The organism is Streptomyces sp. col6 (assembly GCF_008042035.1).
Taxonomy (GTDB): Bacteria; Actinomycetota; Actinomycetes; order Streptomycetales; family Streptomycetaceae; genus Streptomyces.
Genome location: NZ_RDBL01000013.1, coordinates 402,186 through 457,954, shown reverse-complemented (window position 1 = coordinate 457,954; position 55,769 = coordinate 402,186). Strand labels below are relative to the sequence as shown.

55 protein-coding genes and 1 tRNA gene (2 of these 56 cut by a window edge) are annotated in these 55,769 nt (G+C 70.9%); 25 read left to right on the top strand and 31 right to left on the bottom strand.

Annotation, left to right across the window (positions count from 1 at the left end):
- Window positions 1–247 carry the 3' end of an AEC family transporter gene (locus EAO73_RS18680; RefSeq protein WP_147973522.1) on the top strand. It extends 710 nt beyond the left edge of the window, so only the last 247 of its 957 coding nucleotides appear in the window; its start codon lies off the left edge, out of view; it ends in the stop codon at window positions 245–247.
- 117 nt (window positions 248–364) lie between these two features.
- On the opposite strand, the gene EAO73_RS18675 is transcribed toward EAO73_RS18680, so the two are convergent.
- On the bottom strand, window positions 365–2,335 hold the full coding sequence (locus EAO73_RS18675; protein WP_147973521.1) for a bifunctional glycosyltransferase 87/phosphatase PAP2 family protein: 1,971 nt from the start codon (window positions 2,333–2,335) through the stop codon (window positions 365–367).
- Between the two features lie 368 nt (window positions 2,336–2,703).
- Here EAO73_RS18675 and EAO73_RS18670 point away from each other — a divergent pair, with 368 nt between their 5' ends.
- Together EAO73_RS18670 and EAO73_RS18665 are read left to right on the top strand one after the other, a co-directional pair.
- Window positions 2,704–3,792, top strand: a complete 1,089-nt coding sequence (locus tag EAO73_RS18670; RefSeq protein ID WP_147973520.1) for a DUF2330 domain-containing protein — start codon at window positions 2,704–2,706, stop codon at window positions 3,790–3,792.
- Between the two features lie 121 nt (window positions 3,793–3,913).
- Entirely contained in the window at window positions 3,914–4,411 is a 498-nt protein-coding gene (locus EAO73_RS18665; protein ID WP_147972672.1) for a GNAT family N-acetyltransferase, read from the top strand.
- Here the strand turns inward: EAO73_RS18665 and EAO73_RS18660 are convergent.
- Window positions 4,408–6,468: an MDR family MFS transporter gene (locus EAO73_RS18660; protein WP_147972671.1), complete on the bottom strand. Its 2,061-nt coding sequence runs from the start codon at window positions 6,466–6,468 to the stop codon at window positions 4,408–4,410. The genes EAO73_RS18665 and EAO73_RS18660 overlap by 4 nt on opposite strands.
- 135 nt (window positions 6,469–6,603) lie before the next feature.
- Between EAO73_RS18660 and EAO73_RS18655 the strand changes: the two genes are divergently transcribed.
- From EAO73_RS18655 to EAO73_RS18635, 5 genes are all read left to right on the top strand, one after another.
- Window positions 6,604–7,662 (top strand): peptidoglycan-binding domain-containing protein, encoded by a 1,059-nt coding sequence (locus EAO73_RS18655; protein ID WP_147972670.1) that lies wholly within the window; start codon window positions 6,604–6,606, stop codon window positions 7,660–7,662.
- A 204-nt stretch (window positions 7,663–7,866) separates the two neighbouring features.
- On the top strand, window positions 7,867–8,529 hold the full coding sequence (locus EAO73_RS18650; RefSeq protein ID WP_147972669.1) for an HAD-IA family hydrolase: 663 nt from the start codon (window positions 7,867–7,869) through the stop codon (window positions 8,527–8,529).
- Between the two features lie 358 nt (window positions 8,530–8,887).
- Complete coding sequence (locus EAO73_RS18645) at window positions 8,888–9,532, top strand: HNH endonuclease family protein (protein ID WP_147972668.1); 645 nt, start codon at window positions 8,888–8,890, stop codon at window positions 9,530–9,532.
- 469 nt (window positions 9,533–10,001) lie between these two features.
- A complete protein-coding gene (locus tag EAO73_RS18640; protein ID WP_147972667.1) occupies window positions 10,002–10,460 on the top strand; it encodes a DoxX family protein in 459 nt (152 codons plus the stop codon).
- A 236-nt stretch (window positions 10,461–10,696) separates the two neighbouring features.
- The gene (locus EAO73_RS18635) at window positions 10,697–11,359 is read left to right on the top strand and encodes a DedA family protein (protein WP_147972666.1); all 663 of its coding nucleotides are present in this window, start codon (window positions 10,697–10,699) and stop codon (window positions 11,357–11,359) included.
- Between the two features lie 6 nt (window positions 11,360–11,365).
- On the opposite strand, the gene EAO73_RS18630 is transcribed toward EAO73_RS18635, so the two are convergent.
- The 3 genes from EAO73_RS18630 to EAO73_RS18620 all read right to left on the bottom strand — a co-directional run bounded on the left by EAO73_RS18630 (window position 11,366) and on the right by EAO73_RS18620 (window position 13,606).
- Complete coding sequence (locus EAO73_RS18630; RefSeq protein ID WP_147972665.1) at window positions 11,366–11,590, bottom strand: DUF2277 domain-containing protein; 225 nt, start codon at window positions 11,588–11,590, stop codon at window positions 11,366–11,368.
- A 43-nt stretch (window positions 11,591–11,633) separates the two neighbouring features.
- Entirely contained in the window at window positions 11,634–12,077 is a 444-nt protein-coding gene (locus tag EAO73_RS18625) for a hypothetical protein (protein ID WP_147972664.1), read from the bottom strand.
- Window positions 12,078–12,142: 65 nt separating this feature from the next.
- Window positions 12,143–13,606 carry an MFS transporter gene (locus EAO73_RS18620; RefSeq protein ID WP_147972663.1) on the bottom strand — a complete coding sequence of 488 codons (1,464 nt, stop codon included), beginning with the start codon at window positions 13,604–13,606 and terminating at the stop codon, window positions 12,143–12,145.
- A 91-nt stretch (window positions 13,607–13,697) separates the two neighbouring features.
- On the opposite strand from EAO73_RS18620, the gene EAO73_RS18615 reads away from it, so the two are divergent.
- The 3 genes from EAO73_RS18615 to EAO73_RS18605 are packed head-to-tail and all read left to right on the top strand — an operon-like array spanning window position 13,698 to window position 15,917.
- Window positions 13,698–14,669 carry a LysR family transcriptional regulator gene (locus tag EAO73_RS18615; protein WP_147972662.1) on the top strand — a complete coding sequence of 324 codons (972 nt, stop codon included), beginning with the start codon at window positions 13,698–13,700 and terminating at the stop codon, window positions 14,667–14,669.
- Between the two features lie 25 nt (window positions 14,670–14,694).
- Complete coding sequence (locus EAO73_RS18610) at window positions 14,695–15,033, top strand: PadR family transcriptional regulator (RefSeq protein WP_147972661.1); 339 nt, start codon at window positions 14,695–14,697, stop codon at window positions 15,031–15,033.
- The gene (locus tag EAO73_RS18605) at window positions 15,030–15,917 is read left to right on the top strand and encodes a hypothetical protein (RefSeq protein WP_147972660.1); all 888 of its coding nucleotides are present in this window, start codon (window positions 15,030–15,032) and stop codon (window positions 15,915–15,917) included. The genes EAO73_RS18610 and EAO73_RS18605 overlap by 4 nt, the downstream gene beginning before the upstream one ends.
- Before the next feature lie 11 nt (window positions 15,918–15,928).
- On the opposite strand, the gene EAO73_RS18600 is transcribed toward EAO73_RS18605, so the two are convergent.
- From EAO73_RS18600 to EAO73_RS18590, 3 genes are all read right to left on the bottom strand, one after another.
- The gene (locus tag EAO73_RS18600) at window positions 15,929–16,702 is read right to left on the bottom strand and encodes a class I SAM-dependent methyltransferase (RefSeq protein ID WP_147972659.1); all 774 of its coding nucleotides are present in this window, start codon (window positions 16,700–16,702) and stop codon (window positions 15,929–15,931) included.
- Between the two features lie 172 nt (window positions 16,703–16,874).
- Window positions 16,875–17,060, bottom strand: coding sequence for a hypothetical protein (locus EAO73_RS18595; RefSeq protein ID WP_147972658.1), 186 nt, complete (start codon window positions 17,058–17,060; stop codon window positions 16,875–16,877).
- On the bottom strand, window positions 17,057–17,416 hold the full coding sequence (locus EAO73_RS18590) for a putative quinol monooxygenase (protein ID WP_147972657.1): 360 nt from the start codon (window positions 17,414–17,416) through the stop codon (window positions 17,057–17,059). Before EAO73_RS18590 ends, EAO73_RS18595 begins: the two co-directional genes overlap by 4 nt.
- Before the next feature lie 74 nt (window positions 17,417–17,490).
- Between EAO73_RS18590 and EAO73_RS18585 the strand changes: the two genes are divergently transcribed.
- Both EAO73_RS18585 and EAO73_RS18580 read left to right on the top strand, forming a co-directional pair.
- On the top strand, window positions 17,491–17,841 hold the full coding sequence (locus EAO73_RS18585; RefSeq protein WP_147972656.1) for a MerR family transcriptional regulator: 351 nt from the start codon (window positions 17,491–17,493) through the stop codon (window positions 17,839–17,841).
- A 22-nt stretch (window positions 17,842–17,863) separates the two neighbouring features.
- Window positions 17,864–18,916 carry a hypothetical protein gene (locus EAO73_RS18580; protein WP_224756360.1) on the top strand — a complete coding sequence of 351 codons (1,053 nt, stop codon included), beginning with the start codon at window positions 17,864–17,866 and terminating at the stop codon, window positions 18,914–18,916.
- 16 nt (window positions 18,917–18,932) lie between these two features.
- On the opposite strand, the gene EAO73_RS18575 is transcribed toward EAO73_RS18580, so the two are convergent.
- The 8 genes from EAO73_RS18575 to EAO73_RS18520 form a co-directional block, all read right to left on the bottom strand.
- Window positions 18,933–19,556, bottom strand: a complete 624-nt coding sequence (locus EAO73_RS18575; protein ID WP_224756359.1) for a GNAT family N-acetyltransferase — start codon at window positions 19,554–19,556, stop codon at window positions 18,933–18,935.
- Window positions 19,557–19,578: 22 nt separating this feature from the next.
- The gene (locus EAO73_RS18570; protein WP_147972654.1) at window positions 19,579–19,995 is read right to left on the bottom strand and encodes a DUF6578 domain-containing protein; all 417 of its coding nucleotides are present in this window, start codon (window positions 19,993–19,995) and stop codon (window positions 19,579–19,581) included.
- Between the two features lie 226 nt (window positions 19,996–20,221).
- Window positions 20,222–20,800, bottom strand: a complete 579-nt coding sequence (locus tag EAO73_RS18560; RefSeq protein WP_147972653.1) for a chloramphenicol phosphotransferase CPT family protein — start codon at window positions 20,798–20,800, stop codon at window positions 20,222–20,224.
- A 1,719-nt stretch (window positions 20,801–22,519) separates the two neighbouring features.
- The gene (locus EAO73_RS18550; RefSeq protein ID WP_147972652.1) at window positions 22,520–23,368 is read right to left on the bottom strand and encodes a helix-turn-helix domain-containing protein; all 849 of its coding nucleotides are present in this window, start codon (window positions 23,366–23,368) and stop codon (window positions 22,520–22,522) included.
- 11 nt (window positions 23,369–23,379) lie between these two features.
- Window positions 23,380–23,910 (bottom strand): DUF6879 family protein, encoded by a 531-nt coding sequence (locus tag EAO73_RS18545; protein WP_147972651.1) that lies wholly within the window; start codon window positions 23,908–23,910, stop codon window positions 23,380–23,382.
- A complete protein-coding gene (locus EAO73_RS18540; protein WP_147972650.1) occupies window positions 23,879–24,142 on the bottom strand; it encodes a hypothetical protein in 264 nt (87 codons plus the stop codon). The genes EAO73_RS18545 and EAO73_RS18540 overlap by 32 nt, the downstream gene beginning before the upstream one ends.
- A gap of 1,300 nt (window positions 24,143–25,442) precedes the next feature.
- Window positions 25,443–25,640, bottom strand: a complete 198-nt coding sequence (locus EAO73_RS18525) for a hypothetical protein (protein WP_147972648.1) — start codon at window positions 25,638–25,640, stop codon at window positions 25,443–25,445.
- 591 nt (window positions 25,641–26,231) lie between these two features.
- Window positions 26,232–26,909, bottom strand: coding sequence for a hypothetical protein (locus EAO73_RS18520; RefSeq protein ID WP_224756358.1), 678 nt, complete (start codon window positions 26,907–26,909; stop codon window positions 26,232–26,234).
- A 124-nt stretch (window positions 26,910–27,033) separates the two neighbouring features.
- On the opposite strand from EAO73_RS18520, the gene EAO73_RS18515 reads away from it, so the two are divergent.
- On the top strand, window positions 27,034–27,828 hold the full coding sequence (locus EAO73_RS18515) for a DUF3800 domain-containing protein (RefSeq protein WP_147972647.1): 795 nt from the start codon (window positions 27,034–27,036) through the stop codon (window positions 27,826–27,828).
- A gap of 735 nt (window positions 27,829–28,563) precedes the next feature.
- On the opposite strand, the gene EAO73_RS18510 is transcribed toward EAO73_RS18515, so the two are convergent.
- Window positions 28,564–28,638 (bottom strand) — tRNA-Val (locus EAO73_RS18510).
- A 185-nt stretch (window positions 28,639–28,823) separates the two neighbouring features.
- Here EAO73_RS18510 and EAO73_RS18505 point away from each other — a divergent pair.
- The 3 genes from EAO73_RS18505 to EAO73_RS18495 all read left to right on the top strand — a co-directional run bounded on the left by EAO73_RS18505 (window position 28,824) and on the right by EAO73_RS18495 (window position 31,586).
- Window positions 28,824–29,591: a DUF4097 family beta strand repeat-containing protein gene (locus EAO73_RS18505; RefSeq protein ID WP_147972646.1), complete on the top strand. Its 768-nt coding sequence runs from the start codon at window positions 28,824–28,826 to the stop codon at window positions 29,589–29,591.
- Between the two features lie 105 nt (window positions 29,592–29,696).
- Entirely contained in the window at window positions 29,697–31,100 is a 1,404-nt protein-coding gene (locus EAO73_RS18500; protein ID WP_147972645.1) for a hypothetical protein, read from the top strand.
- 264 nt (window positions 31,101–31,364) lie between these two features.
- Window positions 31,365–31,586 carry an FmdB family zinc ribbon protein gene (locus tag EAO73_RS18495; RefSeq protein ID WP_147972644.1) on the top strand — a complete coding sequence of 74 codons (222 nt, stop codon included), beginning with the start codon at window positions 31,365–31,367 and terminating at the stop codon, window positions 31,584–31,586.
- Window positions 31,587–31,726: 140 nt separating this feature from the next.
- On the opposite strand, the gene EAO73_RS18490 is transcribed toward EAO73_RS18495, so the two are convergent.
- The 4 genes from EAO73_RS18490 to EAO73_RS18475 form a co-directional block, all read right to left on the bottom strand.
- A complete protein-coding gene (locus EAO73_RS18490) occupies window positions 31,727–32,386 on the bottom strand; it encodes an O-methyltransferase (RefSeq protein ID WP_147972643.1) in 660 nt (219 codons plus the stop codon).
- Between the two features lie 62 nt (window positions 32,387–32,448).
- Window positions 32,449–33,276, bottom strand: a complete 828-nt coding sequence (locus EAO73_RS18485) for an HAD family hydrolase (protein ID WP_147972642.1) — start codon at window positions 33,274–33,276, stop codon at window positions 32,449–32,451.
- Complete coding sequence (locus EAO73_RS18480; RefSeq protein ID WP_147972641.1) at window positions 33,273–35,705, bottom strand: phosphoribosyltransferase; 2,433 nt, start codon at window positions 35,703–35,705, stop codon at window positions 33,273–33,275. The genes EAO73_RS18485 and EAO73_RS18480 overlap by 4 nt, the downstream gene beginning before the upstream one ends.
- Before the next feature lie 104 nt (window positions 35,706–35,809).
- Window positions 35,810–36,973, bottom strand: coding sequence for an HpcH/HpaI aldolase/citrate lyase family protein (locus tag EAO73_RS18475; protein ID WP_147972640.1), 1,164 nt, complete (start codon window positions 36,971–36,973; stop codon window positions 35,810–35,812).
- Window positions 36,974–37,194: 221 nt separating this feature from the next.
- Here EAO73_RS18475 and EAO73_RS18470 point away from each other — a divergent pair, with 221 nt between their 5' ends.
- A complete protein-coding gene (locus EAO73_RS18470; RefSeq protein WP_147972639.1) occupies window positions 37,195–38,070 on the top strand; it encodes a TerD family protein in 876 nt (291 codons plus the stop codon).
- A gap of 4 nt (window positions 38,071–38,074) precedes the next feature.
- Here the strand turns inward: EAO73_RS18470 and EAO73_RS18465 are convergent, their stop codons facing one another.
- The 6 genes from EAO73_RS18465 to EAO73_RS18440 form a co-directional block, all read right to left on the bottom strand.
- Entirely contained in the window at window positions 38,075–38,809 is a 735-nt protein-coding gene (locus EAO73_RS18465; RefSeq protein WP_147972638.1) for a TerD family protein, read from the bottom strand.
- 165 nt (window positions 38,810–38,974) lie between these two features.
- On the bottom strand, window positions 38,975–40,102 hold the full coding sequence (locus tag EAO73_RS18460) for a DUF475 domain-containing protein (protein ID WP_147972637.1): 1,128 nt from the start codon (window positions 40,100–40,102) through the stop codon (window positions 38,975–38,977).
- Between the two features lie 70 nt (window positions 40,103–40,172).
- The gene (locus EAO73_RS18455) at window positions 40,173–40,748 is read right to left on the bottom strand and encodes a TerD family protein (RefSeq protein WP_018103347.1); all 576 of its coding nucleotides are present in this window, start codon (window positions 40,746–40,748) and stop codon (window positions 40,173–40,175) included.
- 159 nt (window positions 40,749–40,907) lie between these two features.
- Window positions 40,908–41,483, bottom strand: a complete 576-nt coding sequence (locus tag EAO73_RS18450) for a TerD family protein (protein ID WP_026171553.1) — start codon at window positions 41,481–41,483, stop codon at window positions 40,908–40,910.
- 149 nt (window positions 41,484–41,632) lie between these two features.
- Window positions 41,633–42,091 carry a peroxiredoxin gene (locus EAO73_RS18445; protein ID WP_018103345.1) on the bottom strand — a complete coding sequence of 153 codons (459 nt, stop codon included), beginning with the start codon at window positions 42,089–42,091 and terminating at the stop codon, window positions 41,633–41,635.
- Between the two features lie 210 nt (window positions 42,092–42,301).
- A complete protein-coding gene (locus EAO73_RS18440; protein WP_147972636.1) occupies window positions 42,302–42,739 on the bottom strand; it encodes a DUF3052 domain-containing protein in 438 nt (145 codons plus the stop codon).
- Between the two features lie 537 nt (window positions 42,740–43,276).
- Between EAO73_RS18440 and aceE the strand changes: the two genes are divergently transcribed.
- The gene (gene aceE, locus EAO73_RS18435; RefSeq protein ID WP_147972635.1) at window positions 43,277–46,018 is read left to right on the top strand and encodes a pyruvate dehydrogenase (acetyl-transferring), homodimeric type; all 2,742 of its coding nucleotides are present in this window, start codon (window positions 43,277–43,279) and stop codon (window positions 46,016–46,018) included.
- A gap of 68 nt (window positions 46,019–46,086) precedes the next feature.
- Here aceE and EAO73_RS18430 read toward each other — a convergent pair whose 3' ends face one another.
- Window positions 46,087–46,491: a peptidase inhibitor family I36 protein gene (locus EAO73_RS18430; protein WP_147972634.1), complete on the bottom strand. Its 405-nt coding sequence runs from the start codon at window positions 46,489–46,491 to the stop codon at window positions 46,087–46,089.
- Between the two features lie 217 nt (window positions 46,492–46,708).
- Entirely contained in the window at window positions 46,709–48,319 is a 1,611-nt protein-coding gene (locus EAO73_RS18425) for an MFS transporter (RefSeq protein ID WP_147972633.1), read from the bottom strand.
- Window positions 48,320–48,436: 117 nt separating this feature from the next.
- On the opposite strand from EAO73_RS18425, the gene EAO73_RS18420 reads away from it, so the two are divergent.
- The 6 genes from EAO73_RS18420 to EAO73_RS18395 all read left to right on the top strand — a co-directional run bounded on the left by EAO73_RS18420 (window position 48,437) and on the right by EAO73_RS18395 (window position 54,680).
- Entirely contained in the window at window positions 48,437–49,102 is a 666-nt protein-coding gene (locus EAO73_RS18420; protein WP_147972632.1) for a TetR family transcriptional regulator, read from the top strand.
- Window positions 49,103–49,279: 177 nt separating this feature from the next.
- Complete coding sequence (locus tag EAO73_RS18415) at window positions 49,280–50,491, top strand: alpha/beta hydrolase (RefSeq protein ID WP_147972631.1); 1,212 nt, start codon at window positions 49,280–49,282, stop codon at window positions 50,489–50,491.
- Between the two features lie 87 nt (window positions 50,492–50,578).
- The gene (locus EAO73_RS18410; RefSeq protein WP_147972630.1) at window positions 50,579–51,517 is read left to right on the top strand and encodes a DUF4429 domain-containing protein; all 939 of its coding nucleotides are present in this window, start codon (window positions 50,579–50,581) and stop codon (window positions 51,515–51,517) included.
- 8 nt (window positions 51,518–51,525) lie between these two features.
- Window positions 51,526–52,743: a sensor histidine kinase gene (locus tag EAO73_RS18405; protein WP_147972629.1), complete on the top strand. Its 1,218-nt coding sequence runs from the start codon at window positions 51,526–51,528 to the stop codon at window positions 52,741–52,743.
- A gap of 13 nt (window positions 52,744–52,756) precedes the next feature.
- Window positions 52,757–53,440 carry a response regulator gene (locus EAO73_RS18400; protein WP_147972628.1) on the top strand — a complete coding sequence of 228 codons (684 nt, stop codon included), beginning with the start codon at window positions 52,757–52,759 and terminating at the stop codon, window positions 53,438–53,440.
- Between the two features lie 190 nt (window positions 53,441–53,630).
- Complete coding sequence (locus EAO73_RS18395) at window positions 53,631–54,680, top strand: alpha/beta hydrolase (protein WP_147972627.1); 1,050 nt, start codon at window positions 53,631–53,633, stop codon at window positions 54,678–54,680.
- A gap of 15 nt (window positions 54,681–54,695) precedes the next feature.
- Here EAO73_RS18395 and EAO73_RS18390 read toward each other — a convergent pair whose 3' ends face one another.
- Both EAO73_RS18390 and EAO73_RS18385 read right to left on the bottom strand, forming a co-directional pair.
- Window positions 54,696–55,142 (bottom strand): VOC family protein, encoded by a 447-nt coding sequence (locus tag EAO73_RS18390; RefSeq protein WP_147972626.1) that lies wholly within the window; start codon window positions 55,140–55,142, stop codon window positions 54,696–54,698.
- Window positions 55,143–55,187: 45 nt separating this feature from the next.
- A protein-coding gene (locus EAO73_RS18385; RefSeq protein ID WP_147972625.1) for an aldo/keto reductase crosses the window boundary here: on the bottom strand, window positions 55,188–55,769 show its 3' portion. Its footprint extends 435 nt past the window's final position; 582 of the gene's 1,017 nt are visible here — the last part of the coding sequence; its start codon lies off the right edge, out of view — the gene reads right to left on this strand; the stop codon is at window positions 55,188–55,190.

The window sequence follows — 55,769 nt, the reverse complement described above, 5'->3', positions numbered from 1 at the left end:
CGTCGTCGCCGTGAAGACGCTGGGGCAGCCGCTGGCCGCGCTGCTCGTCGCGGGGCCGCTCCTGCACCTCCCGGACCACCAGCTGCTCGCGGTGGTGCTCTGCGCGGCGCTGCCCACGGCACAGAACTCGTTCATCTATGCCCGCGAGTACGGCCTCGGCACCGTGCTCGCCCGGGACGCGATCGTGGCCTCCACCCTGGTGTCGATGGTCACGCTGTCGGTGGCCACGTGGGCGCTGGGGCCGTGAGCCGTTCGAGTGGCGGGGCGCGGGCGGCGGGCGGATGCTGGAGGGGCGACGATCCACATACCGAAGGGGTGCGGGGCGTTTTACGTCCCCCCGCGCCCCTTCGGCGTTCCCGCACGCCTACGGTTTGCCGGCCACCGGCTCACCGTTCGCCTCCGGGGCCGCGACCGCAGCGGGCACCCGGGCGGCCTCCCCTTCCGGCACCTCGGCGTCCCGCAGCCGGCGCGGTCCCGCGAGCACGTACGCGATCAGGAACCCGAGCGCGACGACCGTCGCCCCGCCCACCGCGTCGAGCACCCAGTGGTTGGCGGTCGCGACGATCGCCGAGACCGTGAACAGCGGATGCAGCACCCCGAGCGCCTTCATCCACACCTTCGGGGCGAGCAGCACGACGATCACCCCGCACCACAGGGACCAGCCGAAGTGCAGCGAGGGCATCGCCGCGTACTGGTTGGTCATCGCCGTCAGTGCCCCGTAGTCGGGCTCGGCGAAGTCCTGCACACCGTGGACCGTGTCGATGAATCCGAGGCCGGGCATCAGGCGCGGCGGGGCCAGCGGGTAGAGCCAGAAGCCGACCAGGGCCAGGAGCGTGGCGAGGCCGAGGGTGGAGCGCGCCCAGCGGTAGTCGGCGGGGCGGCGTACGTACAGCACCGCGAGGACGGCCAGCGGCACGATGAAGTGGAACGTCGAGTAGTAGTAGTCGAAGAAGTCCCGCAGCCGCCCGACGCCCGCGACGGCGTGGTTGACCCGGTGCTCGATGTCGATGTGCAGCCACTGTTCGATCGAGTGGATCTGCCGCCCGTGCCGCTCCGCGGTCTCCCGTCCGGCGGTGGCGGCCAGCCTGACGTGCGCGTACGCGGAGTAGACGACCCGGATCAGCAGGAGTTCGAGGAGCAGGTGGGGCCGGCCGAGCACCCGCCGCCAGAACGGCAGCAGCGGCACCCCGCTCCAGCGGGCCCGGACGGGCCGCGCGTACGCGGTGGGCACGGGCCTTTGCCAGTACGGGGAGGTGCGCGGCAGGAACGGGGCGGCGCAGGCGGCCCCGAGCGCGACGATCAGCAGCACGTTGTCGCGGACCGGGAACAACGCCCCGATGTTGGGCAGCAGCATCGTGCCCGGCAGCGTGATGACCAGGATCACGACGGCCGGCCACACCATCCGGTCCGACGCGCTGCGGCCCGCCCGGCCGACCACGGCGAACAGCACCCACAGCAGCTGGTGCTGCCAGGCGGTCGGGGACACGGCGACGGCGACGCAGCCGGTCACGGCCACGGCGAGCAGGAGCTGCCCGTCGCGCGCGTACCTCACGGCGCGGCGCAGGCCGATGGCGCAGACGGCGGCGGCCAGCACCAGGAACAGCACGATCTCCGGCGGCCCGGCGAGGCCCAGGCGCAGCAGCGCGCCGTGCAGGGACTGGTTGGCCGGACTGTCCGCCTGGTCGCCGAGGCCGGCCCCGGCGACGTGGTGCACCCAGTACGTCCACGAGTCGTGCGGCATCGCGGCCCACGCCAGCGCCGTGCAGGCGGCGAACGCGGCGGCGGCGGTGAGCGCGGAGCGGCGCCGGCCGGTGAGCCACAGCAGTGCGGCGAAGAGCAGCACGGTCGGCTGGAGGGCGGCGGCCACCCCGATGAGGACCCCGGCCTTGCGTTCCCCCCGGACGGCGAAGAGGCCGACGAGGACCAGGAGGACGGGCAGGATGCTGACCTGGCCGAGGTGGAGGGCGTTGCGCACCGGCAGCGAGAGCATCAGCAGGCTGATCGCGACGGGCGCGGCGAGCAGGGCCGTGCGCCGGCCGACGGGGCCCGGCAGGGCACGGGCCGCGACCACGCCGAGGGCGGCGACGAGAAGCAGCGAGCCGAAGGTCCAGGCGACGCCGAGGCTCTGTTCGACCGTACGGGTCAGCGGCTTCAGGACGAGCCCGGCGAAGGGGGTGCCGGTGAACCGGTCGGTGTCGTACAGCGAGCCGGTCACATGGAGCACACCGTTCTCACCGGTCCAGGTCTCCAGATCGGTGAGCCGTTCGCCCGGCGGCTGCCGCAGCACCACCGCCATCTGCCGGACGGCCAGCACGGCCACGACCAGCCAGAGCACCGCCCGAGCCGCCCCGGTCCTCGCTCCCGCCGTCGCGCTTCCGCTCCCACTGTGCTCCGCGTTCGCCACGCTGCGCCGACCCTCCCAAGGTCTGGTAGCCGGTCAATTGCCCGGCATGGGTGAAACCTTCGCATTGCGTCATGAGGTAGACCCAATCAACCCGTTTTCCGCCCGACTGTCACCCCGCCTCTCGCGGAAGACCGCCCGGCCGGGTGCCCCGGACCGGCCGGAACCGGCGGGGGCCCGCGCACGTCTGAGCCCGTGATCAGTAACGACGGGGAGGACGGAAGATGCGGCGCGCGCGGAGAGCAAGCGGAGCGGGGAGGGGAGCGCGCGGCTGGGCGGCGCGCGCCCTCTCCCTGGCCCTGATGCTGGTGTCGTTGCAGCTGGGGTCGCTGATCGCGCCTGCGTACGCCTGTGGCTGCGGGGCGATGGTCGTGCACCGCAACAGCCAGGTGGCGGTCGACCGGGAGACGTCGGCGGTCGGCTGGGACGGCAGCACCGAGCAGATCGTGATGCAGCTCAGCGTCCGGGGGAACGCTCCGGACGCCGCCTGGATCATGCCGGTCCCGCACCGCGCCACGGTCGAGCTCGGGGACGCGGCGCTGTTCTCCGAGCTCAGCGCCATCACCGCTCCGGTCCACGAGGAGCGGCACTACTTCTGGCCCCGCGACAAGGACTGGCCGTTCGGCGGTTCCGGCGGCTCGACCGCCGACGGTGCCGGCGCCCCCAGGGCCTCCGCACCGGTCGACGTGGTCGGCCGGGAACGGCTCGGCCCCTTCGACGTGGCCCGGCTGGCGGCGACCGACCCGGAGGCGCTGGAGAGCTGGCTGAAGGAGAACGGCTTCGAGCTGCCGGACCGCCTCGCCACGGCTCTGACGCCGTACGTCGAACAGCAGTGGGAGTACGTGGCGGTGCGCCTCGCCCCGGAGAAGCGGGGGACCACGCTGAGCGGCACGCTCGACCCGCTGCGGCTGCGGTTCGCCAGTGACCGGCTGGTCTATCCGATGCGCCTGTCCAAGCTGGCCGCGACCCCGCAGTCCCTCGGCCTGTACGTGCTGGCGGACCACCGCATGGAACCGCGCGGGGCGATCGGCGGGCGGCCCCCGAAGGTCGCGTACGCGGGCCGGGTGGACCCCGCGAAGGAGCCGTACGAGGCGCTGGCGGCGGTCACGGGCGACAAGCCGGTCTTCGTGACGGCGATCGACCAGTACTTCCCGTCACCGGAGCGGATCGACGGCGACCACGAGCTGCGGGCGACCGCCGAGGACACCCCGTACCGGACCGTGGTCTACCGGGACACGCTGCTGACCTGGGGCGGCATGCCGGTCTGGCTGCTGGTGCCGCTCGGCGGCGCGCTCGTGGTGATCGCGGCCCTGCTGCTGGCGGTCCGCGCCCGGCGGCGGCGCCCGGTACTGCCCCCGCCGCCGGTCTTCACACCGCCGCCGCTGCGATGAGGGACCGCCCTCCACCGGAGTCCGGATGTGGGTACGAAGGGTGAATCGCGGAACGGAGGGGGTCCACCCCCCTCCTCACACCCCTTGATTCACACGCGCGTGCGACAGCGAGAATGACCCCATGACCTGGACCGTGGCACCCGAACCCGTCGATTCCGCCGAGGCGGCCCTCCTCCGGCGCGACTACTACGGCGAGGTCGCCGGACGCTACTGGGGCCGTCAGGCGACGGCCGAGGAGATCGACGAGGGGCTCACCGACGACGGCGCCGAGCTGCTCGCGGCGCCGTCCGGTGCCTTCGTCGTCGGCCGGTTCGAGGGCCGGGCGGCCGCCTGCGCGGGCCTGGTCCTCGTGGACGCGGACACCGCCGAGCTGACCCGGGTCTTCGTCCGCCCGGAGTTCCGGGGCACGGGCGGCGGCGGGCTCCTGCTCGCGGCACTGGAGGAGCGGGCGCGGGCCCTCGGGCGGTCCCGGCTGCGGCTCGACACCCGTAACGACCTGGTCGAGGCGCGCGGCCTGTACGCGAAACACGGCTACCGGGAGGTCCCGGCGTTCAACCGGGGCCCCTACGCCGAGCACTGGTTCGCCAAGGAACTGGCCCCGGGAACGCCTGCCGGCTAGGGCCTGTCCGGGTGGCCCGCCGCGTGGTCGCGCTTGGGTTCGGGGCTGTGCGGGCGCTCCTTGCTCGACCCGCTCGTCTCCCGCGTCAGCTCGGAGACGAGCGCGACCAGGTCGGTCGGCCGGTCCGGTCCCCACCAGTCGCCGAGCAGCTCGGCCAGCGAGTCCTCGCGGGCCTGGGCGAGCTTCACCACCGCCTCCGCACCCGTCTCCGTGAGCACCATCTGCACCCCGACCCGCCGGACGAGCCCGCGCCCCTCCAGCTGCCGGGCCGCGTCGTTGATCACCCGCAGCGGTACGGGGGCCACCTCGGCGAGCCGGGCGGGCTCGACGGTGCCGTGGCGCCTGATGCGCAGCAGCATCCAGCTGGCGGCGGGCAGCAGATCGAAGCCCGCCTTCTCGGTGATCTTGACGTAGACCTCGCGGCGGCCCTCCCGGGTGGCCAGTACGGACAGGGCGCGCGCGCACTCGTCGTACGAGGACCGTTCCACCGGGTTGGAGGCCAGGGTCTCGCTCGGATCGGGCGCCGTCACCGATCCGCGCAGCTTGTCCTCCTTGAGGAGCCAGGAGAAGAGGAAGGCGACCAGGACGACGGGCGCCGCGTACAGGAACACGTCGGTGATCGACGTCGAGTACGCCTGGAGCACCGGCCCCCGCAGCGCGTCCGGCAGCTGCCCGAGGGCGCGCGGGTCGGCGGCCAGGCTCTTCGCGTCGACACCGGGCGGCAGCGGCCGGCCGGCGAGCGCCGCGCCGAGTTTGTCGGTCAGCCGGTTGGTGAAGATGGTGCCGAAGATCGCTACGCCGAACGAGGCACCGATGGACCGGAAGAACGTCGCCCCCGAGGTCGCCACGCCGAGGTCCTGGTACGAGACGGCGTTCTGCACGACCAGCACGAGCACCTGCATCACCAGGCCGAGCCCCGCGCCGAACACGAAGAAGTAGGCGCTCATCTCCCAGGTGCTGCTGGAGACCGTCAGCCGGTGCAGGAGCAGCAGGCCGATGGCCGTGATGCCGGTGCCGGCGATCGGGAACACCTTCCAGCGGCCCGTCCGGCTGACGATCTGCCCGGACGCGGTGGAGGTGATGAGCAGTCCGAACACCATGGGGAGCATGTGGACGCCGGACATCGTCGGCGTGATGCCGTGCACCACCTGGAGGAAGGTCGGCAGATAGGTCATCGCGCCGAACATCGCGAAGCCGATGACGAAGCTGATCACCGCGACGAGGCTGAAGGTCCTGATCCGGAAGAGCTTCAGCGGGAGCACGGGCTCGGTGGCACGCCGCTCCACGAACACGAACGCGATCAGGAGCAGCACGGCCAGCACCGCGAGCCCGATGATCTTCCACGAGCCCCAGGCCCAGGTGGTGCCGCCGAGCGAGGCGACGAGGACCAGGCAGGTGGCGACCGAGGCGATCAGGAAGGTGCCCAGGTAGTCGATGGTGTGCTTGGTCCGGCGCACCGGGATGTGCAGCACGGCGGCGATCACGACGAGGGCGACGACCCCGATGGGGAGGTTGATGTAGAAGACCCAGCGCCAGGAGAGGTGCTGGGTGAAGAAGCCGCCGAGCAGCGGTCCCAGGACGCTCGTCGCGCCGAACACGGCGCCGAAGAGGCCCTGGTACTTGCCGCGTTCGCGCGGCGGGACGATGTCGCCGACGATCGCCATCGACAGCACCATCAGCCCGCCGCCGCCGAGCCCCTGGAGGGCCCGGAAGCCGATCAGCTGGGGCATGTTCTGGGCGATGCCGCAGAGCGCGGAGCCGATCAGGAAGATGACGATCGCGGTCTGGAACAGCTTCTTGCGCCCGTACTGGTCGCCGAGCTTGCCCCAGAGCGGTGTCGCGGCGGTCGAGGCCAGCAGATACGCCGTGACCACCCACGACAGGTGTTCCAGCCCGCCGAGGTCACTGACGATGGTGGGCAGCGCGGTGGAGACGATGGTCTGGTCGAGTGCGGCGAGCAGCATGCCGAGAAGCAGTGCGCCGATCGCCACCAGGACCGACCGCGTGGAGCGGTCCCCGCCGGGGGCCTGGGCCGCGGGGCTCAGCTGCTGGGCCATGAGACATCTCCTCGGATCCGCTGAACACCCATCCTGTCTGCTCTGCCCCGTTATGGCCTGCCGGAGGACCGGATGATTGGGCTTCTCGGCGGCGGGCTGCATAATCGCAGGCAGTTCAAGGGGAGGGGACCCACCATGGCCGGACAGATATGCCCGGAGTGCGGTACGGACAGCAGACCCGGCGCCGGTCCGGGCTGCGCCTGCGCGAGCCGCGCGGCGTACGGCGCCACCGGCGCGCCGGGGCACGTCACCGACCCGGAGCGCGCCGCAGAACAGCAGCGCATCGCCGACGAGCACCATGCCGGCCGGTCCGCGGAGATGGCCGCGGCGGAGGACTTCGACCCGCTGCGCATCCGCCCGTACGTGACCCTCGGCGGCGACACGGCGGCGCCCACGACTCCCCCGCCGGGCGCCCCGCGGGTCCACGGCCCCGAGGGCGACGCGGCGACCACGATGCCGCTCTTCCTGGACCCGGCGGGCCCCCCTCCGGCCGGCGTCGGCGCCTCGGACGGCACGGCGCTCCTGCTCACCGGCCCCGACCCGGTGGCACCGCGCCGCCGCAAGCCGTTCGCCGCCGTGATCGCGGGGGTGGCCGTGGTCACGGTGGTGGGCACGGCGGCCTTCATCGGCGGGCTGTTCAACGGGGACGGCAACGGGGAGGCCGATCTCGACCAGGCCCTGCCGTCCACGGTGGCCACCCTCCCCGACGAGAGCGGCGAGCCCTCGCCGTCCACCACGTCCTCCGCGTCCCCGTCCCCCTCACGCTCCGCCTCCCCCTCCTCGTCCGCACCGGCCTCCGCCTCGGCGTCCGCCTCCACGTCGGCGTCCGCGTCCGCCTCCCGCTCCGCCACGGCCTCCTCGTCGGCGTCCGGTGCGGGCGCGCCCTCGTCCCCGGCGGCCACGGCACAGAGCAGCGGCCCGGCACAGGGCGTGGCCCCTCCCGCCGCGACCCCGGACGAGGCCGGGACCCTACGGCGCGGCGACCGGGGCACGGCGGTGGCGGACCTGCAGAACCGGCTCCGCGAGGTCTGGGTCTACAACGGCCCGGTCGACTCGGAGTACGGGTCCCGGACGGAGCAGGCCGTGAGCGACCTCCAGGTCTGGTGGAACATCGACGGCGACCCGGACGGCGTCTACGGCCCGAACACCCGCAGCCGCCTGGAGGCCATGACGACGGGCAGCGGCCGCCGCTGACGGGAACCGCGGGGCCGCACGGCCTCCGGGACGGGGATCCGAGCCGCCCCGGCAGGGGGATTCGCGTTTGCGACCCCGTTTTTGTATCGTGGAGGAACAAAGGGGCCTCCGCGCGCACACCCTGACCGGCGGGCGGGGGCCGCTTGACGTCTCCCGCGCCGCTCACCCCCGCGGCGTTCGCTTCCCCCGTTCTGGAGCCCGCCCATGCCGGCCACCGCCCTCACCGCCCAAGCGCTGCTGCTCGACATGGACGGCACCCTGGTGAACTCCGACGCCGTCGTGGAGCGCTGCTGGCGGCGCTGGGCGCTACGGCAGGGCCTGGATCCGGAAGCGGCGCTGAAGGTGGTCCACGGCCGCCAGGGCTACGCCACGATGGCGATGCTGCTCCCGGACCGCCCGATGGAGCAGAACTACGCGGACAACCGGGTGATGCTCGCCGAGGAGACCGCCGACACCGACGGGGTCGTCCCGGTCGGCGGCGCCCCCGCCTTCATGGACGCCATCGCAGCCCTTCCGCACGCCCTGGTCACCTCGGCCGACCTCGCGCTGGCGACGGCCCGGATGAACGCGGCCTCGCTGCGGATGCCGGACCTCCGCATCACCGCCGAGAGCGTCGGCGCCAGCAAGCCGGACCCGGAGGGCTTCCTCAAGGGCGCGGCCGCGCTGGGCTTCGCGCCGGCGGACTGCGTCGTCTTCGAGGACTCCGAGGCGGGCATCGCGGCGGGCCGGGCGGCCGGCATGCGCGTCGTGGGCGTCGGCCCGCGCGCGGGGGCCCACTCCCCCGACGCCCATGTGGCCGACCTGACGCAGCTGCGCGTGGAGGCCGCGGCGGACGGCTCGTTCACCCTGCGCTTCGACGCGCGCTAGCCCCGCGCCGGGGCACCCGCCTCCCGCACCGGCCCCCGCCCCCGGCCCGCTGATCCCTCGTCAAACACCAGCACCACGAACCTCCGTACGGCCCTCGCCCACCCCGGGCGGGGGCCATACGCATGCGCTCCCGCGCAGGTCGTGAGCGCTCGCGCCCCGCCGGACCGGCGAAGCGCGCCCGCGCGCACGGGCCCGTACGCCCCTCTCACCACGAACCCCTTTGTCAGATCCCTTGATGTGACGTGCGCATGTCGCCACCCTGTTACCTGGCGCCCACCCCACGGAAACCGGACGCCGCCACGATGGCCGGGCCGTTCATGACAGTCCGTCCGCATCCCCCCACATCAAGGGAGTTCGCATGTCAGGTGTCTACGCGCGTCGCATAGCCGTCCTCACCGCATCCGCCGCACTCGCCGTCACCACCGGCCTGCTCACCGCCCCCGGCGCCCAGGCGGCCATGCCCACTCCGGTCTCCGCGTCCACGGCCCGCACCTATCTGAGCGAGCTGACCGTGCAGGCGGAGGGTTCGTCCAGCGGGTACAGCAGGGACAAGTTCCCGCACTGGATCACCCAGTCGGGAGCCTGCAACACCCGCGAGGTCGTCCTGAAGCGGGACGGCACCAACGTCTCGCAGGACTCCAGCTGCGCCGCGACCAGCGGCAGTTGGTACTCGGAGTACGACGGCGCCACCTGGACCGCCGCGTCCGATCTGGACATCGACCACATGGTCCCGCTCGCCGAGGCCTGGCGCTCGGGAGCGTCCAGTTGGACCACCGCACAACGGCAGGCGTACGCCAACGACCTGACCCGGCCGCAGCTGATCGCGGTCACGGACAACGTCAACCAGTCCAAGGGCGACAAGGACCCGGCGTCCTGGATGCCGTCGCGTGCCGCGTACAAGTGCACCTACGTGCGCGCCTGGATCCACGTGAAGCACTACTACAAGCTGACCGTCGACTCGGCCGAGAAGTCGGCCCTGCAGTCCGCGCTCAGCGGCTGCTGAACCGAGGATCGCCCGGCAGCATCCGCCACCCGGTGGCCCCGCCGGCCGACGCCCGCACGACGGGCCCGGCCGACGGGGCCACCGACGTGTTTTCGGCCGACTACGGCGCTTCATGACCACGACCCGCCCCCCCGGCCGCCCGCCGGCGGGCCGGCAGTCCGCCAAAGGGACGCGAGGGGACCGGGAACTCCAGCGGTATTCGAGCGAAACCCGGGGCAGCCGTGGTCGGAGCAGCAACCGCCGGAACCCCATCGCCATGGCCGGAAAGCTGCGCCGTCATTGGTTCAGGCCAAGCAAAGAAAGGAGGTTGCCCAGTTCGAGGCGGTATTGGCGCGTCCAGCCGCTCACGACAGCCAGTCGCTTTTCGGCCAGTCGACAGAACGTTGAACTTGCAAGTATTGGTGAGGTCTACCTAATCTTTGGCGCCCAGTCGGTTCACGTCCCCACCAGACCGAAGGAGCCTCCCCCCATGACCCCACACCTGCACCGCGCCCAGCCCTACGCCCTCGCGCTCTTCCGCATCGTCGTCGGCCTGCTCTTCGCGTGCCACGGCGCCGCCTCGATCTTCGGGGTGCTCGGCGGCGCCCGGGACGGCGGCTCCATACCCGCCGGCACCTGGCCGGGCTGGTACGCGGCGGTGATCCAGCTCATCGGCGGCGCCCTGGTCGCCCTGGGCCTGGGCACCCGGCTCGCCGCTCTGATCTCGTCCGGGTCCATGGCCTACGCCTACTTCACGGTCCACCAGTCCCACGCCCTCTTCCCCCTCCAGAACGGCGGTGAACCGTCCGCCATCTACTGCTGGGTGTTCCTGCTGATCGTCTTCACCGGCCCTGGCGCCCTCGCCCTGGACGGCCTCTTCACCGACCGCGCACCGGACCGGCAGGACCGGGACCACACGGCGGAGCAGAACACCCCGGTCGCCGCCTGACCAGCCCTCCCCGCTCCCCCGGGCCCGCCGACCGACCGGGCCCCGCATCTTCTGCGTGTACCGCCGGGATCCGCTCCCCGGCGGTACACGCTCAAGCCCCGCTCGACCGGGGTGCCCAACATCACGCATATATATGGATCACCGGGTGAACGACAGGCGTACGCTGTACAGCTGAACCTGCCGCTCCTGCCGCTCCCCTGCGACGTCGCGGCGTTGTCACGGATCGGGGAGTAGAAGTGCTGGAGAGTGTGGGTGCGCTGGTCGGCAGCCCATGGATCTATGTCGTGGTCGCCCTCTCCGTGCTGCTGGACGTCTTCCTCCCCGTGCTGCCCAGCGGTGTACTGGTGATCACCGCCGCCACGGCCGCCGCAGCGGGCACCACCGGCGTGGCCGCCGACGCGGCGGGCGCCGCCCGCCAGGTCACCGAGGTCCCCTCGCTCCTGGCACTCCTCCTGTGCGCCGCCACCGCCTCGGTACTCGGCGACCTCGCCGCGTACCGGCTGGCCCGGATCGGCGGCGAGCGGCTGGACCGCGCCATAGCGCGCTCCCGGCGCCTCACCTCCGCGCAGGAACGCCTGGGCGCTGCCCTGAGCCGGGGCGGCGGCATCCTCGTCGTCATCGCGCGCTTCGCCCCGGCCGGGCGCTCGGTCGTCTCGCTGGGCGCGGGCGCCTCGCACCGCAAGGTGAAGGAATTCCTGCCGTGGTCGGCCGTCGCCGGCCTGGCATGGGCCGGCTACAGCGTGGGCCTCGGCTACTTCGGCGCGCAGTGGCTGGGCGCGAGCTGGCTGGGCACGGCCGTCTCGGTCCTCGCCCTGTTCGTCGCGGGCTCCTTCGCAGCCCTGCTCATGCGGCGCCCGGCCGAGGCGGCACGCGCCGCCTCGGTGTCCACGGCCTCCTGAATCCGGCTACGGCGTCCTGACACCACCCCGTATCTCCAGGCCGTCCAGCAGCCGGGCGGTCGCCTCGGCGATCTCGTCGACGGCACGGTCGAAGACTTCCCTGTTGTGCGCGGCCGGCGCACGGAAGCCCGACACCTTGCGGACGAACTGCAGGGCGGCGGCGCGGATGTCCTCCTCGGTGGCCTCTTCGGGGAGGGCGGGCGGTCGGAGCGTCTTGATACTGCGGCACATGTCTCCAGTGTGACCCGCACCACTGACAACGGCGCCCGGGCGGTCAGACGACCGGCTTCAGGCGTCCCGTGCACAGGGCCCAGATCACGAAGGTGTCGATGGCGAGCGAGACCACGGCCCAGATCGGCTGGTAGGGCAGCCACATGAAGTTGGCGATCATGTTGAGGGCCGCGAGCCCCACACCGACCCCACGCGCCCAGCCGAAGCCCCGGAGAATGCCCCAGCCGACGATCGCGATGACGATGCCGAGGACCAGGTGGATCCACCCCCACGTCGTGACGTCGAACTTGAAGACGTAGTTGTTGATCCGCGTGTAGACGTCGTCCGACGCGATCCCGGCGATGCCCTTGATCGCCCCGAGCACGCCGTCGACCATCAGCAGCACACCGGCGAACATGATCCCGCCGGTCGCCCAGGGGTTGTCCTCCTCCGGGCCGGGGCCCGTGGGCGGGGAAGGGGTGCCCGGCGGGGGCGCGGTCTGTGCCATGAAGGACTCCTGGGCCGGTGGAACGTGCAGGTCAGACCGACCTTGCGACACCCTTCCCGGAGCGGCTAGGCGGAGGCGCCCGTACGGGTGACGCCCTCCGGCCGGCCCTCCGCCGGCTCCGTGTCCCGGCGCGGCCGGCCCGAGGTGCCGAGCACCACGAACACCGTCGCGACGAGGAGCACCGCCGCCACGACCCGCAGCCCGTCGGACATCGCCGGGGCGAACGCGGCGGCGTGCCCGGCCGTGACGTGGTCCGTGCCGGACCCGGAGGCCAGCACCGTGCCGACGACGGCAACCCCGAGCGCCGCCCCGATCTCGCGCGCCGCCGTGTTGAGCCCGGAACCGAGCCCGCTGCGGTGCGCGGGCAGTCCGGCGACGACGGCCACGGTCAGCGCGGGCGCGCACAGCCCCGTACCGGCGGAGATGACGAGGAGGTACACGGCGTACAGGGCGTACGGGGTGCTCCCGTCGGCGGTCGAGACGAGGAGCAGCCCGAGGCCGATGACCGCGAGCCCGCCGCCCGCCACGGGCCGGATGCCGTACCGGTCCTGCCAGCGCGCCCCGATCTTCGGCATGACGGCCATCCCCACGGTCAGCGGGACGATCGCCACCCCGGCGAGGCCGACCGGGAAGCCCTTCACGTACTGGAGGTACTGGGAGTTGACGTAGAACAGCGCGAAGAGACCGAAGAAGGCTGTGGCGATGCCGAGCGTCCCTGCGCGCAGCACCGGCGAGGCGAAGATCCGGGGGTCGAGCAGCGGCCTTGTGGCGCGCAGCCCGTGCACGGTGAAGGCGGTGAGCAGTACGGCTCCGAGGCCGAAGGCGGTCAGCACCCGCGCCGAGCCCCAGCCGTGCGGCGGGCCCTCGATGATCCCGTACACCAGGGAGGTGAGGGCGGCGACGAGGAGCAGCGAGCCGACCGGGTCGGGTGCGGTGTCCGTGCGCTCGGGGCTGCGGGGCGCGAGGCGGGCGACGGCGAGGGCGAGCAGCGCGGCGAGCGGCACCACGGCCCAGAACAGGGAGCGCCAGGTCCCGAACTGTCCGGCGAGGCCGCCGCCGACGTTGCCCGCGAGGCCGCCGAGTCCGGCGGCGAGCGTCCAGGTGGCCAGTGCCTGGGACCGGCGGGCGGGCGGGGTGAGGGTGACCAGGAGTGACATGGTCGCGGGCATGATGAGCGCGGCCCCCGCCCCACACACCCCGCGTCCGGCGATGAGCACGGCGGGGGCGGTGGCGAGCGCGCTGGTGGCGGCGCCGGCGGCGAAGAGGCCGAGGCCGGTGAGCAGGGCGCCCTTGCGTCCGAAGCGGTCGCCGAGCGCGCCCGCCGGGATCAGCAGGCCCGCGAAGACGATGACGTACGCGTCGACCGCCCACAGCAGTTCGCTGGACGAGGGATGCAGGGTGGAGGCGGCGAGCTGCGGAATGAGCAGGTTGACGGCGGCGACCATGCCCTGCGCGACGAGCACACAGGCGCAGAGCACGTACAGCGCGGCACGGGTGAGGCCGGGGGCCTTCTGGGCATACGGGGACAACGCTCCTCCTGGGGAGCCGTGGTGACGGGGTGTGCCATCCACCGTAGAGTTGGCGCGACTTGCTTTCCAATGCATCTTCGACAAGGGATGTATGCGCGTGACGCAATCCGGCCTTGACCTCAATCTTCTGGTGGCGCTGGACGTCCTCATCGAGGAATCCAGCGTCTCGGGCGCCGCCGCCCGGCTGCATCTGTCCGAGCCCGCGATGAGCCGCACCCTGGGCCGCATCCGCAAGGCGCTGGGTGATCCGGTGCTGGTGCGCGCCGGGCGCACGATGGTGCCCACGCCGCACGCCCTGGCCATCCACGGCGAGGTGCGGGCCGTGGTGGAGCGGGCGCGCGGGGTGTTCCTGTCGGGCGGCAAGGTCGATCTGCGCGCCCTGTCACGGACCTTCACCGTGCTGGCCCAGGACATCCTGCCGGCGGTCTCCGGCCCGGCGCTGTTCGCCCGGATCGCCCGCGAGGCGCCCGGTGTGCGGCTCCGCTTCCTGATGGAGAGCCATGTGGACGGGCCGTTCCTGCGCGAGGGCGCCGCCGATCTGGAGGTGGGGGTGCTCGACACGCGTTCGCCGGAGGTGCACCGCGAACACCTCTACGACGACCGGATGATGGGCGTGGTGCGCCCCGGCCATCCGCTCCTGGACGGGGAGATCACCCCGGCCCGGTTCGCCGCCGCCGACCATGTGACGGTGTCCCGGCGCGGCCGGACGCAGGGCCCGGTGGACACCGCTCTCGCACAACTCGGTCTGCGCAGACGGGTGGTGGGCAGTGTGGGCACGCTCCCCTCGTCGCTCTTCCTCCTGCTCGGCAGCGACCTGGTCGGCCTGGCCTCGCGGCGCACCCGCCCCCTCACGGACCCGCTGGGCCTGCGGACGTTCGAGATCCCCTTCCCGCTGCCGCCGCTCTCCTTCGGGATGGCCTGGCACCCGCGCCACGACGCGGACCCGGCGCACGCCTGGCTGCGGGGCTGCTTCCGGGAGCTGGCCCGCGAGGAGACTCCGGACGACACGGGAGAACACCCCCCGGCCGCAGGTCAGGGCAGCCCGTCATATGCCGGTGAGTGACTCATTCCTGCCGTACGATACGGGCATGAGCGAACGCGCGATGCAGGAACCGACCCTCCTCCTCCTGACCGCCCTGGCGGACGAGCCACGGCACGGCTACGCCATCGCGCGCGAGGTCGAGACGATCTCCGGCGGCCGGGTCAGGATGCGCACCGGCACGCTGTACGGGGCGCTGGAGCGGCTGCTGAACGAGGGCCTGATCGAGGTGCACGCGGAGGAGGTCGTGGACAGCAGGCTGCGCCGCACCTACACGCTCACCGCCACCGGCAGGGAGGTCCTGGCCGCCGAGGCCCGCCGGATCGCGGCCACCGCGCGCGAGGCCACCCGGCGCCTGGGCGTCGGCGGGAAGCCGGCCACGGCATGAGCACCCCGCTGCTGCGGCTGTACCCGACCGGCTACCGCCGCGCGTTCGGGGACGACATCGCGGAGGCGTACCGGGCGGCGACCGAGGGGGCCGGCCGGGTCGCCCGGTTCCGGGAGGCGGGCGACATCGTGGCGCACGCGCTGCGGATGCGCCTGCGTCTGGGGTCCGCGCAGCGCGCCGGCCGTCTCTCCGCCGCCGCCGCACCCTTCGCCCTGGCCGCGACCGCCGCGTACGCCGCCTTCGGCCTCGTCTCGGTGCTCGGCGACTGGCGGCTCAGCGGGAACCCGGACTTCCTGGTGCCGCTCAGCTTCGTCATGATCGGCTGCGACCTGGTGACGCTGACCGGGGCGGTCCTGGCGCTGGGCGGGCGCTTCGCGGTGGGGGCGCGGTGCGCGTTCGCGGGCGCGCTGGCCGAGGCGCTCGCGCTCGTTCTGGTCCCGCTGTCGGCCGGGGCGCTGCTCCCGCCGGCCGCCGTCACCTACCTCCTCGCCCCGGTCGCGGTGGCCGCGCTGCCCCTGGCCTGCCCGCCGGACCTGCGCCCGCCCGGCCGCCCCCTCGGCACGGCGGCCCGTACGGCGCTGGTGCTGTGGACGCTGCTCGGGGTGGCCGCTTTGACCCTGACGGATGCGGACAGCCATCTCACGGCCGTCCTGTGGCGCCTGGGTGTCCCGATGGCCGCCGCCCTCGCGCTCGCGGGCCGCGCGGCGCTGTCCCGGCTGCGCACCCCCGGCCGGTTCGCGCCGGCCGGGGCGCCGTTCCTCGCGATGGGGTACAGCGCCGGGGTGGTGGACCAGGACACGGTGGTCCCGGCCCTGGCGGTGCTGGCGGCGGCCGGGGTGGCGCTGCGCCTGTGGCGGCTGCGGGGAAGGCCGAACGCCGGCTGAACGCCGGGGCGTCAGACGGTGACGCGTAGCTTCGACTGCCCGTGCCCCAGCTTCTCCCAGTCCTCCATGAACCGCGCCCGCAGCCCGTGCTTCGCGGCGAGGTCGGTCAGGGTCTCGGTCCGGTAGTAGAAGTCCTCGCGCAGGACCTGGTGTTCGGCACCGGTGGTGCGGTCGAAGGTGAAGTCGAAGTGCCCGCCGGGCGCCAGGATGCGCCCCACGTGGGCCAGGCACTCGTCGATGATCTCCAGCGGCGAGTGCGAGAACACGCTGTGGGCGTGCACGACGTCGAAGTGCGCGTCCGGCAGGAAGTCCAGCGTCAGGTCCTTGGTGATGGTCAGATGCGGCACCTTGGCCTGGAGCCCCTGCGTGGTCAGGGTCTGCTTGGCGGCGATCAGGATGTCGGGCGAGATGTCGATGCCGTAGTAGTGCCCGGCCTCCAGATAGTCGATGAACCGCCACCCGGCCCGCAGGTTGCCGCACCCGATGTCGAGCATCCGCGCCCCGGGGGCGAGCCCGTGCTCGACGAGGTAGTCGAACTGCATCTGCCCCAGGGCCAGCCACCGTTCGTGCGTCTGGCTGCCGACGGCGGCCTCGGGGTTGCGCCGGGTGTCCGAGGCCATCACGGCCCGGTAGTAGTTCACGTGGTCCGGGTGCTTGAACGCCAGCCACCGGTCGCGGGCCGCCCGCTTCAGATAGGGCGCGATGCGGTCCGGACGGCTCGCGGCGTAACGGACCTTGTGGGCAAGCGACTCACGGTTGGCGACGAGGTTCTTCTTGGAGGCCATGACTGCTCCACCTTCTCCACTGCAGGGCGGCATCCCGGAAAACCCGCAGCGTGAAGCGGGCCCGTGGGCGGGACGTGACGCTGCAACTATAGGTCGGTGACCGACATATACAAACCAGCGGCCTACGCACCCACCCCCTCCCCGGCCCCCGCGCACCCTCCCCGACAGGGGACTACTGCCGCCCGTGATCGGGATCCTCGTCCAGGCCGGGAAGCGCCTCGTGCCCCTCGGAGTAGTGGTTGACCCACCCGCAGAGCGCACAGGCGTACCGCCCGGCCAGGCCGTGCACCTCGGTGCCGCACCGCGCGCAGTCGGTGCGGGTGATCTCCGGAATCGCCGGTTCGGGCTTGCTGGTCACACGGGGACTGTACCGAGCGCGACGGCCCCGGCGGAGTGCCCGTACGGACTGATCATGGTGTCGAAGTACCCCTCGGGCGAGGCCTCCAGGAAGGTGTCCAGGTTGTCGAGGAAGGCGCGCAGCACGGGCAGGGCGTTGTGCCGGTCCAGGTCTTCCTGCGAGCGCCAGACCTCGTAGAGGAAGAAGCGGCCGTCCTCCTGTACATGGAGGTGGTACTGCAGATTGCCGGGCTCCTGCCGGGTGGGCTCGACGAGTGAGGACAGCGTGCGCCGCACCTCCTCGACGTATTCGGGACGGGGCCGCAGGAAGCCGTAAAGGGCAAGGGGAGCAACGGAGTTACCGCTCTGATTCGTCATGCCACCACGCTAGAATCTGACACCGGTGTGAGGTTCAAGAGCCCACGAGGCCCGGAGCATGTGAGGTGCACCACATGAAGATCGGCGACTTGGCCGCGGAGACGGACACCTCGGTCCGCCTGCTGCGTTATTACGAGGAGCAGGGCCTCCTCGCCTCCCATCGCCTCGCCGGCGGCCACCGCCGCTACGACGCCGACGCCCCGGCCGTGGTCCGCCGCATCCGCTCGCTGCTGGACGCGGGCCTGCCGACCCGCACCATCCGCGACCTGCTTCCGTGCGTACGGCAGGACGGCACGGTGGCCCTGTGCAAGTTGGAGACCCTGGAGCAGCACCTCCAGGGCCTGGACGACCGCATTTCCGCACTTCAGGAGACGCGGATCTCCCTGGCCGGCCTGGTGGGGGCGGCCCGCGCCGAGGGGCCGTGACCGGCCCGCCTAAGGTGTGCCGGTGATCTTCAACCGAAAGCAGCGGGACGCGCGCTTCACCGCCGCCGTGTCCGACCTGGAAGAGGCGGTCTCCGCCCGCGACGGCGACCGCACCGGGCGCGCGTTCAGCGCCGTGATGAAGAGTGCCGAGTCGGCGTCGGACGCCGAATGCCGCGACGCCGGGCCCCGGTTGGCGGCCCTGATCCCCGCCTTCCCGCCGACCGGCCCGCGCACGATGCTGGCGACGGCGGCCGGCTTCTGCGTCGAACGGGGAGCCACCCCGCTGGCCTGCGCGGAACCGATCCTGGACGGCGTCCACCTGGACCTGCTGGACGCCCTGGAGTTCGCCCGCCGCTGGACGGCGACGGACACCGACCTCCCTGACCCCGACCAGGAGTTGATCGACGACACGTATCTCTCCCGGCTGGGCGACGACACGTACGAGGCGACCCGCCTGGCCCTGGCCTGGTGCTCCCTGGAGGAGTGGCAGGCGCCCGCCCTCGCGGTGCTGTGCCGCAGCACCGAGGTACGCCGCCGGCACGCGTCGGACGTCCTCCCGCTCTGCCGCGAGGTGGAGGCCCTGGGCCGGCACGACCTCAAGTGCCTCTCGTACGCCCTGGCGGTACTGAACGACGAACCGCTGATCGTGCTGCACCGGCCCACCGACAAGGCCTTCGAGATACGCGTCGACGGCATCGGCGACAACTTCCAGCTCCACACCCTGCTCGCCCACGTCCTGGTGGGCGGCGGCAACGTCCCCGGCACACCGCCCTCCGCAGAGAGCGTCCGCCTCTCGACGGACCCCGCCCCCGCCCAGGGCACCTCGGACGCGACGGCGACCGGTTTCTTCGAACTCCTCGCCCCGGACGGCACCCGCATCTGGAACGAGGGCCTGCCCGACGACATCCCGGTGGTGGAGGGCCGCCGCGTGCTGGTCCTGGACGACCCGTCCTACCAGCGCAGCTGGAACGCCGACCGCTTCTTCCCGCACCTGCCGGGGAAGGCGGAGCTGCTGCGCGTACTGCCGCCGGACGAGGCGAAGACCTGGTACGCCCACACGTCACCGGCCGCCTGACCGGCCCGGACCCTCCTCACGCACCCGGCGCCACGAAGCACAGAGCGTCGAAGTGCCGCCCCGCGAAGAAGTGCCGGAGCTCACCGATCCGCTGCCATCCGAGCCGCTCGTACAGCCGGATGGCAGCGGCATCCTTGGTCAGAACCTCCAGCACCAACGGCAGGCCGTGCGCCCGCGCGTACCCCTCCGCCGCCCCCACGAGCCGCGCTCCCGCGGAAGCCCCCCGAGCCTCCCGTGCCACGAAGAACCGGGCCAGCACCGCGACCTCCGCATCCCCGGGCTCACCCCGTCGCTCCCTCCAGAGCCGCGCCACATCCTCCCCACGCCGAGCCCGGTTGACGGCAACATGCCCCACGACCCGCCCACCGACCTCGGCAACCCAGGCCGCGATCAACCCGTCCGGCGACAACCACGCCTCGGCATCCGCCACCCCCTCAACGGGATACCCGTCCGACGCATGCACCCCGGCAAGCACAACAGCTGCCGCCCCCAGATCCCCGTCCACCCGCGCCCGAACCACAACTCCCGACACGACGGCCCCCTCCACCAGCGACAGCACTTGCCGGACCACCTTGCCATCCGGCCCCGCGCCCCCGACACGGACCGCGCCCTCGACCACGACGGCGAATGACGGGACCACCAGCTCCCCCTCCCCCTCCCCCTCACCCGCGAGCGGCGGCACCTCCCAGCGGACCGGCGACCCGCCTGGCGGTCACCAGATACCCGGCAAAGGTGACCCCCGGCTGAGCTTTCGCCCACCCGTCCGCCTCCTCGACCGGAACCAACACGGTGGTGCCCGGAAGGGGATAGTTCACCTGCTCCTTGACGCCCGGAGGCACCCCGTAACGGCAGTGCACCTCCACGACGGACACGACCTCCACCGAGGTGGGCGCACGCTCCTCGCCCGCCCCGTGGTGCTCCTCGCAAAAGTCGATCTCCCCCGCACGATCCCTGCCGACGAGGTCGACATACTCCTCGGGATCAACCTCCACCAGCGTCCACGACACAACGTCCCCAGGCGCGAAGGGCTCCCCACAGCACTGCATCTGCCAGTCATCGACCCAAATCGTCAACGTCACACGGCCATTGTCCACCGAGCTCCCTCACGCCCGCTTCTATACCCGTATGCGCCAAACCGCTGAACAGGCACGAGGTGACGACAGCTTCCTGCTCCGACGCCAGGCCCTCCACCTGGACTGGTTGCCGCGACGACGCCGTCCGGCGTGAGGGACCACCGCCGACGCCTTCGCAGCGGCCCATTACGAAGGCGCTCTCAGGAGGCCGGCACGGCCGAGTAGGCATACCTCACGCCGTCAGCGGTTCCCGGCCGTCAGTCAGGTGGCGTCGGCGGAGGCGGGTGAAGGCGGTGGGGCTGGGGCGGTGCGGGAGGAACTCTTTGATCCGCTGCGCGCATTCATGTGGACTTGCCGCGCTGGTGTCGCACTCCAGGTCGTAGTCACCGTGGCCGTGGACCAGATCGTACTGCTGCGCCGCGAGGCCATGCGGGCGATCCCCCCGTGTCAGCTCGCGGCGGGCCAGCTCGTCCAACGGGCAGTGGACGCCGACGAACAGCACGTCCTCGGGCCGCAGCACCGTCAGGCAGTCGAGGAGCCGCCACGGCTCGCTCAGCACATGGTCGACCACGATGTCGTTGCCTGCCTCCGCCATGGCCGCGATCGAGCGGTGGAAACCCATCCTGGTCCGCCTCAGCGCGGCACCGAGCTCTTCCACCCCGAGCTCCCGCTTACTGCGCATCGCGTTGAAGCCGTCGACCGCCATGTGGAAGAAGACGCCGTCGTCCAGGACGTCCAGAAGCTCCCTGGCGATGCTCGACTTCCCAGAGCTGGAGGTGCCGTTGAGGAAAATGATCCGGCCAGATGCCATGCCGGTATGATCACACGCTGCCGGCACCACGCTCAGGAGAGCTCCAGCGGAATTCCTCTGCCCCTGGCGGGCTATGTTCGAAGCATGACCATGGACAAAACCATGGAGTTTCAGGCGCGCCACTACGACTACCGAGACTTGATGCGCCGAGAGCTGTCCATGAACGACTGAGGTCGGTGGAGTCTCAATGCGTGAGTCAAGCTGACGGGCACCGGCCATCAACGAGGACACCGCCCGTGCCGGATGCCGGCTTCGAGATCTGGCCTCATCCCTATCAGGTCGGTGCAGGGCGCCACCCACCATGGCCGATCCGGTCCCGTGCTGCGTCTACCTGCCGTGCGCATCCGCCGGGATTCGCGGACGATCGGTCCCGTTGGTGTCAGCCGCTGATGTCATCGACAGATGGTGGTTCATGACGCCGGTGTCCGTACGTACCCGATGGCGACGAGTCCCACTCCGATGACTGCGGCACTCGGAGACCAAAATGCGCCCCATACAAGCAGGAGTGCGCCTGCCCCCCACACCCTTGGCCGCTTGACGTGCCGCTGTAGCCAGCGGCCGGGGATTCGTCCGAGGATCAGCGCATGGATGCCGAGTACGGTGCTCGTCAGTGCAAGCGTGATCGCTACGAACAGCGCGCCCAGCGCCATTGCCCCAAAAGCCACTCCCACGGTCCGCCCCCTTGAAGCCACACTTCGGCAGCTGAGCCAGTGTGGCAGAGCCAGCGCGTTCGCCGCTCTCCTCAACCCACCACTCGCCCCGGCTCCCATCCCGTCCGCCTTCGGCCCACACACCGTGGAGCGGTCGTGGTTCAGGGCGTCGAGGTGGAGCGCGCCACTGTACGAACGACCTTGACGCCCTGGGCCGCGACTGCTCGGCTCTGCCTGGGTCGAAGGTGGTCGGGATGGGAGCCCCGCTCCGGTCGGCACTCGCGAACGGCGCCCCGCCCATCCCGGAGTCTGAGCGCCCCCGCCGGAGGCATCGTCTTGAAGCCGCGCGCTTGGTTCTCGTCTCATGCCCCTCGGGCCTACACGGCGGGCGCGCGTCGGCGCAGCCAGAGCCGGGAATCGCACCCGGCGGAACAGAGCGCAGCCGGGTGCCTTGATGAGGTAGAGAAACCTGTAACAACTCGTCCTGGATTCAGGCGCTGGCAGTCATCGTGCGGCCGTCGTGTGAACGAACGTGGGGGTCCATCGGTGCGCAGTGCATCCGTGACGCGGTCGGAGAAGCCTGCGCGCATGCGGGCGCGGCGGGCTCGTCGCGCTCTGGTACCTGACGAGTCACGTCGGGGGTGACCTGTTGGGCCAGCACTGTGCCGGAGTACTCCATCTCCCCACCCACACGCCGGTCCCGGAAAGGCAAGGCCCCGTGCGCGTCGCGGAAGTGGTTGCGCTGGTGACAGCGTTGGGTGGCGGCGGGTTCTCGTGGCTCGGGCCACGGCCAGGGCCGCCCGGGTAACGGCTGCGGCCAACTAGGCGATTGCCTGGCGACTGCGGAATCACAGGCGAAAGCCCAGGACTTCGCGGTGTTGCAAACGACGGCCGCCCGGGGCGACGAGGAGAACAGGTCACTGCGGGGCCGCGTGGTCAGGTTCGAGTCCCTGCTGCGGGCGTTCTCGTGGACGGTGGGCTGGGCAGATGCACCCGGGCGGGATCGAACCGGAGCCGGTGCATCCCTTGGTCGATGAGTACAACCGAACTGGAGTGTGACCGCGGCGGGTCAGCCCAGTGCGTCGATGGCCTTCACGATCAGGGCGCGCGCCTCCGCGCCATACACCGCGGTGCGGCGCATCTGCTCGAACGCCCGCAGGTACAAACCGATCTCGGTGGGCTGGGTGATGCGCACCTGCGCGGACACCAACTCGACGGACACCAGCGCGTCGTCGTAGACGTGGAACGTCTCGCGCGGCCACTGCCCGCGGACTGCCGTGGAGGGGATGATGCCGAGCGACACGGCAGGCAGGGCCCCGGCCGTGAGCAAGTAGCCGAGCTGGGCGGCCATCGCGTCGGGGCTGCCGATGCGGTACCGCAGCACGGCCTCTTCGACGAGGAGCACGAACCGCCGGCCACGCTCGTGAATGATCCGGGACCGTTCGACACGGGCCCGTGCGGCGTCCGCGCTGTCGTCCACGGCGAGTTCCCTGAATTGGGCGCTCATGCTGAGCACGGCGGCAGCGTAGCCCTCGGTCTGGAGCAGGCCGGGGACGAGGGACGAGGAGTAGACCCGGAAGTGCTGCGTCTGCTGGAAGAACGCCACCGCGCTGTCCTGAAGCTGCTTCAGCCCGGCGCGGGTGCGGTGCCGCCACTCGCTGTACATGGACTCTGCGTTCAGCGACTGGGCGATGAGGTCGTCGGCGTCTCGCTCGGCACCGACGGCACGGCACCACAGGCGGATGTCGGTGGCGGTCGGGCCGGTGCGCCCGTTCTCGATCCGCGAGGTCTTCGAGTGGTGCCACCCGCAGCTGCCGGCCAGCTGTAGGACGGTGAGCCCGGCCCCCTTCCGCAGCTCGCGCAGCCGTCGGGCGACAACTTCGCGTGCGGACTGTGCGGAAGAGGAGGGGAGCGTCATGTCCGTCCTGGTCAATGGATGTCGTACTGGTCGTGCGGGGTGGCGCGGTCCCACACCGCTTCGAAAGCATCGGCGCACAGCTTCACTGCGGCAGGGTCCTCGGTGACCTCGGGCCCCTGCGACGAGCCGTCGCCGGCGAAGTGGTTCCACTGGACCAGGCGCCCGTCGAACAGCCAGAAGTCGTTGCCGGGCAGCGCCAGGTCGGAGGCTAGCCGCCGCGGCAACCACCGCACCTGCTCGCCCGCGGCCACGTTCGTGAAGGTGTTGTCGTACAGGTAACGGGTGTACTCGCTTACCGGCTCGGACACGACACGTGCCCGCCGGATCGCCACGCCGCGGCCGACGGCCTCGACCACCACATCGAGCCACGGCCGCCACCACGACACCCGGTCATCGGGGTCGTAGCGGGACCCGGCTCGCCAGTCCACGAACGGGCCTTGCTCGTAGTCAACGGCGTAGACGTCCCGCATCTCCAGGTGAACTGCCGACCGGGTGCAGCCGTCGAGCAGGTCACGGAAGCTGGACGGCACGTTCGACGGCATCGCACGCCTCCCTGATCATGTGCACCATCCGGGCCGGGATACGGATCACGGCCTCGCCCTCCGGGATACCGACGGCATGGCCGGGCACGGTGAACGCCGCAGCCTCCGCCTCAAGTTCGGGGCCGGGCTTCCATCCCTGGAACACGAACTCTCGCTTGTCCTGGTCGACCCACACGGTCGGGCTCTCATGGTCCCCGGTCTCCGGGTCGATCCCGATGAACAGTAACGACATGCCGATCTCCATCCACGCTGTGTGCAGTTCTGTGCACCACAGTCCTGGCCGTGGCGGACCAGTCCAAGAGCGCGAAGCGGCCATCCACCCACAAGGGGTCCACCTGCGCACACATCTGCACACAGCTGGAATGCGCGCACATACCCCCCTACGGTCATGCCCATCCACCGGCCGCCAACGCGGGGACACACCATGACTACTGCGTTACCTCTACCGGGCCCCGCCACGCTGTCGGATTCGCAGCAGCGCGGAGCGAACTGCGTCTGGTGCGCCGCTCCGCTCAACAACTCGGCAGCACACGACCTCGGCCCGCGCCCTCTGCCGGCGTTCGGGTCGGCCGTTCGCTGGTTTCCCCGCTGCTGCCTCACCTGCCGAAAGGACCGGGCATGACGGCACAGACGAAACCGAAGGAAGCGGCTGACGACACGGCGTACCGGACGTGGGTCGGGCACACCGTGGCCTGCGCGACCTGCCGCGCCGGCACGTCGTGCGTGACGGCCACAGGACTCGGCCGGGCTTGGCGCCAGGCGCGAGCATGAGGTGCGCGAACTGCGGCCGCCCCCTCACCGGGGAAACGGCGGCGCGATACCCGATCGAGGGGGCGAGCGGCCCTGGCCGCATCGTCATCCTGTGCAAGACATCGTGTCGCCGCTCGGCCACGAACCCGCCGTCGTACCCACCCCGCTGATTCCCCTGCCCTTCCCCGAGGCCAGCGGCGGCCTCGGGGAAGGGCAGGGCTACTCCCGCACATGTCGGCGAGGTCCACGCGGTCGCGTCAACCACGAGCAGCAGGTGGCCGAGGAGCGGCGAGTTGTGCTCCTGCTCCCACCGGCTCACCGTCTTCCGGTCGAGCCCACACCGGCCGGCCACTGCCTCTTGCGTGAGGCAGGCGGCGACACATGCGGCGAGGATGCGGTCTCCGATGACCCGGCGGCGGGCGGGGAGACGCACCTGTTCCTCCCACGGGCGGCACCCTACGTGCTGGGGGCACGGAGTCCAGTTCCCCGATCGAGCGACCGGGCCGAAGAATCCCGTGGGAAGTGGACTCTTAGTCGACTCCGGGCACGAGACGAACCCTGCCCGATGCTGAACCGGGGGTCAAAAACAGGCTCTGAACCGGTCGTTATCCTCGGTGGGCGCGGACAGTTCCGAACCCGCCGACGTCTGCTTTGTAAGTTCGATCTGACGTTCTCAGAAGGCGGCTACCGCGAGGCTTGTGCGGACACCTACGGCCGTTCGAAGTCGTTGACGTCCGGTGCCGTTGATGTCAGCCATAGATGTCAGGTGCCGCCCTGTTCGGCTACGGGCGACGGTAAATGGCCGGGTCGGTTCCGGGTGCCGGAGCCCGCGAGAGGTCGAGGTAGCACGGGTGGGCGGGGTCGCCTACTTCCATGACCACGAACTGGTCGACGTCGTGCTTGGCGAAGCGATGGAGGTACTGCAAGAAGAGTTCCAGTTCCTCATCGGAGAGAGGCTCGTCGTGTCGGTCGTTTCGCACGCTCCCACGCTACAGCCGGCCTTGGTGACAGGACCTCTTCGTCCCGAAGCAACCTAGGACGGTCGGTGACCGTGGACTGCTCCGCTTGTCACCTGCGTTGATGGTCCACCAACGTCCGCAGTTGTCCGCGGTTGTGCGTCGTGGTTGTCACGCAGTTAGACACTCAGCGCTCACCCTGCGGCCCCGGCTGTACGTTGCGGCTGACGAGCAAAGGAGCTGTGCTCAGCTCGACACTGCCCCACCCGCGAAGCCAACTGCAAGGTCTCCCAGTACGTCACAAAGAGCGCTAGCCCACTGCTTCATCCTGCTCGACTTCGGTTCATCAGCCATGCGGTTCTCCTCACGTTCGTTCGCCTCCATGCCCTGGTCGTTGTCGTTCAACTTCAATGCCAGGACCTTGCAGATGACGGCCACGGAGAGGGACAGCGCGAGACTCGGCAATGCCGAGCTCAGCACAACTCCGAGGTCACTTTAGCGCGTACCGCCTGTCAGCCTCCTTGGCAACGCCACGGGTTGCCGGTCTGTTGGGCACGGAGGCCACAAGTCCCCATCGCCGACACGATCACTGGGTGACTTAGCATCAGGGGCAGCTCAGTCATCCGGTGGCCGGTGCAGTGCTGTCGGGGACACCGCGCGGCCGGTCCCGGTGTCGACGACCGCTGACTGCTCCGGTATCACCGCCTCTGAGAGGGCTGACCAAGCAGCCAGAGTTAGTTGGGTCAGACCAGGCACGGATTGTGCATGGATCGCACCGCGAGAGCGACTCTGCGCTAGGTTTCGCGGCTGCCAGTCGCCGGATGTACGCCGCCGGCGGCTATTCAGTGGCGGGGCAGTTGCCACCTGTAGGGCGTGCTCCAGTGCAAGACCGCAGACAGTTGAGCCCATCTCGTCAACCAGCGATCGTTCGCGCACAGGCACTTCGGGGAGCAGCAGTGGCCAGCGGATCACCACCACCCTCTCCCAGAGTTCGGGTGGCACCGTGTTAGCCAGGTGGTGGCTCTCGCCGACTGGCAGGTCCCGGAGCCGGCGCTCAGCCTCCTGCGTCTGTCCTACGTAGCAAATGCCTGCACCGGCGCTGAACACCCCGTAGAGGGCGGGGCCCGTGACGGCTGGGCTTCCTCCGTGCGCTTCGGTCAAGAGAACGCCGACGCGATGAGCGAACTGAAAGCGGCGCTCCTGCCACCGCGCAAGCAGTGAAGGATCAGCCAACAAGGTCGTCAGCGATTCGCGCCAACCGCGGTAGGCATCCTCGTACATCTGATCATCCACGTACCGCAGCGTAGACCTTGGTAAGGATTCGGGTCCGGCCCTTGACTGCCGTAGGGATACGCGAATCGGTAGTCAGCCGGCGCTGTCAGATCTACCCTGATGCCAAGTCGCAAGGGGGGTGCCCATGGATCTCAACGGGGTGGGTTCGGCTGGGGAACTGCTTGCTCAGGCCGAGCGTCCGTCGTTCGAGTGGGCCTACGTAGACGAGACCGGGGACTCTGGAATGTCCGCTGGGAGCTCATCTACGTACATTTTGGCTTGTGTGCTCGTTCCGGCTGACGGCTGGACGCAGCGGCTAGATGTTCTCACCAAGATGCGCCGATCGATCGGAAAGCAATACGGGGTGCGGTTGCGAGACGAGATCAAGGCTAACTACCTGCTCAGGAGCCGAGGAGATCTCAAGCGCTACGGCTTGGGGGATGGCCAACGACGCAACATTTACCAGACGCATATGAAGACGCTGATTCTTGTTTCGTCTGGTGTTTTCGCCGTAGTGATCGATAAACGCAAGATGACCAAACCGCGCGACCCGTCTGAGATTGCATGGAAGTACTTGATGCAGCGGCTGCGCGAGCGATCGACACAGTCGAGCGTTCCGATCGCCCTCGTGCATGACGAGGGCGAGGACAAGAAGATCAAGTCCCTACACAGGGCGTTTCGACGGGTCAGCTGGGATGCACGCGGGGCTAGGGTACAGGCCCCCTATCTCGTAGAAGACCCCATCTCGCGCAAGTCTGACGACTCCTATTTCATCCAGCTTGCGGACCTGTGCGCTTATGCCGCGTATAGACGGATCGTGCCGCCAGACGGGAGGTCGGGAGCGGTCTGCAACGAGAAGATGTGGGGGGAACTGGGGTCCCGAGTGTTGGCTGAAGTCTCCACAAATCGCCCCGACGGGATAGTTCACTGGCCTCGTTGAGCCAAAAAAGAGGCCCCCCGTAAAGGAGGGCCCTGATCGCAGACCTACACCTATCAAGGAGGACAGGTTCAGCCCGCACCACGATAGAACTTGATTTGGGAGATCAAGTCAAGTCGGCTGCCGAGTGATTTCCGGCCTGCCTCAACCCACCACTCATCCCGGCTCCCATCCCGTCCGCCTTCGACCCACACATCGTGGAGCGGGCGTGGTTCAGGGCGTCAAGGTGGAGCGCGCCACTGTACGAACGACCTTGACGCCCTGGGCCGCGACTGCTCGGCTTTGCCTGGGTCGAAGGTGGTCGGGATGGGAGCCCCACGACGCTCACCACGAGACGGCCGGCACTCGCGAACGGCGCCCCTGCCATCCCGGAGTCTGAGCGCCCCCGCCGGAGGCATCGTCTTGAAGCCGCGGGCTTGGTTCTCGTCTCATGCCCCCGGGCCTATCCAGTTGTGGGCGCGCGTCGGCGGCGGCAGCGCCGAGCGGGCCGAAGGCAGGAGCGCGGGCGCAGCCAGAGCCGGGAAGCGCGCCCGGCGGAGCGGAGCGCAGCCGGGTGCCTTGATGAGGTAGAGAAAGCTGTAACAACTCAGTGTTCGGAAACGACTCGCAGCCCTAGGCCCACGGGTAGCGGGTCCGCATGCTGAAGCGGCAGCGTCCCGACCGTGGGTGATCGTGCCCGTTGATGTCAGATGTGGATGTCAAAGACCCCCAGCCATGATCAGCTGGGGGTCTTTGTTCTGGTGGGCGCGGACGGTTTCGAACCGCCGACATCTGCTTTGTAAGAGCAGCGCTCTACCCCTGAGCTACGCACCCGTGGATGAAGGAACAGGTTACATGGCCCGTGGGGTGGGTCGACAATCGGTTGTTGCGGGYCGGGCCGGGGGCGTACGGGGGATAGCCCCACCCCCGAGACGGTAGCCGTCCGGATCGTCCTCGTGGCGGGGAGTTGCCTACCGTGGGGGCACATCGCAGCACCGGCCCAGGGGGACCTGATCACCATGACCATCCGTAATCGCAGCGCTCTCGTGGCTGTCGGGGGCACCGTTCTGCTCGTCGCGGCGCTCACCGGGTGCGGGAGCACGGACGTGGAGGACGCGCCCGCCGAGCACAAGTCGTTCGCGTACAGCGGGAAGGCGCTGACCATCGACGCGGAGAACTCCGTCGTCGATGTCGTCCCCGCCGATGTGGACGAGATCGAGGTGACCCGGAGGGTCGACGGGTGGGTCGTGCTCGGGAGCGGGCCGGACCCCGTGTGGAAGCTGGAGGGGGACACGCTCACGCTCCGGGTGAAGTGCTCGGCGATGATCAGCAACTGCGAGGCGCGGCACGAGGTGAAGGTGCCCCGCGGGCTCGCGCTGACCGTGGACGCGGACAACGGGAAGATCACCGCGTCCAGGTTCAATACGCCGCTCAAGCTCTACTCCGACAACGGCGGAGTCGTCGTCCGGGACGTCAGCGGCCCCCTGGAGCTCAAGAGCGACAACGGGTCCGTCCGGGGCGAGCGCGTCTCCGCGCGGTCCGTGGTGGCGCGGTCGGACAACGGGTCCGTGGAGCTCGATCTCGACCGCGTCCCGGATCTCGTGGACACCGTCAGCGACAACGGGCGCATCTCCATCGACCTGCCCGCCGGGACCACCTCGTACGCCGTTTCCGCGTCGGCCGACAACGGGCACGTCGACGTGAAGGTGCCGCGCAGCGACGACAGCCGGCACGTGGTGAAGGCCCACAGCGACAACGGCGGGGTCGCCGTCCGGCGCGCGAGTTGAGAAAAGGAGCGCAGTCCGCGTCCGGCGTGAACTAACCGGCCCGTGTGTTCGTCCTTACTGGTGGGAGAATGTATCCGACAGGGCGAATCGGCACGGGAGAGGCATGTGACGGCGACACACGCGCAGCCGCAGGCGGGAGTCGTCGGAGCGGTCCGGGAGCGGAGTCGGCGTCGTACGGTCGGGCGGGGCCTGCGTGACGTGTGCCTGCTCGCCCTCGCGCCCCTGCCCCTTCTTGTCGCCGCCCTCCCTCTCGCCGTCACCGGCGGCGGGACGCGGCGCTGGTTCGGGGGGCGTGGCGAGAGCCAGCGGGCCGAGGCGCAGGCGGCGAAGGACGCGGCCGCCGAGGCGTTCTACGAGCTGGACACCGCCCAGCGCGACCTCAAGATCTCCATCGAGACGATCACCGCGGTCGACAGTTCGCCGGCCGCCCGCAAGGCCGTCGACGACTTCGCGGCGCTGGGCCGGCGCATCGACGAGGCGAGCCACGCGTACATCACGGCTGTGGACGCCCATGACCTCGACCGGGACGATCTCGAACCGTCCGTCGCCTCCAAGGCGCGGGCCGAGCTGACCTCGGCGAAGGAGCAGCTGGTACGCGTCAAGGGGGAGCTCGACCGGTTCGGCGCCGGGCTCGGGCCGCTGCTCGGGAGCGCCGAGACGCAGCTCGCCCGGCTCGCGCCGGCGGTGGAGCGTGCGCGACAGGCGCTCCTCGCCGCGAGCAACGCTCTCGATTCGGTGCGGGCGTCCGGGCTGCGGGCCGACGAGCTCGCGTCCCGGCTCGCCGCCCTCGCCCCCGAGCTGACCAAGCTGAACCAGGGTGCCGGGCGTCACGGCGTGACCGAGACCCTTCAGCGCGCCGACCGGGTGCTGCGTGACGCGGAGGCCGTGCGGGCCGAGGCGGAGAAGCTGCCGGAGCGCGCCTCGGAGATCGACCGCCGGCTGGTGACCCTGCGCACCCGTGCGCAGGCCCTGACGACCCGGGCCTCGTCGGTCGAGCCCGTGCTCAGCGAGTTGCGGCGGCGGTTCTCCGCGGCGTGCTGGCAGGACCTCCAGCCGGTTCCGGAGCAGGCGGCGGTCAATGTGCGCCAGGCCGAGGAGAAGCTGAAGGAGGCCGCGCGGGCCCGCGAGGAACAGCGCTGGGCCGACGCGACCTCCCGGCTGAGCACCGTGCGCGCGCTGCTCAACGCGACGGATGAGGCGGTGTCCGCCGCCGGTGACCGGCTCAGGCGGCTCGACGAGGTGGCCAAGGACCCGCAGCATGAGATCCAGCGCACCCGGTTCGCCATCCGCGACGCCCAGCGGCTGGCCATGGCCGGGCGCCACACCCCCGAGCAGCGTCACGCCCGCCCGCTGGACGACGCGGTGGCTCGCCTCGACCAGGCCGTCACGGCCCTGGAGAACCGCCACCCCGACTATTGGCACTTCCTCACCGTGACGGAGGGCCTGCGGCAGATCGCCGCCGATGTCGTCGCCGACATCCGTGAGGAACGGGGTGCGGGCAGCCACTGACGCCTTGCGGCGTCGGCGTTCGGCGGGGGCGGGTGCCGTGCGGATGCGCGCCGCCCGCGTCACGGACCGCGCGGGACGCGAGGGCTCCTCGCGCGGACCCCACACCACGGCCGCCCTGTCGGGACGCCCAGTCGGCGGGCGTTCCGTACGCCGGCGTACGCGGGCCCCGTACGCCCGACGCACGCGCAACCCGTTGCCGCACGTACAACCCGTCGCCGCAAGCGCCCAGCAGACTCCCCTGCCCCCGCCCGCTAACCTGGCGCCATGCCTCGTTACGAATACCGCTGCCGCACCTGCGGAGACACCTTCGAGCTCAGCCGGCCCATGGCCGAGTCCTCGGCACCCGCCTCCTGCCCCTCCGGGCACGAGGACACCGTGAAGCTGCTCTCCGCCGTCGCCGTCGGCGGCTCGGCCGGTTCCGCACCCGCGCCTTCCGCCGGTGGCGGGGGCGGGGGCGGCTGCTGCGGCGGAGGCTGCTGCGGCTGACCCCGGGGCACCCCGGACCACGGCCACACCCCGGGCCCGGCAGCACCCCGGACCACGGCCGCACCCCGGGCCCGGCGGCACCTCACCGCCGGCCGCCCCGGGGCGACCCGCGCCCCGGGCACCCCGCCGCCCCCGGGCGGCTACCGCTTGCGCGACAGCGTCAGTCCGTCCGACACCGTCAGCAGCACGCTGTCCATCCGCGCGTCGGCCGACACATGGTCGTTGAACTCCTGGATGGCCTTCGCCGCGCCCGTCGCGCCGGGGTCGGTCACGCGGCCGTTGAACAGCACGTTGTCCGTGGTGATGACCCCGCCCGGCCGCATCCTGGGCACCAGCTCCTCCCAGTACGCGATGTAGCCGCCCTTGTCCGCGTCCAGGTAGGCGAAGTCGATGTGGGGTTCCTCCGGCATCGCACGCAGGGTGTCCAGGGCGGGGGCGATGCGCAGCTCGATGCGGTCGGCGACGCCCGCCTTCTGCCAGGCCTCGCGGCCGTACGCCGTCCACTCCTCCGAGACGTCGCAGGCGATGAGCCGTCCGTCCTCGGGCAGGGCCTGGGCCATCGCCAGGGCGGAGAAGCCGGTGAAGGTGCCGACCTCGACGATGTGCCGGGCGCCGGTCAGCCGGACGAGGAAGGCGAGCAACGGGCCCTGTTCCTCGGCGGACTGCATGCCCGCGTGCTCGGGCAGCCGGGCGTAGGTGGTCTCGACGAGGTCGCGCTGCACGGCGTCCAGTGGCGGGTTGTGCGCCAGCATGTACGCGTACAGCTCATCGGTGATCCTGGTGGAGTTTCCCTTGGTCATCGCACAACTCTACGGTCGCCCGCATGAATTGCCCGTAAGGCGGGAACAGCGGACAGCACCCCTCAGGCCTCCGACGACGCCCGCAGGAACCGGCGCAGGATCTCCTCCCCCGCGGCCACGCCCCGCTCGGGGGTTGCCTCGACGTGCGCGGCGTTCCAGCCGGCGTCGGCGAGTTCGCCGTGGCCGGGGCGCCAGCCCCGGTCGGCTGCGAGCAGGAGGTCGGCGTCCAGGAGGGAGTCGCCGGCGGCGAGGGTGTGCGTGGCGCCGGTGCGGCGGGCCACCTCGCGCATGGCGGCGCTCTTGGTGAGCGGGCGCGGTACGACGTAGATCTTGCGGCCCTGGAGGGACACGGTCCAGCCGCGCGGCTCCGCCCAGGCGGCGAGCTCCTTGGTCCACTCCGGGGGCAGTTCGGCGCGGTCGACGACGAGATAGGCGAACAGGTCCTCGGCGACACGCTCCTTGAGGAGCCACGCGGGGTCGGCGGTCGCGGCGAGATGGGCGCGGACCTCGGCGAGCGGGGCGCACTCGTCGGTCAGCCGGCGGGCCACGGTCCGCTGCCAGTCCCGGTCGGACTCACCGTTCACCAGGATGTGGCCCCCGTTGGCGCAGATCGCGAACTCGGCCGGACCACCGGGGAGCCGGATGCGCTGGTACTGCTTCCGGGTGCGCGTAGTGGTGGGGACGAAGACCGTGGACGCGGCTCCGGTCAGGTCGGTGAGCAGACCGGCGGCGGTCTCGGTGACGTACGAGAGGGGCTTGTGCTTGTAGACCTCGACGCACAGCAGCCGGGGTGCCTGTGCGTCCTCCATGGTGAGCTGGAGCGCGGCCGCCGAGTAGATCAGGGTGCGGTCGAGGTCGCTGGCCACGAGGGTGACCCGGGAGGCGGTCACGCGGACTCCACCGCCTTGCCGTCGGCGCCGGTGGCCCCTCGGGTGTACTGGGGGTGGATCAGCCCGACGCAGGTGTACGGGAGTGAGTCGACCTCCTCGACCGGTACGCCGCGCTGCTCGGCCAGCAGCCTGATGTGGTCCAGGTCGGGGCCCGCGCCGCGCCGGGCGAGGATCTTCCACGGGACGCGGCGCAGCAGGACCCGGGTGGTCTCGCCGACGCCTGGCTTCACGAGGTTGACGTCGTGGATGCCGTACTCCTCGCTGATGCGTTCCACGGCGGCCCAGCCCTCCCAGGTGGGGGCCCGGTCGGCGGTGAGCAGCTCCCGCACCTCGGCGTCCACGGCATCCGCGACCTCGTCGAAGCGCTCGGCGACTGTGTCGAGGAAGAGGCCGGAGACATCGGATCCGGCGAGCTCGCGGTAGAACTTCGCGCCGTGGAAGTCGTGCGGCCCGACCAGGTCGGCGCGCAGGACCGTACGGGAAATGAGCCCGGAGACCGTGGAGTTGAGGCAGGCGGAGGGGATGAGGAAGTCCTCGCGGGTGCCGTACGTCCGCACGCAGCCGCCCGGGTCGGCCAGCACCGAGATCTCCGGGTTGAAGCCCTCCGCTCCCCCGGCCTTCTCGTACTCGACGATCGCGGCGGCCAGTTCGCGGGTGATCGCGCCCTTGCCGGTCCAGCCGTCGACGAACACGATGTCGGCCGGGTCGTGGTGGGCGGCCAGCCAGCGCAGCGCGTTGGCGTCGATGCCGCGTCCGCGCACGATGGAGACGGCGTAGTGGGGCAGTTCGACGCCGCGCCGTGCCTGGGCCCAGCGCCGCATGAGCACGCCGACCGGCGTGCCGGCCCGCGCGAGCGACACGAGCACCGGGCGGGGGCCGCGCTCGGCGAGGACCGTCTCGGTGACCGTGCCGACGGCGCGGGCGATACGGGCGGCCGACAGCGCGAGGGCGCTCCTGAACAGCTCCTGGTACGCGGCGGACGGCTGGTACTCGACGGGGAGCGATTCCGCGTAGTGCGCGCCCCCGCTCTGTATCGCCTCCTCGCGCTCCTCCGTGGGCGCTTCGAGGCGGGTGTCCGAGAGGTCCTGGAGCAGCCAGCCGACCTCGTCCGGCGCGTACGAGGAGAACGCGGGGCCGCGCAGGGGCTCGGGCAGTTGCATGAGGTCTTCTTCCTGGCGTTCGGGGTCCGGCGCCGCCGGTACGTATGAGGGGATCACCGCGAGCAGGACGTGTGCGGTGTGCGGGGCGAGCCGGTCGAGCAGGCCGCCGGGGGCGTGCAGGGCGGGGGTGTCGGCGGCCGAGTCGACGACGACGACGACGGCGTCGAAGCCGGCGCCGGCCACGTTGTACGCGTAGCGCTCGCCGGGGCCGTCGGCCGGGTCGTCGTGGGCCGGGAAGACGAGCCGGGTGCGTATCGCGTAGCCGGGGTCGTCCACGGCCAGGACCGGGGAGCGGGTCGTGGTGGAGTAGCGGACCTCGGCGTCGGTGCGCTCCTCCAGGGCGGTGGCCAGGCGCAGCGGCGCGTACATCAGCTCCTCGAAGCCGAGGACGAGGACGCGGCGGGGTCCGTCGCCGAGGGCCAGGGCGATGCGGTCCGCCAGGGCTGGGAGCGCGGGCTCCAGGAGGGCGCGGTGGGCGGGTGTGAAGCCGTGGCGCCCGCCGTCGGGGACACCGGCCGGCCAGGGGAGGTCGAGGCGGGTGGGGGCCGACGGCTGCGGGGCCCCCTCCTCGGGACGGGCCTCCTGCTCCTGCTGCGCCACCAGGGCCTGCCCCTTCTCCAGGACGCCGTCCGGGAGCGTGACCGTGCCGGTGTTGCGGGCGACCAGGTCGACGCGTGCGCCGATCTCGGCCGCGAACTCCGTGAACCGGTCCCGGTCGACCGGTGAGCGCATGTCGACCAGGGCGACGATGACGTACCGGTCGCGGGGGTAGCGCCCGTGCAGGTCGCGGATCGTGTTGAGGACGGTGTTGCCGGTGGAGAACTCGTCGTCCACGAGGACCAGCGCCGAGCCGTCCCCGGCCGCCGCCAGCAGGTGCGGGTCCTCCGGGAGCAGCAGGTGGGAGGTGGCGTGCGAGTGGGCCTCCTCGAAGCCGCCCGCCCGCGCGACGCCGGGCACGGGCCTGCGGGTCGAGTGGAGGTAGGGCGCGTCGCCGAGGCCGTCGGCGACCGAGTGGCCCAGGCCCGTGGCGGTCTCCGCGTAGCCGAGGACGACCGCCCGCCGTGCCCCGTCCTCGCCGAGCAGCGCGCGCACGCGGCGGCCGAGCTCGTATCCGGCGCCGTACACGACGGAGGGGCGTTGCGGCACATGCTTGCCGAGGACGTTGGACACGAGCAGGTGCGCCCGCTTGGGGTTGCGCCGCAGGGCCAGGCCCAGCAGCTCGCGCAGCTCCCCGTCGCCCACCAGCCCGACGCCCAGTCGCTCCGCCACCCAGCTACCCGACCACACCACGTCCGTGTCTCTTTCCACTCGCCTGTCGGACCCGGTGCCCCGTCGGCACCGGCCGTCCGTACCGATCGTCCCGCGTGTCCCGCTCACTCCGCGAGGCAGGCCGCCAGCAGGTCCACGAAGCCGACGTCCTCCCGGGCCACACCGAAGATCTCGGCGCGCAGCAGGATGCGCTCGGCCCAGGCCCGGTGGGGCTTCACCTCGTTCATCTTGTTCGTGTACGCGGAGCGCAGCACGCCGCCTCCGTTGCGCTCGGGCCGCAGGATGTCCTGGGCGTCGCTGAACTCCTCGTGGCTGACCACGGACAGCGCGTGCACGGGCGCCACGTGCGAGGGGTGGATGCAGGTCTTGCCGAGGAGGCCGTTGGCCCGGTCCAGCTCGATCTCGCGCAGCAGGCCGTCCATGTCGTGCTCGATGAGCGCGGTGCGCAGTTCGTCCGCGCGGTTCTCCTGGAAGGGGCTGCGGCGCAGCTGCGGCTTGAACATGCGCTCCTGGCGGGGGAAGTACTCCCACACCGGGCCGGTGACCGTGAAGCCCGTCCCGTCGGCCCGGCCGAGCACGTTGACGACGTCCGCGATGACGTGGGCGACGATCCCCACGTCGTACGCCGTCATGTCGGGGGCTCGCCGCAGTCCGTACGCCGAGCAGAAGTCGGTGACGCCGAGCCGCAGGGCCAGCACCCGGTCGCGGTGGGCAGCGACGGTCTCGGCGATGCCCCGGAGTGTCTCCGGGCGGGTCTCCAGGTGGAGCAGCTCGGGCGATTCGAGCACGGGCATGGCGAAGAAGCGCTGTCCGGCGGCGGCCTCGGCCTTGGTCAGCGCCTCCAGGAAGGGCACACCGCGTTCGCGGGTGAACTTGGGGAGTACGAATCCGGACAGCAGCCGGGCCGACGCACCGAGGCGGCGCGCGAGGTCGGTGATCTGTTCCGGTTCGCGGACGCGGATGAACAGCAGCGGCAGCTCGATGGAGCGCGCGTCGAGGTCGGCGAACTGCCGGACCAGGTTCTCCTCGGCCCCGGCGACCTCGGAGTCGTCGATGGAGTCCTCCAGGCAGAGCACCATGGAGACGACCCCGCGCCCGGCCAGCTTGACGATGTCGTCGGCGAGCCGGGGCCGGGTGGCGGGGCTGTAGAGCGTGGCGCCCAGGGCGACGGAGAGGAGGGAGGCCGGTGAGTCCGCGTCGAACGCGCAGGGTTCCTGGAAGAAGAGCCCGTCCTTCGCAGCAGCTGCAATATGCCCGAAATGACGCATGCAATTCCCCCCGTACTCTCTGACCGACCGGACAACGTGTGGCCGGTAATAGTACGTACGAACGTGCATCGGCAGTTCCCTGCCCAGGTGAATTAAGGGTGGCGTGCCCGTTTCGCGCTCGTTTCGAAGGGGGCGGACCGGGTGAATCGGACCCGCCGCCCGAATGCCGACCATGCCCCCCACGTTGTCCGCACGGGCGGCCAGCAGGCAGGATGACCAGCATGACGCACGCGATGGTGAAAGGCTCGAACGTCCCTCTCGACGCCATGGCCGTACGGGCCGTGCTGCGCTGGACGCCGGGTACCGGGGTGCCCGATGTGGACGCCTCGGCCCTGCTGCTCGGCGCCGGCGGGCGCGTGCGCTCGGACGAGGACTTCGTCTTCTACAACCAGCCCCGCCATCCGTCCGGCCTCGTGCGCCGGCTGCCCAAGCGCAGCCTGCCCGAGGGCCTGACGGACACCATCGAGGCCGACCTCAACGCGCTCGACCCGTCGGTCGACCAGGTGGTCATCGCCGCGTCCTCGGACGGCGCCGCGTTCGGATCCGTACGCGATCTGCGCATCCTGATCCACGACGCGGCGGCGGCCGGCGGCGAACCGCTCGCCGTGTTCGACGTGCGCGCGGAGACCGGCGAGGAGACCGCGATCATCTGCGGCGAGTTGTACCGGCGCGGCGACGGCTGGAAGTTCCGGGCGGTCGGCCAGGGCTACCCGACCGGTCTCATCGGCCTCGCGACCGCGTTCGGCATCTCGGTAGACGAGTCGGAGCCCGAGGCACCCGCGCCGGTACAACTCGCCGCAGATGATCGCGGTCTCCTCGCCGGTCTCCGCGCGCACGTCGAACACGGCGAGCGGTTCGCCGCCGGCCGCCGCGCCCCGGCCCCCGCGCCCGACTCGCAGGCGACCGTGCTGCACCAGCAGCCCTCGTACGGCTACCCGCAGCCCGCGGCCCCGGCGCCGCAGCCCGCCTACGGCTACCCCCAGCCGGCCTCCGCACAGCCCGCCTACGGCTATCCGCAGCCCGCTCCGGCGGCCGCACCCGCGCCCGACCCGAACTTCGTGCTGCCGCCGCAGGGGCCGCAGTTCATACGGCCCTGAGGCCCTAGGTGCGGGTCTTGTAGCCGCGCCCCCACTGCATGCCGAAGCCGTACATCCGGTCCAGCTCGGACTGGAAGCCGTAGACGAACTTCACCTCGCGCCGCACGATCAGCTCGTCCTTGATGTTCTCCACGGTGAACACCGCGCAGGAGCGGGCCTGCGGGGCGCGCTCGTCCAGCTCGATCTCGATGCGCGGACCGTTGCCCGGGTAGAGCGTCACCTTGGCGTGCGTACGGTCGAAGGCCGGCGTCTGGTCGTAGATGTAGACGAAGAACAGCAGCCGCTTGATGTGCTCGCGCTGGTCGAGGTTGACGTAGACGGTCTCGCCGGAGGGGGCCCCGAAGCGGTCGTCGCCGCTGAGCCTGATGTACGGCGGCCCGTTCAGGTCGCCGAGTAGGTTGCCCAGGGGCTGCACGACGCCCTTGGTGCCGTCCGCCAGCTCGTACATGCAGCCGAGGTCCAGGTCGACGTTGACCACGCCCTGGGTGTGCGCCTGGACGGCCTCCGGCTGGAAGAGCTTCAGCGGGCGCAGCAGCCGTCCGCTCTGGCGGGAGCGGCCCTCGATGTCCGAGGTGCGCATGCGCCAGGAGAGGTTGACCCGGAGGTTGCCGCTCAGCGCGCCCTGCTTGGTCAGCGAGACCGTGGCCCGCCGCCGGGTGAGCACGATGGAGTTGGTCGCCGCGCTGCCCGACTCGAACTGTGTCTCCCGCCCCGGCCACAGGCTGTTCCAGAACGCCATCCCCGACCCCGCCCTCTCGGTCCCTCGCCTGTCGCACCCGTCGCATGCGGCGCATACGACGCACGCACCACTGCGGGGCGGCTCCGGGCCGTCTCCGGGTGTGTGTCCCGGAGCCGTTGCCGTACGAGCCGCCCCGCAGAGAGCGTTCCCTCAATTCCTACCGGGTCACACCCCGGCGGTCACTTCGCTCTTGCCTTCCTCCGCCGCTTCCGCCTTGTTGCGGCGGACCGAGGACCAGAAGGACCAGGCGATCAGGATGACGCCGACGAGGCCGGTGATGATCTCGTTGATCTCGTACTGGATCGTGACGAGCAGGATGGCCGCGAGCGCGCCGATCGCGTAGTGCGCGCCGTGCTCCAGGTACACGTAGTCGTCCAGGGTGCCCTGGCGGACCAGGTAGACCGTGAGCGAACGGACGTACATGGCGCCGATGCCGAGGCCGAGCGCCATGAGCACGATCTCGTTGGTGATGGCGAAGGCGCCGATCACGCCGTCGAACGAGAAGGACGCGTCGAGCACTTCCAGGTAGAGGAACATGAAGAACGCGGCCTTGCCGGAGAGGGCGACCGCGGAGATCTTCTTGCCGCTCCGCTTGGCCTCTTCCTCCTCCTCGTGCTCGCGCTCCTCCTCCTCTTCGAGTTTGTCCTCGAAGTAGCCGGAGAGCCCGCCGACGATGAGATACGTGATCAGACCCGCGATACCGGCGAGCAGGACGGTCTCCGCCTTGTCCACATGCCCGCCGCCGTGCTGGTGGGCGTGGGTGGCGACGGTCATCGCGGAGATCAGCAGGACGATCAGGGCGATGCAGACCGACAGCATGTCGACCTTGCCGAGCTTGGCCAGCGGGCGCTCGATCCAGCGGAGCCACTGGATGTCACGGTCCTCGAAGATGAAGTCGAGGAAGATCATGAGCAGGAACATGCCACCGAAGGCGGCGATCGCCGGGTGGGCGTCCGTGACCAGTTCCTTGTAGCGGTCCGGGTCGTTGAACGAGAGATCGATGGCGTCGATCGGATTCAGGCTCGCGGTAATGGCCACGATCACGACGGGGAAGACCAGCCGCATACCGAAGACCGCGATGATCACGCCGATGGTCAGGAAGATCTTCTGCCAGAAGGCGGACATCTTCTTCAGGATCCCGGCGTTGACCACGGCGTTGTCGAACGACAGCGAGATCTCCAGGACGGAAAGGATCGCCACCACACCGAAGGCTTCCCACCCCCCGTAGAACCACGCGGCCACGAGGCCGATCACGGTGATCGCGAACGACCACCCGAAGGTTTTCAGAAGCACTGGCTACCCCATCATGTATGTAACGGGTCTCCCCCGAAGTGCACGGGGCTCCCCCGCGCCGTGCGCGGCTTTACGAAACGTTGACCCCGAAGTCTAGAGCGATGCCTCGCAGCCCCGATGCGTACCCCTGACCAACTGCACGGAACTTCCACTCGCCGTTGTAGCGGTAGAGCTCGCCGAAGATCATCGCGGTCTCCGTGGAGGCGTCCTCGGTGAGGTCGTAACGCGCGAGTTCCTGGCCGTCGGCCTGATTGACGACGCGGATGAAAGCGTTGCTGACCTGGCCGAATGTCTGGCCGCGATTGTCGGCCTCGTGAATCGACACCGGAAAGACGATCTTGTCGCAGTGGGCCGGCACCTGCGTGAGGTTCACGATGATCGACTCGTCGTCGCCCTCGCCCTCACCCGTGAGGTTGTCACCGGTGTGCTCCACGGAACCGTCGGGGCTCGTGAGGTTGTTGTAGAACACGAACCACTCGTCGCCGAGCACCCGGCCCGACTGGCACAGCAGCGCGCTGGCGTCGAGGTCGAAGTCGGCCCCCGTCGTGGATCGTGCGTCCCAGCCGAGCCCGACCAGCACCTGGGTGAGATTGGGTGCGGCCTTGGAGAGGGAGACATTGCCTCCCTTGGCGAGCGTGACGCCCATGGTGTGTCCTCCCCGAGTCTATGAACCGTCTTCTGTACCGGACGGCTCCGCCGGCCGGTACCGTGCCGGCCGGCGGAGCCGTCCGCCCTGCGCGTCCGGCGCCGCACGTGGTGCGGCGCCGGACGGAAATGCTGATGCCGGGGCCGGGCCCCGGACCGGTCAGACGTTGACGCCGAAGTCCTGCGCGATGCCGCGCAGACCCGAGGCGTAGCCCTGACCGATGGCACGGAACTTCCACTCCGCGCCGTTGCGGTAGAGCTCGCCGAAGACCATGGCGGTCTCGGTCGACGCGTCCTCGGACAGGTCGTAGCGCGCGAGCTCGCTGTTGTCGGCCTGGTTGACGACGCGGATGTACGCGTTGCGAACCTGGCCGAAGCTCTGCTGGCGGGTCTCGGCCTCGTAGATCGAGACCGGGAAGACGATCTTGTCGACGTCGGCCGGCACCGTGGCCAGGTTGACGTTGATGACCTCGTCGTCGCCCTCGCCCTCACCGGTGAGGTTGTCACCGGTGTGCTCGACGGAGCCGTCGGGGCTCTTGAGGTTGTTGAAAAAGACGAAGTTGCCGTCGTTGGCGACCTTGCCCTCGGCGTTCGTCAGCAGAGCACTGGCGTCGAGGTCGAAGTCCCCGCCGGTGGTGGTACGGGCGTCCCAGCCGAGACCCACGATGACCGCGGTCAGGTTGGGCGCGGCCTTGGTCAGCGAGACGTTGCCGCCCTTGCTGAGGCTGACTCCCACGAGTCCTCCCATTGGTTTCTTGGGGGCCGGCCGGTGCCGGCGCCTCCACGTCGTGTTGACATCGGATCAACGAGTGGATCCTAGTGACCGGTTCCCGGCCTCAACAGGCTTTCGGGTGCGGACCGGCCCGCGATCCGCCCGAAGCCGGATCAGAGGGCGCCGAGCGCCTTGATGTATTCGTTGAGGTCGCGCGCGTCGGGCAGGCCGTTGACGACCGTCCAGCGCACCACGCCCTCCTTGTCGATGATGAAGGTGCCGCGCACCGCGCAGCCCTTCTCCTCGTCGAAGACGCCGTAGGCCCGCGAGGTCTCTCCGTGCGGCCAGAAGTCGGACAGCAGCGGGTACTCCAGGCCCTCCTGCTCGGCGAAGACGCGCAGGGTGTGGATGGAGTCGTTGGACACGGCCAGCAGCTGCGTGTCGTCGTTCTCGAACGTGGGCAGCTCGTCGCGGAGCGCACACAGCTCGCCCGTGCAGACCCCGGTGAAGGCGAACGGGTAGAACAGCAGCACCACGTTCTTCTCGCCGCGGAAATCCGAGAGCTTCACGGTCCGGCCGTGGTTGTCCTTCAGCTCGAAATCCGGGGCCTGGGTGCCGACCTCGATCGCCATGAAACGCGTCCCTTCGCTACGTCACCGGGCTGGGCTGTCCGGGTGACCCCCACCCTACGCAGAGGGTCCCCGCAGCCGCGCGGCACCCGGGAAAGCTTCCCGCGTACGCGCGGATCAAGCCACTGGGTATCGGGGACGGATGTGCGACGGGACGTACGAAGGCCCCCGGCCGGCGCGATGCCTGTCGGGGGCCTTCAGGGGTTGGTGGGGTCAGCGCTTGGCCTTGGCCGCTTTGGGCGTGACGAGACGGCTTCCCGACCAGTCCTTGCCCGCGTTGACGCTCTTGGTCTGGGCGAGCCCGGCGGTCTGGGCGGCCTCGTTGATGTCGCTCGGCTCGACGTATCCGTCGCGGCCGGTCTTCGGCGTCATCAGCCAGACCACGCCGCCGTCCTCGAGCAGACCGATGGCATCCACCAGCGCGTCCGTAAGGTCGCCGTCCTCGTCACGGAACCAGAGCAGGACAACGTCGGCGACGTCGTCGTAGTCCTCGTCGACGAGTTCCTGGCCGATAGTGGCCTCAATGCCCTCACGGAGCTCCAGCTCGACGTCGTCGTCGTAGCCGATCTCCTGGACCACCTGTCCGGGCTCGAACCCCAGGCGTGCCGCCGGGTTGGTCCGCTCCTCCGCGTGGTCCGCGGTCGCGCTCACGGGTTGCCTCCTGATCATGTTTCGGAAAATGCTTCAGCCACGCGCGTGCGCGGGGCGTTGGCCGTAGTCCACACGGGAGCGGCGGATCGCGCAAGTACCCAGCGTACGAGACCGCCTAAACGGTGACGTTTCGTATCACGTCGCCGCGCTGTCGGCGGCCCCTGCGAGGGCCCGCGTCCTCCTCCACTCCCCGTACGTCCTGCGTCCATGGACAGCTTATGCCGTTTCGGCCCGGCATCAGGAGTCGAGCAGTGTTTGGGAACACTTGGACGCCTTGGGCGTATGGTTGCGGTCCGTCCCCGGTCATCCTGCCTGTCCCGTCCTGTCCGACGCCTTCTGCCTGCACCGATACCCATTCGGTGGCCGTCCATCCGCCCCGGCGGAACCGGGCCGGGGCGCGTTCGCGGTTACCTCTCGGTAGAGATGACGTACGCGTTCCAGCGGTACACGATGGGGATGGCGTACACATCCTTATGTCCGGGGGCATGACTCCCGTAACAGGCCCCGAAGCGCAGCACCGAACAGTGAAGGAACAGCGTGGCTTCCGGATCCGATCGCAACCCGATCATCATTGGCGGCCTTCCGAGTCAGGTCCCGGATTTTGATCCCGAAGAGACCCAGGAATGGCTCGACTCCCTCGACGCCGCCGTCGACGAGCGAGGCCGTGAGCGGGCCCGCTATCTCATGCTCCGGCTCATCGAGCGCGCGCGCGAGAAGCGCGTCGCCGTTCCGGAGATGCGCAGCACGGACTACGTGAACACGATCGCCACGAAGGACGAACCGTTCTTCCCCGGCGACGAGGAGATCGAACGCAAGATCCTCAACGCGACCCGCTGGAACGCGGCCGTGATGGTCTCGCGCGCCCAGCGTCCGGGGATCGGCGTGGGCGGGCACATCGCCACGTTCGCGTCCTCCGCCTCGCTGTACGACGTCGGTTTCAACCACTTCTTCCGCGGCAAAGACGACGGTCTGGGCGGTGACCAGATCTTCTTCCAGGGGCACGCGTCCCCCGGGATCTACGCCCGCGCGTTCCTGCTGGACCGGCTGAGCGAGGCGCAGCTGGACGCGTTCCGCCAGGAGAAGTCGAAGGCGCCGAACGGGCTGTCCAGCTACCCGCACCCGCGGCTGATGCCGGACTTCTGGGAGTTCCCGACCGTGTCGATGGGCCTCGGCCCGCTCGGCGCGATCTACCAGGCGCGGATGAACCGCTACATGGAGGCGCGCGGCCTCGCCGACACGTCGAACTCGCATGTGTGGGCCTACCTCGGCGACGGCGAGATGGACGAGCCGGAGTCGCTGGGGCAGCTGTCCATCGCCGCCCGCGAGGGCCTGGACAACCTGACCTTCGTCGTCAACTGCAACCTCCAGCGCCTCGACGGCCCGGTGCGCGGCAACGGCAAGGTCATCCAGGAGCTGGAGTCCCAGTTCCGGGGCGCCGGGTGGAACGTCATCAAGCTGGTCTGGGACCGGTCCTGGGATCCGCTGCTGGCGCAGGACCGCACGGGCATCCTGGTCAACAAGCTGAACACGACGCCGGACGGCCAGTTCCAGACGTACGCGACGGAGACCGGCGCGTACATCCGGGAGCACTTCTTCGGGGACGACCCGAGGCTGCGCGAGATGGTCAAGGACATGACCGACCAGCAGATCCTGCACCTGGGACGCGGCGGTCACGACCACCGCAAGGTGTACGCGGCGTACGCGGCGGCCAAGGCCCACAAGGGCCAGCCGACGGTGATCCTGGCGCAGACGGTCAAGGGCTGGACGCTGGGGCCGAACTTCGAGGGCCGCAACGCGACCCATCAGATGAAGAAGCTCACCGCCGAGGACCTGAAGCGGTTCCGGGACCGGCTGCACATCCCGATCGCGGACAAGGAGCTGGAGGACGGCAACCCGCCGTACTACCACCCGGGCCGCGGCTCGGAGGAGATCCAGTACATGCACGACCGCCGCAAGGGCCTGGGCGGCTACGTCCCGACCCGGGTGGTGCGTGCGAAGCCGCTGGAACTGCCCGGGGACAAGACGTACGCGACGGCGAAGAAGGGTTCGGGACAGCAGTCGATCGCCACCACCATGGCGTTCGTCCGCATCCTGAAGGACCTCATGCGGGACAAGGAGATCGGCAAGCGTTTCGTGCTGATCGCGCCCGACGAGTACCGCACCTTCGGCATGGACGCCTTCTTCCCGAGCGCGAAGATCTACAACCCGCTCGGGCAGCAGTACGAGTCGGTGGACCGCGATCTGCTGCTCGCGTACAAGGAGTCGCCGACCGGGCAGATGCTGCACGACGGCATCTCCGAGGCGGGCTGCACGGCCTCGCTGATCGCCGCGGGTTCGGCGTACGCGACGCACGGCGAGCCGCTGATCCCGGTGTACGTCTTCTACTCGATGTTCGGGTTCCAGCGCACCGGTGACCAGTTCTGGCAGATGGCCGACCAGCTCGCGCGCGGCTTCGTGCTGGGCGCGACGGCCGGCCGGACGACGCTGACCGGCGAGGGGCTCCAGCACGCCGACGGGCACTCGCAGCTGCTGGCCTCGACCAACCCGGGCTGTGTGGCCTACGACCCGGCGTTCGGGTACGAGATCGCGCACATCGTCCAGGACGGTCTGCGCCGCATGTACGGCGGGACGCCCGAGGAGAACGAGGACGTCTTCTACTACCTCACCGTCTACAACGAGCCGATCCAGCACCCGGCGGAGCCCGCCGACGTGGACGTCGAGGGCATCCTGAAGGGCGTCTACCGCTACAGCAGCGGGGAGAAGGGCGAGATCCCGGCCCAGATCCTGGCGTCCGGTGTGGCGGTGCCGTGGGCGGTCGAGGCGCAGCGCATCCTCGCGGACGAGTGGAACGTGAAGGCGGACGTCTGGTCGGCGACCTCCTGGAACGAGCTGCGGCGCGAGGCCGTGGACGTGGAGCGGTACAACCTGCTGCACCCGGAGGAGGAGCAGCGCGTCCCGTACGTAACGCGCAAGCTCTCCGGGTCGCAGGGGCCGTTCGTGGCGGTGTCGGACTGGATGCGGTCCGTGCCGGACCAGATCGCGCGCTGGGTGCCCGGCGCGTATCAGTCGCTGGGCGCGGACGGGTTCGGCTTCGCGGACACGCGGGGCGCGGCGCGGCGGTTCTTCCACATCGACGCGCAGTCGATCGTGCTCGCGGTGCTCACGGAGCTGGCGAAGGACGGGAAGATCGACCGTTCGGTGCTGAAGACGGCGGTCGACCGCTACGAGCTGCTGGACGTGGCCTCGGCCGATCCCGGGGCCGCGGGCGGCGACGCGTAACGCTGTGACCGGTGCGGGGCGGCGGTGCCCGGATGGGTGCCGCCGCCCCGCGGCGTGTCCGGGGCCGGTCAGCTCTCCCAGACCTTGAAGGCGCGCACCTGGTACGGCGAGCGTGGCAGCCAGGTGCCGCCGCCCGGATACGTCTCGAACTCGCCGGTCTCCTGGCACTCGGCGGACTGGTAGGTGGTGACGGGCCGGCCGGTGCGGTTGGCGAGGGCCTGGGCGGTGGTGCCGGTTTTCAGCGGGACGCAGCTCTCGATGTCGATGGTGGACAGCTCATGGGTCTGCCGGGCCCCGGTGAAGTCGGGTTTCGCCCAGAGGCAGAGCTGCCCGCTCCCGCAGTCCCCGAGCCGGACGGGCGCGGTGACAGCCGTCTGAGCGGCCGTGGCGCGGGCGGGCGGCGGGGACGAGAACAGGGCCGTGACGGCGAGGAGAACGGCGGCCAGGGCGGCCGCAGCAGTGGTCGTACGCATGCGAGATGAACCCCCGTGGTGATGGAAACGCTGAGTGGAGCCACCGATGTGGATCTTCCACCACCACCCTCGATGGTTACTCTGCGTAATCGGAAGGGTTCGGGGCGGGGTTCACCCTGAAAGGTGATGAACCCGCCGGAAAGGTGACGGCCCCGCCGGATCGCTCCGGCGGGGCCGTGGGATGCGCCGTGTTCACGCGCGCGGTGTGACGGGACCGTCAGATGTGGCCGCCGCCCATGCCCGCCTCCGCGTTCTCACCGCGCTTGGTCAGCGTGGCGACCAGCGCGGCGACCACCGCGACGATGCCGGCGACCATGAACGCGGTGCTCATGCCGGAGACGAAGGTGTCGTGCGCGACGCCCGCGATCCTGCCCGCGATCTCCGGCGGGGTCTCCTCGGTGACGGGCGGCATGCCGACCTTGATGGCGGAGGAGGCCTGGTCGAGCTGCTCGGGCGAGAGCGGCGGGAGCTGGGCCTCCTTCCAGTTGCCCGGCAGCTCGGAGTCGACGCGGGAGGCCATGATCGCGCCGAGCACCGCCGTACCGAGGCTGCCGCCGACCTGCATGGCGGCCTGCTGGAGGCCGCCCGCGACGCCGGAGAGCTCCATCGGGGCGTTGCCGACGATGACCTCGGTGGCACCGACCATGACGGGGGCGAGCCCGAGGCCGAGCAGGGCGAACCAGACCGACATGGTGAGCGTGCCCGTGCCGACGGTCAGCTGGGACATGCCGAAGCACGCGACGGCGGTGCAGATCATGCCGCCCACCAGCGGGACGCGCGGGCCGAACCTGGTGATCAGGGCGCCCGCCACCGGCGAGGCGACGATCATCATCGCGGTCAGCGGCAGCAGGTGCAGGCCCGCGTCGACCGCCTTCATGCCGTGCACGTTCTGCAGGTAGAAGGTGACGAAGAAGAGGCCGCCCATGAACGCGAAGGCCATCAGCACCATCAGGACCGTGCCCGCGGAGAGCGGGACGGACCGGAACATCGCCAGCGGGACCAGCGGCTCCTTGACGCGCTGCTCGACCAGGGCGAAGAGCAGGAACAGGATGACCGCGCCGGCCAGGAAGCCGACCGTCTGGAAGTCGCCCCAGCCCCACTCGGCGCCCTTGATGAGCGCCCAGATCAGGCAGAACATCGCACCGGACAACAGCACGATGCCGGCGATGTCGAACGAGCGCGGGGCGTTCTCGGCGCGGTGGTCCTTGAGGATCAGCACACCGAGCACCAGGGCGAGCACGCCGACCGGCACGTTGATGAAGAAGACGGACTGCCAGCTGACGTGCTCGACGAGCACACCGCCGAGGATCGGGCCGCCCGCGGTCGAGGCGCCGATCACCATGCCCCAGATGCCGATGGCCATGTTCAGCTTCTCGGCCGGGAAGGTGGCGCGCAGCAGCCCGAGCGCGGCCGGCATGAGCAGCGCGCCGAACAGGCCCTGGAGCACCCGGAAGATGATCACGAGGGCGACGCTGTCGGACAGGCCGATGGCCCCCGACGCGGCCGCGAAGCCGACGACACCGATGAGGAAGGTCTGACGGTGGCCGAAGCGGTCACCGAGCTTGCCCGCGGTGATCAGGGAGACCGCGAGGGCGAGCATGTAGCCGTTGGTGATCCACTGGACATCGGCGAGCGAGGCGCCCAGGTCCTGCTGGATGGCGGGGTTGGCGATCGCGACGATCGTGCCGTCGAGCGCGACCATCATCACGCCGATGGCCACGGAGAACAGCGTCAGCCAGGGGTGGCCGCGCAGCCCCTTGGCAGGTGCGGGGCCGACGGGGTCCCGGGGCTCCCGCGGAGCCTTTTCGACGGTGGTCTGACTAGTCATACGCGTGAGATTAGTGTCAGTCACTGACAGTTGACCAACCATTTCACTAGTCGGTAACTGTCATGTAGCTCACAGGTAAGCTGAGCTGCACAAAGCAGGGAAAAGAGGGCCGGTTCAGTGACCGAAGCGCAGCCGTCCGCGGCGCTCCCCACCGGGCTGCGCGAGCGCAAGAAGCGGCGCACCCGCGACGCGCTGCTCGTCGCCGCCCTCGAGCTCTTCACCACCCACGGGTACGAGGAGACCACCGTCGACGAGATCGCCGACGCGGTCGAGGTCTCCCAGCGCACGTTCTTCCGCTACTTCGCGGGCAAGGAGGCGGTCGTCTTCGCCGTGCAGGACATGGTGGAGTCGCACTTCCTCTCCGAGCTACGCCAACGGCCCGCGGAAGAGGCCCCGTTCGAGGCCATGCGCCGCGCCGTGCTGTGCGCCTGGAACAGCATCGGGGAGACCGTGGAGGCGATCATCCCGGTCGAACTCCACATGCGCGCCTACCGGATGATCGAATCGACGCCGTCGCTGCTCGCCGCCCATCTGCGCCGCAGCATCGTCCTGGAGAACCAGATCACCGAACTGATCGCGGAGCGCGAGGGGCTGGACACAGCACGCGACCCGCGCCCCCGGGTCGCCGTCGCCGCGTTCTCCGGGGTCATGCGCGCGGCGGGCCAACTGTGGGGCCAGGGAGGGGACGGGGGCATGGAATCACTCCGCGTCCTGACCGAGACGTATCTCGACGCGCTCACCCCGGCCCTCTCCGAGAGATGGCGCACACCGCGCACGCCGTGAACACAGCAGCACGACACACCCCGTCAACAGCCCGTGAGCGCGGCGCTTCCGGCGGCGCGGAGCGTGCCGCAATGCCGTACGCAGCGTGAGGCGGACGCCGTGTCATTCCGCACAGTCGGGTGATCTGCGTCACCCTGCTCACAAACCGGCCACGCGCGTCTCCTAGGGTGGTCCGGAGTGACTTCCTTCGATTCCTCACCCACGCTCACCGCCTGGCGCGCGCTGCTCGCCCTGGCGGTCGTCTTCGTGATGCTCGCGACGACCGGCTGGACCGCCGTGCACCACCAGCGTTCCGCCGACTCCCGCACGCTCGCGCTGGCCGCCTGGGCCAAGGGATCGATAGCGGGACAGCCGCTGCCGGATGCCGACGCCCCGCCGTACAAGCTGGCGCACTTCTTCGCCACGCTGACCGCCGGGCAGCGCGCGCAGCTCGCCGACCGCTACCCGCTGGTGGTGGGAAACCTCAACGGCGCCCCGGTCACCACCCGTTACCGGGCGAACCGGCGGGCGATCGGACAGGCGAGCGCGGTCGAGCAGAAGCGCGTCCACGACACCAGGCTGTCCGCCGTCGGCCGCACCGAGGCGCAGCACCGCCTGGACCGCTTCCGCTCGATGCTCGCCCGGGACCGGCACTTCCTGGCGTTCGACCCGTCGGGGCGCGGACTGGCCGCCGAGGTGTTCGGCGACCTCGACCGGGCGCGCCGTATCTCGCTCGTGGTGCCCGGAGTCGACACCAACCTCCTGACGCTGGAACGCACCGGCGCCAAGACCAACGCCGCGCCCGTCGGCATGGCCAGGTCGCTGTACGCCGCCGAGCGCGCCGCGCGCCCCGAGGTGCGCACCGCCGTGATCGCCTGGGCCGACTACACCACGCCCGCCGGCATCGGGATGGACGCGGCCCTGGGGAACCTCGCCGAGCGCGGGGCGGTCCGGCTCGACGCGCTCGTCCGGGCACTCCCGGGCCCCGCGCCCGTCTCGCTGTTCTGCCACAGCTACGGCTCCGTCCTGTGCGGGGTCGCCGCGAGCAGGCTGCCCGGCCGGGTGGACGACATCGCGGTCGCCGGCAGCCCCGGTATGCGGGCCGACAACGCCGGTCAGCTGCACACCCGGGCCCATGTGTGGGCGATGCGGGACAGCGGCGACTGGATCGAGGACGTGCCCAACCTGGAGTTCGGCGGCCTCGGCCACGGCGCCGATCCGGTGGACCACGCCTTCGGCGCCCGGGTCGTCTCGGCGGACGGGGCGGTGGGCCACAGCGGCTACTTCGAGCCGGGCACCGCGAGCCTCGACAACTTCGCCGCGATCGGCGTGGGCGCGTACACCTCGGTGACCTGCTCACCGGCCGACAGCACCTGCAACGACGGGGTGTACGCCAACACGACAGCCTGACGCGCGTAGAGACACCGTGCCCGGTTCCCGGGAGCGGTCGACTCCGAGAGGGGACGGGGCGGGCAAGTGCCGCATACGATGAGGCGCATGGGTGATGTGCTGGCCGGAATTCATGCCACCTGGGAGTTCGACACCGACTCCGTGCTCATCCGCTACGAACGGGGTATACGCACGCCGAGACTCCTCCAGAGTCTTCGCGAGCGCCGCGTCCCGCACGCGGCGCTGTCGTCGGTGACGCTGACCCCGGGCAAGCGGGGCACGGTGGTGCTGCGCGCGGTCCCGCGCCCCGGAGCCGACCCGCTCCTGGAGGCCGCCGACGGGCAGCTGAAGGACGGCTGCGACCCGTACCGCCTGGTGCTCCCCGCCGCTCGCGAGACCCTCGCCGAGTACTACGCGGACGAGCTGCGGGCCTGTCTCGGCGCGGACGCGGGCGAGCCCGCCGACCGTTTCCTGGTCGCCGCGCCCGAGGCGCCGATGCAGTTCAAGGCGTACGACGGCCGGGCCGGCTTCGACGGCGAGCGGATCTCCTTCCGCTGGTTCTGGACGGGCGCGTCCTCGGAGAAGTGGAAGGCCGGCGACCAGATGTTCCCGGTCGCGGACCTGTGCGGGGTCGAGTGGCGTTCGCCGGAGGGCCTGGAGGGCTATCTGCGGCTGCTGCCCAAGGGGTGCGATGCCGTGGCCCCCGCGTCGGACCTCCTCACCGGCCCCGCGGCCGGCACCGGGACGGCCACGGGCGTCCAGCCGGTGATACCCCGGCCCGCGCGGGCCGACCAGGACCCCGCGGCGGTCATCTTCGGGCTCGGCTACGGCCCGGTCCACGAGTCGCTGCCCTTCGCGGCGGCCGTCCTGGAATCCGTACGCAGGAAACAGTCCGCGCCCCCGGCCGCTTCCCTCACCGCCGCCGCCCGGCGCGATCCGGCGGACATCGCGGAGCGCATCCACCACCTCGGTGAGCTGCACCGCGCGGGACTCGTGACCGACGAGGAGTTCAGCGCGAAGAAGGCGCAGCTCCTCGCCGAGCTGTAGCGTCCGCGATGGCCGAGCCGATATCCGCGCCCGCCTCCGGTTCACGGCTCCGGTCCGGTTTCCTGCCGCAGGCCGCCGCCGTCGCCCTGACAGCGCTCTTCCTCCCCGTCACCCTGGCCAACCTTCTCGATCAGTACGACCTCGACATCGCGGTCGCCACCACCCTGGCCGTCACCCAGGCCGCGCCCCTGCTGCTCCTGGCGCGGCGGCCGCTGTGGGCGTGGTGGATCATCTTCCCGGCGGACATCGCGGGCGCGCTGGTGCTCCTCGGGCAGCCGGCCCACGAGTACGACGTGTGGCCGTGGCCGCCCGCGCCGCTGATCGCCTACCTCTTCCTGCTCCTCGCGCTGGCCCTGCGCAGATCCCGGCGCGTTCTCGTCGCCGTCTGGCTGGCGACCGGCGCGGCGAGCCTCATCCTCCATCTGACCCGCGCGGACCGCAGCAACGGCAGCGCGCTGCTCCTGCCCCTGTTCGGGGCCGTGGTGCTGGTGATCGGCGCGGCGGTCCGGGAACGGCGCGTCGCACAGCGCCGGCTCGCCGAGCAGGAGACCGTCAGCGAGGCGGAGCGCGCCCGCCGGACGCTGCTGGAGGAGCGGGCCCGGATCGCCCGCGAGCTGCACGACGTGGTCGCCCACCACATGTCCGTGATCACCGTCCAGGCGGACTCCGCGCCCTATCGGCTCACCGGGTTGTCGGACGAGGCGCGCGAGGAGTTCGGGACGATCGCGGCGAGCGCGCGGGAGTCGCTGACCGAGATGCGGCGGCTGCTCGTGGTGCTGCGCGGCGACGGCACGGAGGGCGAGCGCGCCCCGCAGCCGGGGATCGACCGCTTGCAGCAGCTGGTGGAGGCGACGGTACGCGCGGGGCTGCCGGCCGAGCTGTCGCTGGCCGCGGACCTGGGTGACGTACCCCCGGCCGTGGACCTGTCGGCGTACCGGATCGTGCAGGAGGCGCTGGCCAATGTGGTCCGGCACGCGCCCGGCGCCCGCACCCGGGTCTCGGTCACGTCGGACGGGGCGCATCTGACCGTACTGGTCGTCAACGGCCCGTCGGAGCAGCCGGTTTCACCGCTGGAGACGGCGGGAACGGGGCACGGTCTCGTCGGGATGCGCGAACGCGTACGGTTGACCGGCGGCTCGCTGGACACCGGACCGCTGCCGGACGGGGGGTTCCGGGTCGCCGCGCGGCTGCCACTGCCCCCGGCCGGGCCCGCCGACGCCCCCTGAGTCCGGAGGAACCGTGACCATCCGTGTGATCATCGTCGACGACCAGGCCATGGTGCGGGCGGGTTTCGCGGCCCTGCTGGCGGCGCAGGCGGACATCGACGTGGTCGGCGAGGCGCCGGACGGCCGCCAGGGCATCGACGTCAGCCGCCGGGTCCACCCGGACGTCGTGCTGATGGACGTCCGGATGCCCGAGATGGACGGACTCGCGGCGGCCCGGGAGCTGTTGGACCCGCCGCCGGGGGTGGTCCACGTGCCCAGGGTGCTGATGCTGACCACGTTCGACGTGGACGACTACGTGTACGAGGCGCTGCGCGCCGGGGCGTCCGGCTTCCTGCTGAAGGACGCGCCCCCGGCGGATCTCATCGCGGCGGTACGGGTGGTGGCGGCGGGCGACGCGCTGCTCGCGCCGTCCGTGACGCGCCGTCTGATAGCGGACTTCGCCAGGCAGCAGCCGTCGGCGGCGGCCCGGGGAGGGGCCGCGTTGCGGCTGAACGGGCTGACCCCGCGTGAGACCGAGGTCCTGGAGCTGATCGCGCGCGGTCTGTCGAACCAGGAGATCGCCGGGCGGCTGGTGCTCGCCGAGCAGACCGTCAAGACACACATCGGGCGTGTCCTGGCGAAGCTCTCCCTGCGCGACCGGGCCCAGGCGGTGATCTTCGCGTACGAGGCGGGGCTCGTGGTCCCGGGCTCCGCCTGACGGACCGGGAGGCGGGGCGGTGGTCCCCGGCTCCCCCCGGGGCACCCGCTACACCCCCTACCCCGGTATCACACGGCAGTTGGCCCCCCGGGGTGACGCCCGCACACCCACCGCGTTCCTACCTTCCTCCCGTCGCGCCGGACAGCGCGCGGGAAACGGCCGGTTCGGCCGGAGAGGGAGGGCGGGGCGGATGCGGCGTTACGCGAGGACCCTGGTCGCGGTCGCACTGGCGACCACCGTGGTGTCGGGGACGGCGGGCTGGGTGACGGGCAACGCCCAGCAGGCCGTCACGGGACCGCCGCCCGGTACGGCGTCCTGGCGGGCCGACCACGCGCTGGGGCGCGAACTGCCCGACCCGGAACGGGACTCGCCCGCCGAAGTGGCCCGCTTCTTCGCGGAGCTGACCGAGGCGGAGCAGCAGACGCTGGCGGTCCGGCACCCGCTCGTCGTCGGCAACCTGGACGGGGCGCCGGCAGAACTGCGCTACCGGGCCAACGCCCTGGCCCTGAAGGCCTCGCACGACCCCCGGTACGCGCACCTCGCCGAGGACCCGGACCGCCGCATCCTGGCGTTCGACCCGCGCGGACGGGGCCAAGTGGCGGAGGTTTTCGGCGACTTGGCGACAGCCCGGCGGGTGTCCGTGATCGTGCCCGGTTCCGACATCGACGCGGGCACGTTCGACCGCACGACCGATGTGTACGGCACCCCGGCCGGCATGGCCAGGTCGCTGTACGCGGGCACGGGTCCGGGCACCGCCGTGATCGCCTGGGCCGGGTACACCACCCCGGTGGGCCTCGGCCTCGACGCCGCGCGCGGCACCCTGGCCGAGGCGGGCTCCGTCCGGCTGACCCGGTTCACGGACGGGCTCGCGGCGGCCGGGACGCCCGTCACCACGGTGTTCTGCCACAGCTACGGCTCGGTCGTCTGCGGTCTGGCCGCGCCCCGGCTGCACACCGCCGACCTGGTGGTCCTCGGCTCCCCCGGGATGCGCGCGGACAACGTGGCCGCTCTGCACACCGGGGCGCGGGTGTGGGCGGCGAAGGACCCCGGCGACTGGATCGGCAAGGTCCCGCACATCGAGTTCGCCGGGCTCGGCCACGGCGCCGACCCCGCGTCGCCCGGGTTCGGCGCCCGCCGGGTGCCCGCCGACGACGCCGACGGGCACACCGGCTACTTCGCCCCGGGCACCGAGTCGCTGCGCGCGTTCACGGCGATCGCCGAGGGCGCGAGCCCGGCCTGACCGGAGCGGCAGGTGCTAACCGTTCCCGCCCAGCTGCTCGGCCAGGCCGACGATCACGCCGTCCGGGCCACGCAGGTAGCAGAGCAGGTAGCTGTCCTCGAACCGGGCGATGCTGCCCACGAGTTCGCCGCCGAGAGGGCGCACCCGGGCGACGGTGTCCTCGATGTCGTCGACGGCGAACATGACGCGGTGCGTCCCCAGCACGTTGTGCGGCCGGTCGCGCGGGGCGTCGATCAGCGCGGGGCTGAGGTACCTCGCGAGTTCCAGCCGGCTGTGGCCGTCCGGGGTGCGGAGCATCGCGATCTCGCAGTGGGTGCCGTCGAGCCCGGTGCACTGGTCGGCGAAGCCGCCCTGGACCTCGCCCTTGCCCTCCAGCTCCATCCCGAGTTCCGTGAAGAACGCGATGGCGGCGTCCAGGTCCTCGACAACGATGCCGACGTTGTCCATCCGTTGAATCGCCATGCTGCTGCCTCCTGAGTCGGTTCCCGTGCGGAGGCTACCCGCCCGCTACTCCCGCGCGAGCGAGGTCATGCTCATGTCCTGGTAACGGTCGCCCGCGACCTGCCCGGCGATCGGTTCCAGCAGGGCCAGCTCGTCGTCGGTGAGCGTGAGGCGGGTCGCGCCCACGTTCTCCAGGAGGCGGTGGCTCTTACGGGTGCCCGGGATCGGGACGACGGTGATGCCGTGCACCTGGGCGCGCTGCTGCACCCAGGCGAGCGCGACCTGCCCGGCGGTCGCCCCGTGCGCGGCTGCGATCTTGTGGACGGGCTCCAGGAGCGCCGCGTTGGCCTTCGCGTTCTCGCCGGTCATGCGCGGCTGCGAGGCGCGGAAGTCGCCCTGGGACAGCTCCTTGCCCGCGTCCGCGAACGACCCGGTGAGGAAGCCGCGGCCCAGCGGCGAGTACGGCACGACCGTCACGCCGAGGTCGGCCGCGGCGGCCACCGCGCTGCGCTCGACGTCCCGGCTGAAGAGGGACCACTCGGACTGGAGGGCGGCGATCGGGTGCACGGCGTGCGCCTCGCGCAGTTCGGCGCCGGTCACCTCGCTGAGCCCGAGCTGCTTGACCTTGCCCTGCTCGACCAGCTCGGC

What these genes read in the sequence shown, in the direction of transcription:
- EAO73_RS18455 (WP_018103347.1), bottom strand. Translation starts at nt 40,748, where the DNA reads ATGGGCGTCACGCTCGCCAAGGGAGGCAATGTCTCCCTCTCCAAGGCC.
- EAO73_RS18645 (WP_147972668.1), top strand. Translation starts at nt 8,888, where the DNA reads ATGTCAGGTGTCTACGCGCGTCGCATAGCCGTCCTCACCGCATCCGCC.
- EAO73_RS18615 (WP_147972662.1), top strand. Translation starts at nt 13,698, where the DNA reads ATGCGCGTGACGCAATCCGGCCTTGACCTCAATCTTCTGGTGGCGCTG.
- EAO73_RS18475 (WP_147972640.1), bottom strand. Translation starts at nt 36,973, where the DNA reads ATGCGTCATTTCGGGCATATTGCAGCTGCTGCGAAGGACGGGCTCTTC.
- EAO73_RS18545 (WP_147972651.1), bottom strand. Translation starts at nt 23,910, where the DNA reads ATGCCGTCGAACGTGCCGTCCAGCTTCCGTGACCTGCTCGACGGCTGC.
- EAO73_RS18405 (WP_147972629.1), top strand. Translation starts at nt 51,526, where the DNA reads ATGGCCGAGCCGATATCCGCGCCCGCCTCCGGTTCACGGCTCCGGTCC.
- EAO73_RS18585 (WP_147972656.1), top strand. Translation starts at nt 17,491, where the DNA reads ATGAAGATCGGCGACTTGGCCGCGGAGACGGACACCTCGGTCCGCCTG.
- EAO73_RS18515 (WP_147972647.1), top strand. Translation starts at nt 27,034, where the DNA reads ATGGATCTCAACGGGGTGGGTTCGGCTGGGGAACTGCTTGCTCAGGCC.
- EAO73_RS18630 (WP_147972665.1), bottom strand. Translation starts at nt 11,590, where the DNA reads ATGTGCCGCAGTATCAAGACGCTCCGACCGCCCGCCCTCCCCGAAGAG.
- EAO73_RS18660 (WP_147972671.1), bottom strand. Translation starts at nt 6,468, where the DNA reads ATGGCCCAGCAGCTGAGCCCCGCGGCCCAGGCCCCCGGCGGGGACCGC.
- EAO73_RS18650 (WP_147972669.1), top strand. Translation starts at nt 7,867, where the DNA reads ATGCCGGCCACCGCCCTCACCGCCCAAGCGCTGCTGCTCGACATGGAC.
- EAO73_RS18395 (WP_147972627.1), top strand. Translation starts at nt 53,631, where the DNA reads ATGCGGCGTTACGCGAGGACCCTGGTCGCGGTCGCACTGGCGACCACC.
- EAO73_RS18605 (WP_147972660.1), top strand. Translation starts at nt 15,030, where the DNA reads ATGAGCACCCCGCTGCTGCGGCTGTACCCGACCGGCTACCGCCGCGCG.
- EAO73_RS18560 (WP_147972653.1), bottom strand. Translation starts at nt 20,800, where the DNA reads ATGGCATCTGGCCGGATCATTTTCCTCAACGGCACCTCCAGCTCTGGG.
- EAO73_RS18550 (WP_147972652.1), bottom strand. Translation starts at nt 23,368, where the DNA reads ATGACGCTCCCCTCCTCTTCCGCACAGTCCGCACGCGAAGTTGTCGCC.
- EAO73_RS18505 (WP_147972646.1), top strand. Translation starts at nt 28,824, where the DNA reads ATGACCATCCGTAATCGCAGCGCTCTCGTGGCTGTCGGGGGCACCGTT.
- EAO73_RS18610 (WP_147972661.1), top strand. Translation starts at nt 14,695, where the DNA reads ATGAGCGAACGCGCGATGCAGGAACCGACCCTCCTCCTCCTGACCGCC.
- EAO73_RS18640 (WP_147972667.1), top strand. Translation starts at nt 10,002, where the DNA reads ATGACCCCACACCTGCACCGCGCCCAGCCCTACGCCCTCGCGCTCTTC.
- EAO73_RS18470 (WP_147972639.1), top strand. Translation starts at nt 37,195, where the DNA reads ATGACGCACGCGATGGTGAAAGGCTCGAACGTCCCTCTCGACGCCATG.
- EAO73_RS18445 (WP_018103345.1), bottom strand. Translation starts at nt 42,091, where the DNA reads ATGGCGATCGAGGTCGGCACCCAGGCCCCGGATTTCGAGCTGAAGGAC.
- EAO73_RS18390 (WP_147972626.1), bottom strand. Translation starts at nt 55,142, where the DNA reads ATGGCGATTCAACGGATGGACAACGTCGGCATCGTTGTCGAGGACCTG.
- EAO73_RS18590 (WP_147972657.1), bottom strand. Translation starts at nt 17,416, where the DNA reads ATGACGAATCAGAGCGGTAACTCCGTTGCTCCCCTTGCCCTTTACGGC.
- EAO73_RS18670 (WP_147973520.1), top strand. Translation starts at nt 2,704, where the DNA reads ATGCTGGTGTCGTTGCAGCTGGGGTCGCTGATCGCGCCTGCGTACGCC.
- EAO73_RS18655 (WP_147972670.1), top strand. Translation starts at nt 6,604, where the DNA reads ATGGCCGGACAGATATGCCCGGAGTGCGGTACGGACAGCAGACCCGGC.
- EAO73_RS18490 (WP_147972643.1), bottom strand. Translation starts at nt 32,386, where the DNA reads ATGACCAAGGGAAACTCCACCAGGATCACCGATGAGCTGTACGCGTAC.
- EAO73_RS18430 (WP_147972634.1), bottom strand. Translation starts at nt 46,491, where the DNA reads ATGCGTACGACCACTGCTGCGGCCGCCCTGGCCGCCGTTCTCCTCGCC.
- EAO73_RS18425 (WP_147972633.1), bottom strand. Translation starts at nt 48,319, where the DNA reads ATGACTAGTCAGACCACCGTCGAAAAGGCTCCGCGGGAGCCCCGGGAC.
- EAO73_RS18410 (WP_147972630.1), top strand. Translation starts at nt 50,579, where the DNA reads ATGGGTGATGTGCTGGCCGGAATTCATGCCACCTGGGAGTTCGACACC.
- EAO73_RS18465 (WP_147972638.1), bottom strand. Translation starts at nt 38,809, where the DNA reads ATGGCGTTCTGGAACAGCCTGTGGCCGGGGCGGGAGACACAGTTCGAG.
- EAO73_RS18600 (WP_147972659.1), bottom strand. Translation starts at nt 16,702, where the DNA reads ATGGCCTCCAAGAAGAACCTCGTCGCCAACCGTGAGTCGCTTGCCCAC.
- EAO73_RS18665 (WP_147972672.1), top strand. Translation starts at nt 3,914, where the DNA reads ATGACCTGGACCGTGGCACCCGAACCCGTCGATTCCGCCGAGGCGGCC.
- EAO73_RS18495 (WP_147972644.1), top strand. Translation starts at nt 31,365, where the DNA reads ATGCCTCGTTACGAATACCGCTGCCGCACCTGCGGAGACACCTTCGAG.
- EAO73_RS18625 (WP_147972664.1), bottom strand. Translation starts at nt 12,077, where the DNA reads ATGGCACAGACCGCGCCCCCGCCGGGCACCCCTTCCCCGCCCACGGGC.
- EAO73_RS18540 (WP_147972650.1), bottom strand. Translation starts at nt 24,142, where the DNA reads ATGTCGTTACTGTTCATCGGGATCGACCCGGAGACCGGGGACCATGAG.